This is a genomic window from Hymenobacter properus (assembly GCF_015694735.1).
Lineage (GTDB): Bacteria > Bacteroidota > Bacteroidia > Cytophagales > Hymenobacteraceae > Hymenobacter > Hymenobacter properus.
Genome location: NZ_JADQDP010000002.1, coordinates 57,398 through 115,068, shown reverse-complemented (window position 1 = coordinate 115,068; position 57,671 = coordinate 57,398). Strand labels below are relative to the sequence as shown.

At 60.8% G+C, this 57,671-nt stretch carries 44 protein-coding genes (2 of these 44 running past the window's edge); 21 read left to right on the top strand and 23 right to left on the bottom strand.

What is annotated here, in order from left to right:
• Nucleotides 1-1,538, bottom strand: the 5' portion of a protein-coding gene (locus tag I2I01_RS06630; RefSeq protein ID WP_196285677.1) for an autotransporter outer membrane beta-barrel domain-containing protein. The gene continues 1,207 nt to the left of window position 1, outside the view; the window shows 1,538 of its 2,745 coding nt (coding positions 1-1,538); the start codon lies at nucleotides 1,536-1,538; the stop codon falls past the left edge of the window.
• Between the two features lie 68 nt (nucleotides 1,539-1,606).
• The gene (locus I2I01_RS06625; RefSeq protein ID WP_196285676.1) at nucleotides 1,607-2,110 is read right to left on the bottom strand and encodes a T9SS type A sorting domain-containing protein; all 504 of its coding nucleotides are present in this window, start codon (nucleotides 2,108-2,110) and stop codon (nucleotides 1,607-1,609) included.
• Between the two features lie 737 nt (nucleotides 2,111-2,847).
• On the opposite strand from I2I01_RS06625, the gene rlmN reads away from it, so the two are divergent.
• Nucleotides 2,848-3,924, top strand: coding sequence for a 23S rRNA (adenine(2503)-C(2))-methyltransferase RlmN (gene rlmN / locus I2I01_RS06620; RefSeq protein ID WP_196285675.1), 1,077 nt, complete (start codon nucleotides 2,848-2,850; stop codon nucleotides 3,922-3,924).
• An 81-nt stretch (nucleotides 3,925-4,005) separates the two neighbouring features.
• Here the strand turns inward: rlmN and I2I01_RS06615 are convergent, their stop codons facing one another.
• The 7 genes from I2I01_RS06615 to I2I01_RS06585 form a co-directional block, all read right to left on the bottom strand.
• A complete protein-coding gene (locus I2I01_RS06615; protein ID WP_196285674.1) occupies nucleotides 4,006-5,250 on the bottom strand; it encodes a hypothetical protein in 1,245 nt (414 codons plus the stop codon).
• Nucleotides 5,251-5,441: 191 nt separating this feature from the next.
• Entirely contained in the window at nucleotides 5,442-6,413 is a 972-nt protein-coding gene (locus I2I01_RS06610; protein ID WP_196285673.1) for a YihY/virulence factor BrkB family protein, read from the bottom strand.
• Between the two features lie 102 nt (nucleotides 6,414-6,515).
• Nucleotides 6,516-7,256, bottom strand: a complete 741-nt coding sequence (locus I2I01_RS06605; RefSeq protein ID WP_196285672.1) for a DUF3891 family protein — start codon at nucleotides 7,254-7,256, stop codon at nucleotides 6,516-6,518.
• Between the two features lie 875 nt (nucleotides 7,257-8,131).
• Nucleotides 8,132-8,782, bottom strand: a complete 651-nt coding sequence (locus I2I01_RS06600) for an immunoglobulin-like domain-containing protein (protein ID WP_196285671.1) — start codon at nucleotides 8,780-8,782, stop codon at nucleotides 8,132-8,134.
• Nucleotides 8,783-8,808: 26 nt separating this feature from the next.
• Nucleotides 8,809-10,299 carry a SusD/RagB family nutrient-binding outer membrane lipoprotein gene (locus tag I2I01_RS06595; RefSeq protein ID WP_196285670.1) on the bottom strand — a complete coding sequence of 497 codons (1,491 nt, stop codon included), beginning with the start codon at nucleotides 10,297-10,299 and terminating at the stop codon, nucleotides 8,809-8,811.
• Between the two features lie 20 nt (nucleotides 10,300-10,319).
• Complete coding sequence (locus I2I01_RS06590) at nucleotides 10,320-13,502, bottom strand: SusC/RagA family TonB-linked outer membrane protein (RefSeq protein WP_196285669.1); 3,183 nt, start codon at nucleotides 13,500-13,502, stop codon at nucleotides 10,320-10,322.
• A gap of 476 nt (nucleotides 13,503-13,978) precedes the next feature.
• Nucleotides 13,979-14,437, bottom strand: a complete 459-nt coding sequence (locus I2I01_RS06585) for a hypothetical protein (protein WP_196285668.1) — start codon at nucleotides 14,435-14,437, stop codon at nucleotides 13,979-13,981.
• Between the two features lie 552 nt (nucleotides 14,438-14,989).
• Here I2I01_RS06585 and I2I01_RS06580 point away from each other — a divergent pair.
• A complete protein-coding gene (locus I2I01_RS06580) occupies nucleotides 14,990-15,898 on the top strand; it encodes an alpha/beta fold hydrolase (protein ID WP_196285667.1) in 909 nt (302 codons plus the stop codon).
• Nucleotides 15,899-15,928: 30 nt separating this feature from the next.
• On the opposite strand, the gene I2I01_RS06575 is transcribed toward I2I01_RS06580, so the two are convergent.
• Together I2I01_RS06575 and I2I01_RS06570 are read right to left on the bottom strand one after the other, a co-directional pair.
• Entirely contained in the window at nucleotides 15,929-17,203 is a 1,275-nt protein-coding gene (locus I2I01_RS06575) for a sensor histidine kinase (RefSeq protein WP_196285666.1), read from the bottom strand.
• Nucleotides 17,204-17,361: 158 nt separating this feature from the next.
• On the bottom strand, nucleotides 17,362-18,039 hold the full coding sequence (locus I2I01_RS06570) for a response regulator transcription factor (RefSeq protein ID WP_196285665.1): 678 nt from the start codon (nucleotides 18,037-18,039) through the stop codon (nucleotides 17,362-17,364).
• 316 nt (nucleotides 18,040-18,355) lie between these two features.
• On the opposite strand from I2I01_RS06570, the gene I2I01_RS06565 reads away from it, so the two are divergent.
• From I2I01_RS06565 to I2I01_RS06545, 5 genes are all read left to right on the top strand, one after another.
• Entirely contained in the window at nucleotides 18,356-21,085 is a 2,730-nt protein-coding gene (locus tag I2I01_RS06565) for a TonB-dependent receptor (protein WP_196285664.1), read from the top strand.
• A gap of 230 nt (nucleotides 21,086-21,315) precedes the next feature.
• Nucleotides 21,316-22,668: a CitMHS family transporter gene (locus tag I2I01_RS06560; protein WP_196285663.1), complete on the top strand. Its 1,353-nt coding sequence runs from the start codon at nucleotides 21,316-21,318 to the stop codon at nucleotides 22,666-22,668.
• Nucleotides 22,669-22,781: 113 nt separating this feature from the next.
• Complete coding sequence (locus tag I2I01_RS06555) at nucleotides 22,782-23,600, top strand: DUF475 domain-containing protein (RefSeq protein ID WP_196285662.1); 819 nt, start codon at nucleotides 22,782-22,784, stop codon at nucleotides 23,598-23,600.
• 3 nt (nucleotides 23,601-23,603) lie between these two features.
• The gene (locus I2I01_RS06550; RefSeq protein WP_196285661.1) at nucleotides 23,604-24,836 is read left to right on the top strand and encodes an MFS transporter; all 1,233 of its coding nucleotides are present in this window, start codon (nucleotides 23,604-23,606) and stop codon (nucleotides 24,834-24,836) included.
• Between the two features lie 123 nt (nucleotides 24,837-24,959).
• A complete protein-coding gene (locus I2I01_RS06545; RefSeq protein WP_196285660.1) occupies nucleotides 24,960-26,675 on the top strand; it encodes a T9SS type A sorting domain-containing protein in 1,716 nt (571 codons plus the stop codon).
• 90 nt (nucleotides 26,676-26,765) lie between these two features.
• Here the strand turns inward: I2I01_RS06545 and I2I01_RS06540 are convergent, their stop codons facing one another.
• Entirely contained in the window at nucleotides 26,766-27,758 is a 993-nt protein-coding gene (locus I2I01_RS06540) for an NAD-dependent epimerase/dehydratase family protein (RefSeq protein ID WP_196285659.1), read from the bottom strand.
• 134 nt (nucleotides 27,759-27,892) lie between these two features.
• On the opposite strand from I2I01_RS06540, the gene I2I01_RS06535 reads away from it, so the two are divergent.
• From I2I01_RS06535 to kbl, 4 genes are all read left to right on the top strand, one after another.
• Nucleotides 27,893-28,330, top strand: a complete 438-nt coding sequence (locus I2I01_RS06535) for a BLUF domain-containing protein (RefSeq protein WP_196285658.1) — start codon at nucleotides 27,893-27,895, stop codon at nucleotides 28,328-28,330.
• A 229-nt stretch (nucleotides 28,331-28,559) separates the two neighbouring features.
• Nucleotides 28,560-29,618, top strand: coding sequence for a patatin-like phospholipase family protein (locus tag I2I01_RS06530; protein WP_196285657.1), 1,059 nt, complete (start codon nucleotides 28,560-28,562; stop codon nucleotides 29,616-29,618).
• A 67-nt stretch (nucleotides 29,619-29,685) separates the two neighbouring features.
• Nucleotides 29,686-30,333 carry a hypothetical protein gene (locus I2I01_RS06525; protein ID WP_196285656.1) on the top strand — a complete coding sequence of 216 codons (648 nt, stop codon included), beginning with the start codon at nucleotides 29,686-29,688 and terminating at the stop codon, nucleotides 30,331-30,333.
• A gap of 20 nt (nucleotides 30,334-30,353) precedes the next feature.
• A complete protein-coding gene (kbl, locus tag I2I01_RS06520) occupies nucleotides 30,354-31,607 on the top strand; it encodes a glycine C-acetyltransferase (RefSeq protein WP_196285655.1) in 1,254 nt (417 codons plus the stop codon).
• 89 nt (nucleotides 31,608-31,696) lie between these two features.
• Here kbl and I2I01_RS06515 read toward each other — a convergent pair whose 3' ends face one another.
• From I2I01_RS06515 to folP, 5 genes are all read right to left on the bottom strand, one after another.
• Entirely contained in the window at nucleotides 31,697-32,815 is a 1,119-nt protein-coding gene (locus I2I01_RS06515; RefSeq protein WP_196285654.1) for a hypothetical protein, read from the bottom strand.
• A gap of 268 nt (nucleotides 32,816-33,083) precedes the next feature.
• Nucleotides 33,084-36,500, bottom strand: a complete 3,417-nt coding sequence (locus I2I01_RS06510) for a hypothetical protein (RefSeq protein WP_196285653.1) — start codon at nucleotides 36,498-36,500, stop codon at nucleotides 33,084-33,086.
• A gap of 226 nt (nucleotides 36,501-36,726) precedes the next feature.
• Nucleotides 36,727-41,160 (bottom strand): beta strand repeat-containing protein, encoded by a 4,434-nt coding sequence (locus I2I01_RS06505; protein ID WP_196285652.1) that lies wholly within the window; start codon nucleotides 41,158-41,160, stop codon nucleotides 36,727-36,729.
• 390 nt (nucleotides 41,161-41,550) lie between these two features.
• Nucleotides 41,551-42,387 carry a diadenylate cyclase CdaA gene (cdaA, locus tag I2I01_RS06500; protein ID WP_196285651.1) on the bottom strand — a complete coding sequence of 279 codons (837 nt, stop codon included), beginning with the start codon at nucleotides 42,385-42,387 and terminating at the stop codon, nucleotides 41,551-41,553.
• A gap of 204 nt (nucleotides 42,388-42,591) precedes the next feature.
• Nucleotides 42,592-43,464: a dihydropteroate synthase gene (gene folP, locus I2I01_RS06495; RefSeq protein WP_196285650.1), complete on the bottom strand. Its 873-nt coding sequence runs from the start codon at nucleotides 43,462-43,464 to the stop codon at nucleotides 42,592-42,594.
• A gap of 103 nt (nucleotides 43,465-43,567) precedes the next feature.
• Here folP and I2I01_RS06490 point away from each other — a divergent pair, with 103 nt between their 5' ends.
• From I2I01_RS06490 to I2I01_RS06480, 3 genes are all read left to right on the top strand, one after another.
• Complete coding sequence (locus tag I2I01_RS06490) at nucleotides 43,568-44,104, top strand: DUF1599 domain-containing protein (protein ID WP_196285649.1); 537 nt, start codon at nucleotides 43,568-43,570, stop codon at nucleotides 44,102-44,104.
• A 95-nt stretch (nucleotides 44,105-44,199) separates the two neighbouring features.
• Entirely contained in the window at nucleotides 44,200-44,847 is a 648-nt protein-coding gene (locus tag I2I01_RS06485) for a hypothetical protein (protein ID WP_196285648.1), read from the top strand.
• A 132-nt stretch (nucleotides 44,848-44,979) separates the two neighbouring features.
• Nucleotides 44,980-45,825, top strand: a complete 846-nt coding sequence (locus I2I01_RS06480) for a hypothetical protein (protein WP_196285647.1) — start codon at nucleotides 44,980-44,982, stop codon at nucleotides 45,823-45,825.
• Between the two features lie 65 nt (nucleotides 45,826-45,890).
• Here the strand turns inward: I2I01_RS06480 and I2I01_RS06475 are convergent, their stop codons facing one another.
• Nucleotides 45,891-46,034, bottom strand: a complete 144-nt coding sequence (locus I2I01_RS06475; RefSeq protein WP_196285646.1) for a hypothetical protein — start codon at nucleotides 46,032-46,034, stop codon at nucleotides 45,891-45,893.
• Between the two features lie 235 nt (nucleotides 46,035-46,269).
• On the opposite strand from I2I01_RS06475, the gene I2I01_RS06470 reads away from it, so the two are divergent.
• The 4 genes from I2I01_RS06470 (at nucleotide 46,270) to I2I01_RS06455 (ending at nucleotide 50,100) form a co-directional block, all read left to right on the top strand.
• On the top strand, nucleotides 46,270-47,439 hold the full coding sequence (locus I2I01_RS06470) for a BT_3928 family protein (protein ID WP_211537853.1): 1,170 nt from the start codon (nucleotides 46,270-46,272) through the stop codon (nucleotides 47,437-47,439).
• A gap of 166 nt (nucleotides 47,440-47,605) precedes the next feature.
• Nucleotides 47,606-48,664 carry an ABC transporter permease gene (locus tag I2I01_RS06465; RefSeq protein ID WP_196285645.1) on the top strand — a complete coding sequence of 353 codons (1,059 nt, stop codon included), beginning with the start codon at nucleotides 47,606-47,608 and terminating at the stop codon, nucleotides 48,662-48,664.
• A 125-nt stretch (nucleotides 48,665-48,789) separates the two neighbouring features.
• Nucleotides 48,790-49,386 (top strand): shikimate kinase, encoded by a 597-nt coding sequence (locus tag I2I01_RS06460; protein WP_196285644.1) that lies wholly within the window; start codon nucleotides 48,790-48,792, stop codon nucleotides 49,384-49,386.
• A gap of 36 nt (nucleotides 49,387-49,422) precedes the next feature.
• Nucleotides 49,423-50,100 carry a sterol desaturase family protein gene (locus I2I01_RS06455; RefSeq protein ID WP_196285643.1) on the top strand — a complete coding sequence of 226 codons (678 nt, stop codon included), beginning with the start codon at nucleotides 49,423-49,425 and terminating at the stop codon, nucleotides 50,098-50,100.
• Between the two features lie 77 nt (nucleotides 50,101-50,177).
• Here the strand turns inward: I2I01_RS06455 and I2I01_RS06450 are convergent, their stop codons facing one another.
• From I2I01_RS06450 to I2I01_RS06435, 4 genes are all read right to left on the bottom strand, one after another.
• Nucleotides 50,178-50,357, bottom strand: coding sequence for a hypothetical protein (locus I2I01_RS06450; protein WP_196285642.1), 180 nt, complete (start codon nucleotides 50,355-50,357; stop codon nucleotides 50,178-50,180).
• Between the two features lie 357 nt (nucleotides 50,358-50,714).
• Nucleotides 50,715-51,542 carry a TPM domain-containing protein gene (locus tag I2I01_RS06445; protein ID WP_196285641.1) on the bottom strand — a complete coding sequence of 276 codons (828 nt, stop codon included), beginning with the start codon at nucleotides 51,540-51,542 and terminating at the stop codon, nucleotides 50,715-50,717.
• The gene (locus tag I2I01_RS06440; protein ID WP_196285640.1) at nucleotides 51,539-51,997 is read right to left on the bottom strand and encodes a TPM domain-containing protein; all 459 of its coding nucleotides are present in this window, start codon (nucleotides 51,995-51,997) and stop codon (nucleotides 51,539-51,541) included. Before I2I01_RS06440 ends, I2I01_RS06445 begins: the two co-directional genes overlap by 4 nt.
• A gap of 91 nt (nucleotides 51,998-52,088) precedes the next feature.
• Nucleotides 52,089-52,667, bottom strand: coding sequence for a LemA family protein (locus tag I2I01_RS06435; protein WP_196285639.1), 579 nt, complete (start codon nucleotides 52,665-52,667; stop codon nucleotides 52,089-52,091).
• A gap of 202 nt (nucleotides 52,668-52,869) precedes the next feature.
• Between I2I01_RS06435 and I2I01_RS06430 the strand changes: the two genes are divergently transcribed.
• The 3 genes from I2I01_RS06430 to I2I01_RS06420 all read left to right on the top strand — a co-directional run bounded on the left by I2I01_RS06430 (nucleotide 52,870) and on the right by I2I01_RS06420 (nucleotide 55,295).
• Nucleotides 52,870-53,871 carry a sugar phosphate nucleotidyltransferase gene (locus tag I2I01_RS06430; RefSeq protein ID WP_196285638.1) on the top strand — a complete coding sequence of 334 codons (1,002 nt, stop codon included), beginning with the start codon at nucleotides 52,870-52,872 and terminating at the stop codon, nucleotides 53,869-53,871.
• Nucleotides 53,872-54,049: 178 nt separating this feature from the next.
• The gene (locus I2I01_RS06425; RefSeq protein ID WP_196285637.1) at nucleotides 54,050-54,538 is read left to right on the top strand and encodes a hypothetical protein; all 489 of its coding nucleotides are present in this window, start codon (nucleotides 54,050-54,052) and stop codon (nucleotides 54,536-54,538) included.
• Nucleotides 54,539-54,719: 181 nt separating this feature from the next.
• Nucleotides 54,720-55,295 carry a DUF2306 domain-containing protein gene (locus I2I01_RS06420; RefSeq protein WP_196285636.1) on the top strand — a complete coding sequence of 192 codons (576 nt, stop codon included), beginning with the start codon at nucleotides 54,720-54,722 and terminating at the stop codon, nucleotides 55,293-55,295.
• Between the two features lie 487 nt (nucleotides 55,296-55,782).
• On the opposite strand, the gene I2I01_RS06415 is transcribed toward I2I01_RS06420, so the two are convergent.
• Nucleotides 55,783-57,671, bottom strand: the 3' portion of a protein-coding gene (locus I2I01_RS06415; protein WP_196285635.1) for a hypothetical protein. The gene runs 532 nt beyond the window's last position; 1,889 of the gene's 2,421 nt are visible here — the last part of the coding sequence; its start codon lies beyond the right edge, outside the window; it ends in the stop codon at nucleotides 55,783-55,785.

The window sequence follows — 57,671 nt, the reverse complement described above, 5'->3', positions numbered from 1 at the left end:
AACGTGACGAAATCCTTGCTGCCGTTCCGGCCACCGTTCACCTTGATGGCCACGCCTTGGTCGCTGCCCTGCACGCGCAGCGGATAGGCGGCGTAGTTGCCGTCGCCGCCGCTCACGTTTGCGTCGATGGTTACCTGGCCTTTGGCGCTCAGGGTGTTATTGAGGGTGGTAGCGCCGCCCACTACTAGGGTGCTGTTCAGGTTGGCCGCGCCGGTCGTGTTCAGCGTGCTGTTCAATCGGGTAGCCCCGGCCACGGTCAGGGTATTATTCAACGTCGAAGCACCCGTTACCGCCAATGTGCTGTTCAATGCCGAAGCGCCCGTAACCGTCAAGGTGTTATCCAATTGCGTGGCGCCTACAGTGTGTAAAGTGCCGCTCAGAGTAGTGGGGCTGGCATTGTTCACCCGTAAGGCGCTGTTCAGGTCCGTGGCGCCCGCTACCGCCAACGTATTATTCAACGCCGAGGCACCCGTAACTGTCAAGGTGTTGTCCAGTTGCGTGGCCCCCACGGCACGCAAGGTGCCGCTCAAGGTGGTGGGGCTGGCGTTATTCACGCGCAGGGCGCTGTTCAGGTCGGTAGTGCCCGCTACGGTCAGCGTGTTGTCCAATTGCGTGGCGCCTACCGTGCGCAGGGTACCGCTGAGTGTGGTGGGGCTGGCATTGTTCACGCGCAGGGCGTTGTTTAGGTCGGTGGCGCCTTCCACGGTCAGGGTGTTTTTCAGTTGCGTGGCCCGGTCTACCGACAGCGTACCGGTGAGCACCGTCGGGCTCGCGTTGGCCACCGTCAGTGGGCCGTTGTTGACGGTAGCGCCGCCCTTGGCGTTCAGCGTGGTGTTTTTGTCGACGGTGAGGTCATTTTTCACCAGTTGGTTGCGGTCGATGGTAGCATCGCGGCCCACGTGCAAGTCATTGCCAATGTTCACGTTATTGCCCACATTCAGGGTGTTCTGAATGTTAATATCGCCGTCTTTGGTGATGCGCAGCCGCTCCAAGTTGTTGGTAATCATCACCAGGTCGGCGTAGTTGGTCGAGCCCAGGAAGTCGGTCAGCGAGTTCACGCTCGAGTTGCCAAACAGCGACCATACCTGCGAGGGCACGCCGGGCGTGTTGCCATTGGCAGCGCCAGAGCCGCCAGTTGCCTTACCGGCCTTGGCGGGGCCCACCAGCTCACTTGCCGTGCCGGCATGGAAGGCATAGGGCACGGCCAGCAGCTTGCTGCTGCTGATGGTAATAAAGTTGGCGCTTGCCCCGGTCTTGATTTCCACCTGCATCCAGATGTCCTCCGTGCTCCAGGGGATGTCTTTGAACTTGCCCTTCTCCACTTTGCCTTCGCCCACTACGAGCGTGAAAAGGCCCAGCTGGCTGGTCGTCACCTTATGGGTTTCGGTGTAGTGCGCCACTTGGTCGGTGTAGTTGCTAACCAGGCTGATGCGCAGGGTGATTTCCTTATTGCTCAGCACCTGGCCGGCCGCGTCGCGGGCTACCGCTTGGTAGCGCATCCCGTAGGGCACATGCTGGCCGTAAGCCAAATTCAACATGCACAGCGAAAGCAGGAAAAATAAGTACAGCTTTTTCATGAGAGACTTCGAATGGGTTGGGTGGGAGACTATTGGGCCTTGATGATTTTGAAGGTCTGCAAGGCATTTCCGCGCTTGCCGCGCACGTGCAGGAAGTAGACGCCAGCCGCGAAATCAACCAGGTTGAGTTGCTGTTCCAACTGGTGCAGTTGCGGCGATTGGGTCAGGAGCACCTTGCCGCTCGCATCCGACAGCGACAGTTGCACTGCCTCCTGTAAGTCAGCAGGCATGAAGACCGTCAGCAGGGATTCGACCGGATTGGGCGCCGCCGAAAAGAGGAGCGCCGACGTGTTTCCCGGTTCTTTAGTCAAGGCCGTTACCTGCAGCGAAGGCTGGTGAAACCCTTGCGTGTACAGCGTGGCAGGCGCCGCAACAGTTTCAACTGCTACTTCGCCCAGGCTCCAATCAATAAGCACCCCGGCTCCTCCAGACGAGCCACCGGCACTGGATATAAGCTCCGGGCTAAGCTTCTGGGCCGTTGCACCATAAGACATGCCCACCACAGGCATTATCAGTAGAAAGCTTTTTTTCATAACATGGGGTTGAGGTGGTAAGGAAGAACAATGAGAAATCAGGCAATGACGATGAAACAAGCTGCTGCACTACCCGCAAGGGGCCAAGTGATTTGAGCTCGACTATTCGGTTCTTCTTTCAGCCTATGACGCAGTAAAGTCGCATACTGCGTTAGGTACTGCACGTCGAAATAACTACGCCACCTCTTACTGGTTACGCTCTGTATTTCAGCGCCCTAAAGTATGACCTTTTCTTTTATTGATAAAATAATTAATAATCATTATTCATTAAATATAATTTTTCATTGCTTTATGTCATTAAAAATTGATATGCCAACTTTAAAATACAATAATTGGTGTGACGGATAGTGAGGAGCTTAAGTTGCTTTTTGTCAATTCTCTCAGCCGTCCTTAGGGAATAAGGATGCCCACAGCAATTGACTCGATGAGAGCAGGCAGCATTGTTTCTAAGTATCTCATCAGGCTGGCTCTTTTTCCATGAGTCAGCAAGGCGATGCAAGCGGCTTAGCCAAGACAGGAGTACGCCACGCGCAGCAGTACCTGCCAGTTACGTCTTGTTTCATAAGGCAACTGCAGAGAGCAGACCAGTGCTTGAATAGGCGGAGCCAAGCTTTGATGGTTCTGTCTTGGTTGTAGCAATGCGCAGCATCATTAGTGTTTACGCATGAAGACAGGAAGCCGCCGCCAAACTGCAAGCCTTGGGAACCCAACGCCCTGTTGGCTTGTATCTTTGCACTATGCTGCTAGAATTGCCCCTCGCCCCCGTTATTAAGAAGCGCGACATCCGCAAAACCTCGCCCGACGAGCTCAAGGCCTTCATGGTGGAGCACGGCGAGAAGCCCTTCCGCGCCAAGCAGGTGCAGGAGTGGCTCTGGAAAAACACGGCCGCCACGTTCGAGGAGATGAACAACATCTCGGTGGCCACCCGCGAGCTGCTCGACCAGCACTTCGTCATCAACGGCGTAACGGTGCAGAACAAGCAGCTCTCGAACGACGGCACCATTAAGTCGGCCTTCAAACTCTACGACGGCAACGTGGTGGAAGGCGTGCTCATCCCGCACGACACGCGCATGACGGCCTGTATCTCGTCGCAAGTGGGCTGCTCGCTCACGTGTAAGTTTTGCGCCACCGGCTACATGGACCGCAAGCGCAACCTCGACGCGGCCGAGATTTACGACCAAGTGGTGCGCATTCGGGAGCAGTGTGAGGCCCAGTACGGCACGCCGCTCACCAACATCGTGTACATGGGCATGGGCGAGCCGCTGCTCAACTACGCCAACGTGGTGGAAAGCGTGCGCCGAATCACCGCGCCCGACGGCCTGAACATGGCGCCGCGCCGCATCACCATCAGCACGGCCGGCATTGCCAAGATGATTAAAAAGCTGGCCGACGACGACGTGAAGGCCAACCTGGCCCTCTCGCTGCACGCCCCCACCGATGCCAAGCGCAACGAAATCATGCCCATCAACGAGGCCAACTCCCTGGCCGCGCTGAAGGAAGCCCTGCAGTACTACCACCAGAAAACCGGCCGCAAAGTCACCTACGAATACATCGTGTTCGAGAACTTCAACGACGAACTGGAGGACGCTGCCGAGCTGCTGAAGATTGCCAAGTGGTTGCCCTGCAAGGTGAACCTGATTGAGTACAACCCCATCGAAAACGCCGCCTACCAGAACGCCGAGGCCGACAAAATCACCGCCTTCCACAAGTTCCTGGCCGACCGCGGCGTGCAAACCAACATCCGCCGCTCGCGCGGCAAAGACATTGACGCCGCCTGCGGGCAGCTGGCCGTGAAGGAGAAAGCCGCTGCCTAACCCTTCCGGCTCCTGAGCCAAAGAAAAAGGCCCGCCTGTAAATCAGGAGGGCCTTTTTCTTTGGCTCAGGAGCCGGAAGGACTACTTTACCCGGCCAAAACGAAACGTGACTTCGCCGTAGGGGTAGGCGTCGGTGTAGTTCTGGCTCACGCGGCCGAAACTGTATTGCTCGTCGTAGGAATTGTGCGCATACATCAGCCCCAGGCCGCCGCTGATGCGGGGCCACGCCACGCGCAGGCCAGCAATGCCGGCCAGGGCCGTCCTTTTGCTATAGGAGTCGCTGTAATGCACCACGTAGGTTTCGTTCATCAGGGAGATGCGACGGCTCACGCGGGTGGCCCCGCCCAGCATCAGCACCGGCGTGCTCCCGAAGCCGCCCCCGCCACTGAAGCCAAAGCCCACGCCGCCGGTCAGGTTGTTGTCGGCGCTGCCCACAGTGGCGTTGGCGTAAGTGACACCAGCGGCGTAGCCGCCCACGAATATCAGCATGGCCCCCGTGCCGAAATGCAGGTTGTCATTCTTCGACCCGAAACTGACCTTGGGCGTGAATCCAATCAGATTGTAAGAGCCCGCTGCGGGTATAAACGAGGCGATTATGCCCATCGAAAAATTATTGGTGATGCCGTAGTTCGCGTTCAGCAGGAAGATGTCGATGTCCTGCACGTAGCCTTCGCCGCGCCGCAGGTTGCGGGCTGTGGGCCCGAAGAACAGGCGGTTGCCGTTTCCCACGTAGTCGTAGCCCTTGCGGGTTTGCTGGGCGGTAAGCAGCACCAAATCGCGCAGGTTGGTGCGCTGCACGCGCACCGTGCCCAGGTCTTTGGTTTCGAACTCCAGTTCCTGGGGGCCGGCCGTGCGTAGCACGCCAATGAAGCTGTTGCCCGATTTCAGCTCCACGCTGTAGGAGCTGCCAATGAGTTCGGGTTGCGAGCTGGCCACTACGTAGCCCGGAGCTAGGGCGGCGCTGGGCGCCACGGGGGCGGCCACCGGCCCGGCCTGGACCAGCTCGCGGAGGCGCCCGTCGATGACGGCGCGCACGGCATCGAACTCCACCGGCAGGCTGGGCCGGTTGAGCACCTGGCCGTCGCGCTGGCGGATGCGCAGCGTAAGGGCGCTGTCGGGCGCCAGGGCGCGCACGAAGCGGGCGTCCAGAAAGTTGTCGGCAGCGTAGTTGGGGAACAAGCCAAAACGGGCCTTTTCGGCTGCGTCGATGACCTCGCCCACGGCGGGGCTCACCACCAGGGTACGCTCGGCGGGCGCCTGGGCACGGGCCGGGGCACTGGCAACCAGCGCCAGGCCTGCGAAACCAATACGTAGTAGATAATGCATATGAGGAAGGGAATTTTCCTCAAAGATGCTGTTTTACTGGTAAATCGTTGCAAACCTAATTATTTCGGCCAAGTGCATCGCGGCGGCCCGTCCACTGTGCCCGGCGGCCGAGGGCCCTGCCCTCGTCTACGCCGGCATCAGTCTTATGCAAGAAGCACTTAACGACTGCTTGCAAAAGGAGAGTACGGGCGTTAAGATTTCCAACGGCCCGTGCTGCGAGGCCGGCCGGTGGCCTTTTCCTCATCCGACTCGCCGGGCGCGATTTCCTCCAGCCTCACGCGCACGGCGTGGGCTTTGGGCTGCACTTTCTGGCCGAAGGCATCAGCAAATTCCTGGGTGAATTCGGCCCCGAAAAAGATGATGAGCGACGAGTAATTGACCCACAGCAGCAACACAATGGCCGAGCCCGCCGCCCCGAAGGCCGAGCCGGGGTTGGCCTTGGCGATATAAAAAGCAATGAGGTACTTGCCAATTACAAAAAGCAAGGCCGTGATGAAGGCGCCAATGCCCACGTCGCGCCAACGGATGATGGCGTCGGGCAGGAAACGGTAGATGAGGGCAAACAACAGTGTGGTGATGCCCAACGAAAGCAGCACGTCGACCACGTGAATGACGATGACGCCAATTTCCGGAATCTGCCGCTGCAGCCAGTCGGTGAAGGTGGTGAGGACGGCGCTGATGACAAAGGAAATGAGCAGCAGCAGGGCCACGCTCAGGATGAGGCCGAACGAGAGAAAACGCTGCTTGAGGTAGGCGCCGATGCCGATGCCGTTGGTTTTCACCTTCAGGTTCCAGATATCGTTAATGCTTTCCTGCAGGGTAACAAAGAAGGTGGTGGCCGCAAAAATGAGCGTGGCCACTCCAATGGTGGTGGCCACCGGCCCGCGCTGCTGCACCGTGAACTTGGCAATGCTGTCCTGCAGAAACTTAGCCGAATCGGCCCCCACCAGCCCCTTTAGCTGCCCGTAAATCTGTCCGGTGAGGGCTTCGCCCCCAAACGCCGCGCTGGCCACTGTGATGACGATGAGCAGCAACGGCGGCAGCGAAAAGATGGTGTAGTACGACAGCGCCGCCGCGTGCCGAAACGAGTTGTTGTTGCTGAACTCGCCAGCCGAAGACTTGATGACAGCCAGGATATCGGAAAATTTGTAATGCGTAGCCATGCAGAGCGAAAAGAATGTAGGCCTTACTACGGCCGGTGGGGAGCCGCGTTATCAGAAAAACAGATAAGCTCTTCCGTACCCCCCGCTGCACTTAGGCTTCGGCTAAAGTCTTTTTAGCGTCCAGCGCAGCACCTCAACGGGCGCTGCGCGCAGGGCGGCGGCTAGCTCGGCGTCGTCGCGGAACTGCAGTTGCGTGAGCGTGCTGGCTTCCACGCTCACCTCGATTTCGGCTGCCTGAAACGGCCAGGGCTCCACCAGCACCGGGCCATTGGGCACAGGCTGGCGCAGGTGGTAGCTGCGGCCGTCGGGCCCGTGGTAGATTTCGAGGGTGCGGCCCATTTCCGGGATTTCGTGGCGGCAGAGGATGAGCGACAGCCGGTCGGCCCAGTGCAGCAGGTCGTAGGCCTGCTGGGCAGCGGCTTTGGTCAGCTTGAGGGCCCGGCGCCAGCGTTGCTGCCGGGCGCGGAGGTCGTCGAGAAAGTCATCGATTTCGCGCGACTGCCCCCGCAGGCCCTCGTAGAGGCAGCTTAGGTGCAGGCTGGTGAGCAGGCTGCGCCAGCGCCCCTGGAAGCGCGCAGCAGCCAGCACATCGGTGGCCTGCGCCAGCGAAAATTCTTTCTGGGTGAAGTTGGCCGGGGCACCGGCGGCGGTGAGGCCGTAGTGGCCGCCGCGGCCGTGCCAGGCCTGCTGCTCGTCGTCGTGCTGGGCCACGGCCGCCAGCAGGCCCACCCACTGGTCGGGCGGCAGGGTGGGCGGCCAGTGCCAGGCCAGCTGCATGGCCAGCAGGGCGTGGGCTTGCTGGTAGATGATTTGCCAGCCGGCGGGGGCGGAGTTGACTATCATGGTAGGAGGCTGCTACGGTATGGAGCAATGGGCTCCCGCGCACCAAGCAGCATGCGCTCTACGGAAAATCATCTTCCGCCGGTGCAACCAAGTGCATCTGGGCACTGTCTTTTGCCAAAGCCACTACCACAAACATGCGGGTGCTTTTCACCGCTTCTACCAGCCCCCTTTCACAATAAGTCATGCATCCATTCATGCCTTAATTACTGTCGGGAAAGATTTAACATTAATTTTATTTTAGCCCTTTAAAAAGCAAAGTTGCATCATTATTAAACCACTAATTGAAATTTTGTTTGATGCAATCAGTAATGGCTACTATATTATTTATTAACCCAACAATAGAGGAGTCAGAATCAGCTTCACGCTTCATCCAAAGCCATAATTATCAATAAAAAGTATTACTTTTGAGTCAACATTAACGCCCAGGCGTTTTCAGCATTTGCAAACATTGGTAGTGGGAGTAAGTACTACGCTGCGAGAAGCTGCAACTTCTCGTATGCGCAGCGGTTTAATGTGTGTTTTTGGTGAGTGAAAACTTCATGGATTTACTTATCCCACTACCATCGTTTCCTAGGCTGAATTTATCAATTACGAAATCATTGCCCAATATTTCGTACTGGCGCTGACAGACCAGCAAAAAAAGAGAAGGTCCGTTACAAACTTCAACTATGTGGTGAAGTTTGCAACGGACCTTCTCTTTTTTCTTTAGATAATAAACGTTCAGCAAACCGACCACAATGCGCCCTTTATTATTCCACAGCGCAATTGTGAATCGAGCTTGTTTTAATTAGCCAGGGAATAAAAAATAAAAGGGCCATAATTGGCGCCGTGCACATGTCACGGCGCCAATTATGGCCCTTTTATTTTGGCTTATGTTAGCGCGTAGCGGCGCGCACCGTATTGCCGAAAATGGCCGGTGCGTTGATGGCGTACGCAATTCTCGTCAATTGCCCGGCTGTGAAGGTACCGGACACCGACGTGAAGGTGGTGTAGCCCAAGCCCGGGATGGTTTGGGCGGGCACCACGATGTGCGACGCGTCGGTTTGCACGAAGTAAGCTGTGAACAAGTTCGGCGCGTTGGTGAAGCCGAAGTTGTCGATGCGGTACAGGCCTTTGTTGCCCACTTTGGTAACGGGCGACGGCGAGAAGCCGCTGCGCGTGAAGGTGCCGCTCTGGTCCAGATTGTTCACGGCCGGGTCGGTCACAATCACCGTGCGAGTAGCCGCAATGGTATCGCCTTCGGTGTTGGCACCTTTGTAGCGAATGACGTAGATGCCCGGCCGCGACGTGTTGACGGGGTTCGAGATGATGGGCTGCAGGGGCGCGCCACCCAGCTCGGCCGTTACGCCGGGCTCGGTGAAGGTTTCGCCCACGTTGATGACGTAGTACTCGTTGCCGGCCAGCGTGATGGCCGGGAAGTTTTTGATGCGGGACAGTTCGTCGGTTTCTGTCTTCTTGCAGCCGCCGAGGGCCAGCGACGATGCAACCGCCGCCGTGCCGAGAAGGGTAAGAGCTAGCTTACGCATGGCTTGATAAGTTAAAGGATGAGGGGCTACTTCTTATCCCACCACACCGGCACCTCGGCCGATTGCACGGCGGGGGCGTTGGCGTTGCGCGAGGTTTCGGTGAAGGGGTAAATCAGGCGCTTGGCGTAGGTACGGTTCGGCAAGTCGCTGTAGGGGGTACCCGTGATGAAGGAAGGATACTTGGTGCGGCGAAGTTCCGTCCAGGCCTCGAAGCCTTCGGTGCCGTTCAGGGCCACCCATTTCTGGGTGATGATTTGCTCGAGACGAGCCTCGCTGAAGCCGGCGCTAGAGCCGCCATTGAAGGCAATGCCCGTGCTGCTCAGGAAGCCCGTGGGCACCGTGCGGCCGAAGTGAGCAAACGAGGCTTGGATACCGGCTTCGTACAGCGCCCGGGGCGTAGCTGCGCCAGCCAAGCCGCGCAACGCGGCTTCGGCCTGCAGGAAGAGGCTTTCGGCGCCGCTCATGAGCACCACCGGCGAGGCCACGCCGGCAATCTTTTGCAGGTTCGGCCGCGAGCGGGTGCTGATGGCGCCCGACGCGCCCCGGATGGCATCGCCCTGGGGCGTGCCCACGTGCGCCGCCGTGGTGTTGGGGACAGTTGCCGTGCTGCCGGGCCGGCTGAAGAAGTCGTCGATGCGCGGGTCGTTGGTGTTGGCCAGGTAGTCGGTGCTGGTCTTGCTGGCGATGATGTTGTTGGCGATGCCCGAGGAGGGGTTTACATCGGCCAGGTACAGCGGGTTGCCGTTCTGGGTGGCGTTCGAAAAGCCCGTCACCTGAGCATCTTCGGTGGCGCCCAGAAACTGCGCGCCGCCGGCGTACAGGGCCCGGATGCCGGCCTCGGCCACGGCCTGGCGGGCGTATATCTGGCGCAGGTAGATTTTCAGCTTCAGCGTGTTGCCGAAGCGGCGCCACTTGTTCATGTCGCCGCTGAACACCAGGTCCTGGCCGCCCACGCTCACGGCGGTGGAAGACGTGTTGATTTTGGCCAGCGACTCGTCAATCAGCGTAATCAGGCCGTCGTACACCACCTGGCCGTCGTCGAACTTGGGCTGGGTGTTGGCCGCGCCGCGCAACGCCTCAGTGAAGGGAATCTTGTCGAAGCCGTCGGCCAGCACCTGGTAGGTGTAGGCCGATTGCAGGCCCGCGATGGCGGCGTAGTTGGAGCTGTCGCCCTTGGCCCGGTCCATCACGAAGCGAAAGTTCTTCAGGCCACCCGTAAACAGGGTTTGGTATTCGCGGTCGTTGGTCGTTTGGCCGATGCGGTACCGGTCGTAGTCCTTATACTGGTTGGCGGTCAGGCTTTCGGTCCAGTGCTGGGCGAAGAAGTTGCCGAGGATGTTGAACGGCGCACCCATCACAAAGGCCACGTTGCCGGTACCGGCCGGCAGTACCAGGTCGGGGCTCACGGAAGCAGGCCGCGTGGGGTCGGTGTTGATGTCGAGCTGCTTGTTGCAGCTCGACAACCCACCCAGCCCCAGCAGGGCCAGAAACAGCAGGTTCTTATAGTTGGTAATCATCTAGTTTAGAGAAATAAGGATTAGAAGCTGACGCGGATGTTGGCGCCGTAGCTACGCAGGCTGGGCGAGCCCGTGAAGTCGAAGCCCTGCACGTTGCCGTTGCCGAAGTTGTTGATTTCGGGGTCAACATAGGTGTTCTCCTTGGCCGTCCACAGCAGCAGGTTGCGGCCGGTGACACCCACCGACAGGCTACCGAAGGGCGTGCGGGTCAGCCACTTGCTGGGCAGCGTGTACGAGAAGGCCACTTCGCGCAGCTTGGTGTAGGAAGCGTCGATGATGTTGGTGGCGGAGGGGCCGCTGGCACCTTCCAGCGCGCCGAAGTAGTTGTAGGCGTCGGTGGGCGTAGTGTTGGGCGAGTAGCTGCCGTCGGGGTTCTGCACCACGCTGTTGGGGATGATGAAGGGCTGGCGGTCGTTGATGAGCGTTTCGGGGGCCGTGCCGGCAAAGCGCTGGGTGCCGCGGGTGCGCGAGTACATCGAGCCGCCTTGCTTGGTATCCACCACCACCGTCAGGTTCAGGCCCTTGTAAGCGAAGGTGCTGGTCAGGCCGGCCGTGTAGTTGGGCGTGATGGTGCCGAAGGTTTGAATCACGGGGTTGGTGAGGGGCGTACCGGTGGTGGCCGATACCACCACCTGGCCCTGGTCGTTGTACAGGATGCCGTTGGTGCGGAACACGCCGTAGGGCTCGCCCACGCGGGCCGTCAGCGTCACGCCGCCCAGGCCGCCGATGGCCACGTCGGCGCCGTCGGGGGTGGTGGCCAATACCTTGCTCACGTTCTTGGTGTAGTTCAGCGAGAGGTCCCAGGTGAAGCCGCCCACTTTCACAGCCGTGCCGCTCACCAGCAACTCAATGCCTTTGTTCTGAATTTCGCCTACGTTGCCCACCAGGCCGGTGAAGCCCGAGCCGGGTGCCAAAGGAATGGTCAGAATCTGCTTGGTGCTGCGCGTGTCATAGAGGGTCACGTCGGTGGTGAGGCGGTTGTTGAAGAAGCGCAGTTCGGCGCCCACTTCCACCGATTTCGAAATCTCCGGCTGCAGGGTGTTGCTGCCGATGACGTTGCTCTGGCTGTAGCCCACCACGTTGCCCAGCGGGTATTGCAGCACGCCGCCGGTGTAGCCGTTGCTCACGCTGGCCACGTTAAACACCGAGCGCGTCTGGTACACAGGAGCGTCGTTACCCACCTGGGCCACGTTGGCGCGCAGCTTGCCGTAGTTGAAGAAGCGGTTTTCTTTCAGGCCCAGCAGGTCGGTGAACACGAAGCCCAGATTCACGGCCGGGTAGAAGAAGCTGCGGTTGTTGGCCGGCAGCGTCGACGACCAGTCGTTGCGGGCCGTCAGGCCCAGGAACAGGAAGTCGCGGTAGCCAAAGTCCACCGTCGAATACACGCCCACCAAGCGGCGCAGGCTGTGGTTGAGCGAGGTGTTGAGGTAGCCGTTGTTCTTGTTGTTGTTCAGCGTGGCGCCAATGGAGTTGCTCACCAGGTTGTTGGTGCCCACGCCGCTGCCGTCGAAACGGCGCTGATTGAAGTTCTGACCCACCAAGGCGTTGATGGTCAGGTCGGGCGTGATGTTGCCGTTGTAGGTCACAATCACGTCGGAGTTGATTTCGGTGTAGTTCAGGTTGTCTTCGGCGTAGTAGCCGGTGCCGGTGGGGTAGCCGGGCGTCGTGGGGTCGCGGCGGGCCGTGAACTGCGAGCGTTGGTCGCTGTAGGTATCAATGCCGAGGCGGTAGTTGGCCTTCAGGTGGTCGTTGAGCTGGTAGCCCACCTGGGCATTGCCCACCAGGCGGTTCACGGTGTTGTGGAACTTGTTGTCGTGCAGAATCTGCCAGGGGTTCACCGTGTAGGGGCTGTAGTACCCGTTGATGTCGTTGAACTTATTGTTGATGTCGCGCAGCTCCAGCAAGCTGATGTCGCGGGGCGTCTGAATCAGCTGGTCGTAGATGGAGTTGTTGCCCTGGCCGGTCACGGCCGGGTCGCTGTTGGTGTTGGTGTAGGTGGCGCTTACGCTGCTGGTGATTTTGTTGGTGAGGTGCGTTTCGCCACCCACTTTCACCGAGCTACGGTTGTACTTGGTGCCCGGCGTGATGCCGGTTTGCTGCACGTTCGAAGCCGACACGATGTAGTTGGTCTTTGCGTCGCCGCCGCCCAGCGAGATGGTGTTGTTCCAGGTTTTGCCCAGGTCGAAGAAGTCGCGCACGTTGTTGGGCAGGGCCACGTAGGGCTTGGAGCGCTGCTGGTTGCCCACAATGTTGCCCCACACGCGGTCCACGCCGTCGAAGCGGGGGCCCCAGCTGGTGTTCTCGCGGGTGTCGGCCAGGCGGGTGTAGCCGTCTTGCGGGTAGCCCTGGCCAAACTCGTTCTGCATTTTGGGCAGCATCAGGATGTCGTCAATCACATACGACGAGGTGAAGGTCACTTCCGCCTTCTTGCCGGCCTTGGCGGCGCCGCGGCCCGACTTGGTGGTGATGATGATGGCGCCGGTAGCGGCGCGCGAGCCGTAAAGAGCGGTAGCAGCCGGCCCTTTCAGGATGTTCACCGATTCCACGTCTTCGGGGTTAATATCGTTGGCGCGGTTGCCGGTGTCCACGCCGTTGTTCAGGTTGTCGCCGGTGCCCACCTGGCTGTTATCAATCGGAATACCGTCCACCACGTACAGCGGCTGGTTGTTGCCGGTGAAGGACTTGTTGCCCCGGATAACCACGCGGGTCGAGCTGCCTACGCCGCCCGAAGTGCTGTTGATTTGCACACCGGCCACCTTGCCCTGCAGCGAGTTCAGCACGCTGCGGTCGCGGCCCTGCGTGAGCTGCCCGGCCTCAATGGTTTGGGTAGAGTAGCCCAGCGTGCGCTTGTCTTTCTCAATGCCCAGAGCGGTTACCACTACCTCGTTCAGTTGCTTGGTATCGGTAGCCAGCGAGATGGTGTAGGGGCCATTGCCGTTGGTAATGGACTGTTGCTGTCCCACGTAGCCCACTGAGCTGAAGCGCAGCTCGGTGGCCGTGCTCGGTACCGTCAGCGTAAAGGAGCCGTCGGCGTTGGTGGCCGCGCCCACAGTGGTGCCCGGCACCAGCACGGTCACGCCGGGCAGGCCCTCGTTGGTGGCCCGGTCTATTACCCGGCCCGACACGGTGCGGTCCTGCGCCCAGGCCGACCCGAAGGAGCCCAACAGCAACAGCAGCACCATTCCTAATAGTTTGTTTTTCATTTAGTGAAAAGGTGAATTAAAAAACAAAGGAAAAGCTGTGAAAAAATCAAAATATTATCACCAGTTGACCATTACTCTGCCTTTATGAATAGCAGAATTGACTATCCCCTCAGCGAGCGTTTTGGTCCCGGTTCAAATTTCTCTTTTGCTAAAAGCTGGCAGATGCGCACGCCCGAAACGCCACTACAAGCAGCGTTTTTTCTGACGTCAAAAAATTAACGTAGTAGCCCAAAAGCAATAGCGTAATCGAACAGGCGCACTCCAGTTTTGCAACTGCCGCCTTGCCCCGGCATCATGCTCGGCTACAAACACCAATCAGGCACCACTGCAGGGCATGCTTCTTCGTTGAGAAAACGCATACACCCCGCCGATGCATTGACTTGGCTAGTAATGTTTTGGGTCTAAGCAGGGCCTTGTTCTGCCGGGCCAGTGCACCGGCAAGCCCCTGCTAGCAGACGTCGCAGGCCCATTGGCGCTTAGTTCGGGCCCTGGTGGGTGGGGCCGCGGAATTCGCGGTCACCTTCAAAGGTGCAGTTCTCCGGGTCGTCGCCGTCGAGGGTGTAGCTAATTTTCAGAATATTACCATTTACCGTGCCGTCGGCTTTGATATTGCCCCGGTAGGTAGTGCCCTGGTAGGTGTACTGGTAGGGCGTAGTGGGCACGGTGATGTGGTTGCCGTCTACCGTGGCTTCATACGTTTCCTCAATGCCGTAGAGGTTGGTGATGAATACTTTGCCGTTTTTCGTATCTGCCTGGTTGTAGATAGAAATGGTGTACGGCGCGCCCGGTGTGGTGGGGCATTTTTCCGTGCCTACGTAATTGCCGGCGACGGTAGAATATATTTCAATATCCTCGTTGTCCTTTTTGCAGCCAGAAAATGTCAACCCAATTGTCAGCAAGCTGGCCGCCAACAATATCGTTGGGGTTTTATGCATAAAAAAGTTTGTTTTGAAGAAGGGTGAAACCAACGCTTTAAGATTAGCCGCGTGAAGGTAGCAAAGTCAACAGTTAAAAAGGGAATTGCCACACTTCATGGCTACAATGAACCCTATAATAGTGTATTAAAACAATACTTGGATTATTGCTCATCCCGAACCCATCAAACACCCTTATCACTCACACTAAACCTTTGATACACAAAGCATAATACCGCACAACAACACCTTCTGCACGAAGATACTGCTACCAACGAAGCATTTTTAAACTTAACCTTTTGTTAAAAATTAATTTTTAGCTTTTCTGAAACGAATAATAGCGCAACGCGGAGGCGATACGATTGCACCTATTAGGAGTGGAAAATAACTTGTGTTTCAGCGAGACTTAGGCAAGGCTTGTTTTTAAAAATAGCGCGCACTTATAACAGTGTTGGGCTAACTGTGGCACTGCCCACCTGGCCGTGACGGGCCAGCAAGCAGGTGCGCGGCAGCAGGGCACCTACAAGCCCGAGGTAGCATAAACCGCCCGCTGCCCCGGCCGTACTTTGGGCCATGCCCCTCCCCCACGCCGGCCCGCCCGTGCCCCAAACCGTTCGATTGCCCGACGGCCGCCGCCTGGGCTTCACGCGCTACGGCCATCCCGCGCACCGGGCGGTGGTGTTTCACCACGGTTTTGGCTCTTCGGGGCTGGAACTGCCCCCCGACGCGGCCCTGCTGGCCCGCCTGCAACTGCAGATTCTGGCACCGGACCGGCCGGGTGTGGGGCAGTCCGGTGTGTACCGGCCGCTCTCCTTTCCATCGTTTGCCGACGACGTGGTGGCTTTGCTTGATGCGCTGGGCGTTGATGCTCCGGTGGGCGTGATGGGCTGGTCGGTGGGTGGGGTGCATGCGCTGGCACTGGCGGCGCGGCACCCGGCGCGGGTGGCAGCGGTGGCGCTGCTCAGCACCTGCCTGCCGCTGGGCGAGCCTGCCGCCTACCGCCACCTGTCGCGGCTGTGGAAGCTGTTGCGCTGGGGCCAGGTAAGCTTTCCATGGCTGAACCGCACCACGTTTTTGTGGCTCAGCCGGCAGTGGCAGCGGCGACCTGACCGCACAATTGACTGGTTTATTCGCCTCATGCGGCCGGAGGAGGCCCGCGTCACGGCCCGCTTCCGGGTCCTGCTGCGCGACGCCGCGGTGGCCGGGTTTGCCAACCACGGCCGGGGCGTGTACGACGACGCGCAGGCCTGGTGCCGCCCGCCGGGTTTTCGCATTGAGGAGGTGCAAGCCCCCGTGCGCCTCTGGCATGGCGAGCAGGACGGCGTGTGGGCACCCGGTAATATTCCTTACCTGGCCCGGCGGCTGGGCGGCGCCCCTGTGCACCTGCTGCCGGGCCAGGGCCACATGCTGTATTTGGAAAACTGGCCGGCGATAATGGAGGAAATGGCGGCGCTGCTGGATGGGCCCTGTCTGTCGTGCTGAGCACAGCGCATGATGACAGGCAATTGTGCCTCAGCCCAACCGCACCCGCATCTGGTGGCGGCCGGGTTCCTCGTAATGGTAGCTTAGCAGAAAGCCATAGGTTTCGCAAATCTGCCGGGCAATGGCCAGGCCCAGGCCCACGCTGCCGGGCAGGCGCTCGGGTCCGGGCCGGAAGCGTACGAAGAGTTGGTCGGCGGGTAGGGCGCGGGGGCGGCCGGTGTTTTCGACTACCAATTGGTGGGGAGTAAGCTGCACGCGCACCGCGCCGCCGGGTACATTGTGGCGGATGGCGTTGCTGAGCAGGTTGCTCACCAGAATATCGAGCAGGGAGCGGTTGGCGGCCAAAGGCAGGTTGGGCGCCAGGTCGGTTTCGAGGTGCAGGTTGGTGGCGGCCAGCTGCTCGCGCAGGTGGCCCAGCTGGGTGCGAATGGTGGCGGCCAGGTCCACGGTTTCGGTGGGGAAGAACAACTGCTGGTCGAGGTGGGCCAGCAACAGCAGGCTGCGGCTGAGGTGAGTAAGGCGCTGCGTCACGTCGAGCAGCGGCTCGATGTGGCCGGCCTGCTCCTCCGTCAGGCCAGGCGCCTGCACCAGCATGTCGAGCTTGGTGCGCAGGATGGCCAGGGGCGTTTGCAGCTCGTGGGCCGCGTTTTCGGTGAACTCGCGCTGCCGCCGGTAGATGCGCTGGTTGCGGTTGAGGAGCCGGCCCAGCGCCGTATTCAGTTCCTTGAACTCGGGGATGCGTGTGGGGGCCAGGTGCACCGGTTCGGGCTGGTCGATTTTGTAGCGCTGCAGCTCGCCCAGGGTGCGGTAGAAGGGCGCCCACAAGCGCCGGGCCAGCACGTGCTGCAGCACCAACAGCCCCACTAGCAGCGCCCCAAACAGCAGCGCGCCCGCCTGTACAATGCGCGCCAGCAGCTCCTGGCTATCGAGCATGGTGGTGCGCAGCTCCAAGCGGTAGGGCAGCCCCTGGAACATCACCGGCGCCGCCAACTGCCGGTAGGGTACTGTCTTTTTCACCAGCTGATTGTACATCATCCGCACGCTAAATGCGGCAGGCGGCCCAGGCGTCGTCAGCGGCACGAATTCTACGTTGTGGTCGAGCCGGTGCCAGAATTCAAGGTCGGCCGGTGAGCGCAGGTAAAGGCGCAGGTCATTTTCGACGCGCAGCTTGCGCCGGCTCAGCGTGCGGTCGACATAGACATAGTAGATTTTGCGGATGAATTCGTAGTACACGAATGTGCCTGCCCCAGCCACCACGCTGGCGTAGATAAGGAAGTAAACGGTGGTGCGGGCCAGGAGCTTCATTTTTTGATGGAGAGGGGTGCCATTCGAAGGTCATGCTGAGCGCAGTCGAAGCATCTCTACCGCGCAACTAATCCTGACGATTGGGTTACTACTGCGGTAGAGATGCTTCGACTGCGCTCAGCATGACATTGTTTCTATTCCTGTAGCCATCAGCAGCCTCAGTTCGGCTCGAACCGGTACCCTAGCCCATATACCATCCGAATGTAGTTTGGCGCGCCGGCCTCGGTAAGCTTGCGCTTAAGGTTTTTGACGTGGGCGTATACATTCTCGAACGTGTCGAACTGCTCGGCCGCATCGCCGGACAGGTGCTCGGCAATAGCGCCCTTGGTGATGACGCGGCCCTGGTTGGCCAGCAGCAAGAGCAGCAGGTCGAACTCGGTGCGGGTGAGGGTGAGCGACTTGCCGGCCACGGAGGCGCGCCGGGCGGGCACGTCCACGGCCAGCTCGCCGGCTTGCAGCAGGTTGGTGCCCTGGTAGTGGCGGCGGCGCACCAGCGCGGCAATGCGGGCGCTGAGTTCGGGCAGATAGAAGGGCTTGGGCAGGTAGTCGTCGGCGCCCAGCTCCAGGCCGGCAATGCGGTCATCCACGGCGGCGCGGGCGCTGGTGATGATGACGCCGGCGGCCTTCTGGTGTTTTTGCAGCTCGCGCAGCAGGTCGAGGCCGTCGCCACCGGGCAGGGTAAGGTCGAGCACGATGCACTCGTAGTCGTGCAGCAGCATTTTTTCCTGCGCCTGGGCGTAGGTGGTGGCCACTTCGCAGATGTAGCGCTGCGCTTGTAGGTAGCTCACCACGCTGGCCAGCAGCGCCGGCTCATCTTCGACGAGAAGCAATTTCATGTAGGGGGTTCGCTGGGGATGGGCGGCAAGGTAGGGCCGTTTGCGAGTCGATTGAAAAGACAAAGGCTGTCATCCTGAGCGCAGCGAAGGACCTTATCAGCTTTGAACTGCTTGCAGTGAAGCCAAAACGGTGCTGATGTGATAAGGTCCTTCGCTGCGCTCAGGATGACAGTCCTTATATCGATGCATAAAAGAAATAAGTAAGCGCCCACTCACTTATTTTTCAAAATTCCAATTTCTTCCAAATGTATTCTAAATCGCCCCGCTACTTCGCTTCCCTAAACCACGAAAACATTCTCACTTTCCCAAAATTCCCATGAAGCGAATCCTACCCTCCTCTCCCCTTTCGGCCCGGACGGCGGGCGCGGCGCTGCTGCTGGCCGCTTGCGGGGTGGCCGGTCCGGCTGCTGCCGCTTCGGCGGCTACGGCTGTGTCTGTGGCCCCAAACGATTCCAGCCCGCTGGCACGCCGGCCGCTCACCGGCCGCATCCTCGATGGCAACGACCAAAGCCCGCTGGCTTTTGCCTCGGTGGCGGTAAAAGGCACCAACCGCGGCACCACCACCGACGCCAGCGGCAGCTTTAAGCTGGACGTGGACGACGGCGAGGTGCTGGTGGTATCCTACGTGGGCTACGAGCTGCGTGAGGTACCCGTTCCGGCCGGCGCCACCACGCTGGATGTACCCATGAAAACCACCACCCATACCACCGCCGACGTGATTGTGGTGGGCAACCGCGCCTCCGAAGCCCGCACCAACGTGGACCTGCCCGTGCCCGTGGACGTGCTCACGGCCAAGGAAATCACCAAAACCGGCCAGACCGAGCTGGGCCAGATGATTCACTTCACGGCGCCCTCCTTCAACTCGACCAAGCACGCCATCAGCAACGTGACTTCGTATGTGGACCCGGCCACCCTGCGCGGCCTGGGCCCCGACCAGACGCTGGTGCTCGTGAACGGCAAGCGCCGCCACCAGTCCTCGGCCCTGAACGTGAACAACGTGGTGGGCCGCGGCTCGGTGGGCACCGACCTGAACGCCATTCCCACGGCTGCCATCGAGCGGGTGGAGATTCTGCGCGACGGCGCGGCGGCCCAGTACGGCTCCGACGCCATTGCCGGCATCGTGAACATCGTGCTCAAGGCCAACCCGCGGGGCGGCGTGGTGACCGGCAACTACGGCATCACGGCCAAGGGCGACGGCGCCACTTACGACACGGGCCTGAACTTCGGCCTGCCCGTGGGCAAGCGCGACGGCTTCCTGAACCTGACCGTGCAGGGCCACCACAACGACCCCACCGACCGCTCGGGCGACTATACTGGCCGCGTGTACAACTCCGACAAAGCCACCGACGACGCCCTGGTGGCCCAGAACAACTTCAACCGCCACGTGACCAAGTACGGCACGGCCCGCAACACCATGGGCCAGTTTTTCTATAACGGCGAGGTGGCTATGGGCGAGAAGTGGCGCCTCTATTCCTTCGGCGGCCTGTCTTATAAGGACATGACGGCCTACGGCTTCTTCCGCAACCCCAGCAACAAGGCGCGGGCGGTGCTCTCGCTGTTTCCGAACGGCTACAATCCCGTGTTCCCGGCCACGGTGCTCGATGTGGCCTCCACGGTGGGTTTGCGCCGCAAAACGGCCAGCGGCTGGGCCCTCGATTTCAGCCTCGGCGGCGGCCAGAACACCATCAAGACCTACGCCAACCACACGGTGAACCCGTCGTATGGCAGCGCTTCGCCCACTGATTTCTACACCGGCACCAACAAGTTTGGGCAGGTGCTGGCCAACGTGAACGTATCGAAGGGCTTCACGGTGGGCAACCTGAAATCCCTGGCGCTGAGCTACGGCGGCGAGTTCCGGGTGGAAAACTACCAGCTGCTGGCCGGCGACGAAGCCTCCTGGAAAAAAGGCCCCGTGACCACCAACAACCCCGACGTGGGCAGCAGCGGCCGCGAAGGCATTGCGGCCGTGAACGCCGTGGAGCGCACCCGCAATAATGTGGGCGTGTACGTGGACGTGCTCAGCGACATCACCGACAACTGGCTGGTGGGCGTGGCCGGCCGCTTCGAGCGCTACTCCGATTTCGGCTCCAACGTGAGCGGCAAGATTTCGACCCGCTACAAGTTCTCGGAGATGTTTTCGGTGCGTGGCTCACTCAACCGGGGCTTCCGGGCACCGTCCATGCACCAGCTCTACTACTCCAACTACGCCGACGCCCAGTGGCTGACGCTCAACGGCGTGTTCGACTCCTATCCCATTGCCCACCTGCGCAACGACAACCCCTACGTGCAGAAGCTGGGCGTGGGCCAGCTCAAGGCCGAAACCACCTTGGACTACAACCTCGGCTTCACGGCCCAGGTCACGCCCGACCTCGTGTTCACGGCCGATGCCTACCAGATTGACATCACCGACCGGGTAGTAATTTCAGGCCAGCTCGACGCCACCAAGCCGGCCCTGGCGCCCACCTTCGCCGGCTCGGGCTACGCGCAGGTGCAGTTCTTCTCCAACGCCCTCGACACCCGCACCCGCGGCCTCGACGTGGTGGCCAGCTACCGCAAAAAGATGGACCGCGACCAGGAAATGGGCCTCAACCTGGCCATGGCCCTGAACTCGACCAAAGTGGTGGGCGAAGTGCGCACCCCCGCCTCGCTGGCCAACCTGGGCACCCCGCTCGTCGACCGCGTGATGATTGGCCTGATTGAGGTGGCCCAGCCGCGCTCCAAGTTCATCGGCTCGGTCAACTACCGTTTCAAGAAGCTCGAAGGCCTGGTGCGCGCCACCCGCTTCGGCGAAGTAACCGCCATCCAGAGCACGGCGGAACTAGACCAGACCTTCTCGGCCAAAGTCATCACTGATGCCTCGCTCACCTACGGATTCACGCCCCGCGTGGGCCTCACCGTGGGCGCCAACAACCTCTTCAACGTGTACCCCGACGAAATCGCCTTCCCCTCGCTCACGGCCTCGGGCCAGACGCCCTACACGCGCTTCACTTCGCAGTTCGGCTTCATGGGCGCATACTACTTCACGTCGCTGCGGTTCAGCTTCTAGGCAAGCGAGTTATAAAAGAACGGTCATGCTGAGCGCAGTCGAAGCATCTCTCCCGCGGCAGTAAATCATTCGCTGCAACGAATGAGGTGGGACGAATTCGTTGCCTGCGGATGGTGAGCCGCGCAACGAAGCGGTAGAGATGCTTCGGCTACGCTCAGCATGACCGCTCTTTTTACTCGGCCAGCCCGTTCTGCCAACCCACCACTCCACCCATCCACAAATCCACCACCATGCTCGCACTTGCTGGCTTTGCCATGATTCTCACCTTTATGGTGCTGATTATGACGAACCGTCTTTCGGCCATTACGGCGCTGCTGCTGGTGCCAGTGGCGTTTGCGGTGCTCTGCGGTTTTGCGGGGCAAATGGGGCCGATGATGCTCGACGGCATCAAGAATATTGCGCCCACGGGCATCATGCTGGTGTTTGCCATCATGTACTTCGGGCTGATGACGGACGCCGGCCTGTTCGACCCGGTCATCAACCGCATCCAGCGCGTGGCCCACGGCGACCCGCTGAAAATCATCGTCGGCACCGCCCTGCTGGCCCTGCTGGTGTCGCTGGACGGCGACGGGGCCACCACCTACATCATTGTGGTGACGGCCATGCTGCCGCTGTACCGCCGCCTGGGCATAAACCCACTGATACTGACATGCATGAACATGCTGGTGGGCGGCGTGATGAACATTCTGCCCTGGGGCGGCCCCACTGCCCGCGCCATGAGCGTGCTCCACCTCGACAGCACCCAGCTTTTCAACCCGCTGATTCCGGCCATGGGCGCGGGGCTGGTGTGGGTGTTTTTTGTGGCCTGGCGCTTTGGCCTGCGCGAGCGCAAGCGCCTCGGGCTGGAGCACTTAAGCCGGGCTAAAACCGAAGAAAAAGCGGCCGTTTTTGGCTTGGCTGCCGGCGTGGCCCAGCCCCTGCCCGAAGTACCCGACTTGGAAATTTCAGCCGAAGAAAAAGCTCTACGCCGCCCCAAGCTTTTGTGGCTTAATGCCCTGCTCACCATCGCCCTGATGGTGGCGCTGGTGCGCGAGTTGCTGCCGCTGCCGGTGCTGTTTATGCTGGCCTTTGCACTGGCAGCGGTGCTCAACTACCCAAACCTGGCGCAACAGCGGCAGCGGTTTGCGGCCCATGCGGGCAATGCGCTGTCGGTTGCGGCCATGGTGTTTGCGGCAGGCATTTTCACGGGTATTCTTAGCGGCACGCACATGGTGGATGCCATGGCGCAATCCTTCGTGGCCTTGGTGCCGCAGTCGCTGGGCCCGCACTTCCCGGTGCTCACGGGGCTGGCGAGTGCGCCGCTCACCTTCTTCATGTCGAACGACGCCTTTTACTTCGGCATTCTGCCGTTTTTCACCAAGGCGGCGTCGGCGTTCGGCATTTCGGCGGCCACCATGGGCAAGGCCTCGCTGCTGGGGCAGCCGGTGCACTTGCTCAGCCCGCTGGTGCCGTCCACGTATTTGCTGGTGGGTCTGGCCGGGGTCGACATCGGCGCGCACCAGCGCTTCACGCTGAAGTGGGCCGGCGGCACAGTGCTGGTGATGCTGACCGTGTCGCTGCTGCTGGGCATTATCCAACTCTGATTAAAAGAACGTCATGCCTCGGCTACGCTTGGCATGACGTTCTTTTGTACTTAAGGCGCGCGGGCATCTTTACCCAATCTGCCGCGTTACCCTGCTACCCCAGCTTCTCCGCCGTGAACCACTACATCGAGCAAATCATACAGAACCCGTTGGCCTCGCTGGCCATCGTGGGCAACCTGGTCATCATCGAAAGCCTGTTGTCGGTGGACAATGCCGCCGTGCTGGCTACCATGGTGGGCGACCTGCCCCGCGAGCAGCGGCAAAAGGCGCTGCGCTACGGCATTTTCGGCGCCTACATTTTTCGCGGGCTGTGCATTCTGTTCGCGTCGTTTCTCATCAAATTCTGGTTTTTGAAACCGCTGGGCGGGCTTTACCTGCTGTATTTGGTGTACGACCATTTCAAGGCCGGCCCGGCGCACGACGAGGAAAAAATTGAGAAGGAGAAAAGCTGGATTTACCGCAACACGCTGGGGCTATTTGGAAAGTTCTGGGCCACGGTGGCCCTCATTGAGCTGATGGACCTGGCCTTTAGCATCGACAACGTGTTTGCGGTGGTGGCTTTCACCGACAACCTGATTCTGATTTGCGTGGGCGTGTTCATCGGCATTCTGGCCATGCGGCTGGTGGCGCAGGGCTTCGTGCTGCTCATGGGCAAGTACCCCTTTCTGGAAACGGCCGCCTTCGTGGTCATTGCGCTGCTGGGCCTCAAGCTGCTGCTTTCACTGGTAAGCCACTTCCTGCCCGGCCACCCGGTGAGCGAGGCCCTGGAAGGCGAAACCGCCGACGTGGTTCTGACCGTGCTCACGGTGCTTTGTTTCCTGGTGCCGTGGGCTACCTCGCTGCTCTTCAACGTGCCCCAGCGCCCCGGCGGCAACCGCATTGCCGAGGCCAAAGCGGCCGGGCAAGCCGACGCCTCCCGTCAGAAAGCCTAGCGCGTGGCCGGGGTTTTTCGCTCGCTGCAGCACCGCAATTTTCGGCTCTATTACGCCGGCCAGTCCGTTTCGCTCATTGGCACCTGGATGCAGCGGCTGGCCGTGGGCTGGCTGGTGTATAATGCCACGCACTCGGCCTTTTTGCTGGGGCTGGTGTCGTTTTGCGGGCAAATACCGACGCTGCTGCTCTCGCCCTACGGCGGCACCGTAGCCGACCGCTACAGCCGCTACCGCGTGCTGCTCTTCACGCAGGTTGCCTCCTTAGTGCAGGCCACCGTTCTGGCCTGGCTGGTGCTCAGTGGGCACTACGCCACCTGGGCCGTGGCCGGCCTGAGCCTGCTGCTGGGCACCATCAACGCCTTCGATATTCCGGCCCGACAGTCGCTCATTGCCGAGCTGGTGGACGACCGCGCCCACCTGCCCAACGCCATCGCCCTGAACTCGACCATGGTAAACCTGGCCCGGCTGGTGGGCCCGGCCGTGGCGGGGCTGCTGCTGGCGCGCTTCGGCGAGGGCCCCTGCTTCGTGGTGAATGCCGTGAGCTTTGTGGCGGTGGTGGCCTCGCTGCTGCTCATGCGCATGGCCCCCCGCCCCGTGCGCACACACCGCCCCGGCGCCTGGGAGGGCCTGCGCGAGGGCTGGGCCTACCTTCGACAGGCCCCGATGCTGCGCCGTCAGATTTTGCTCATGGCGGGCATCAGCTTCTGCGTGATGCCCTTTGGAACGCTGCTGCCGGTATTTGCCAAGGACGTGTTTCATGGCGGAGCCGGCACCTTTGGCTGGCTGAACAGCCTGTCGGGACTGGGCTCGCTGGTGGGGGCCTTTTATCTGGCTGCGCAGCCGGCTGGTGGGCGGCGCACGCAGCTCATCACCTACGCGGCGCTGGTGTTCAGCGCCAGCGTGCTGGTTTTTGCACTCAGCCCGCAGCTGGCCGTGGCACTAGTATTCATCACGCTGGGCGGAGCGGGCATGATGCTCTTCATCGCGGGCACCAACACGGCCATTCAAACCAATGTGGCCGACCACATGCGCGGCCGGGTGCTGAGCTACTACGTGATGGCCTTCCAGGGCATTCAGCCGCTGGGGGCGCTGCTGGTGGGCTGGCTGGCGCGGCACATGGGGGCGCCGCACACGGTGGCAGTGCAGGGGGCCGTGGGGTTGGCGGTGGGGCTGGCCTTTTGGTGGCAGGGCCGGCGGGCCGCAGTCGAAAACAGTTTGGTGAGGGCAAGCAACTAAAGCGCCGAAAAGCCGGTCAGAAAACAAACAGCACTAGTCGTGGCTGTTTACTTCTATATCCGAGTTGTAGCGGCGACGCCGCGACGTTCCTTCCACTGTTTCTAACTCTCAGCCTTTTCCCACATGAAAAAGTTTACCCTGCATCTGCGCACTGCTGTTTGCCTGGGGCTGCTGGCGGCGCCCGGCCTGGCCCGCGCGCAGGCTCCTATGTGGCAATGGGCCGCGGCGCCCAGCGCCATCGTCGACAACAATACGGGGTTTGGGGGCTCCAGCATTTCCGCCGTGGCCCAGGATGCCTTCGGCAACACGGTGGTGGCCGGCAGCTTCTATGGCAGCTTCACACTGGGCAATACCACGCTGACCAGCGCCGGCTACAATGACATTTTCGTGGCCAAGGTCAGTCCCACCGGCCAGTGGCTGCAGGCCGTGCGCGCCGGCGGCCCGGGCCAGGACGGGGCAGCAACGCTGGAACTGGACGCTGCTGGCAACGCCGTGGTGGGCGGCAGCTTTGGTGGTCTGGTGCCGGGCGCCACGGCGGCGTTTGGTCCGAATACTCTCATCACCGCCGGTAACGCCGATGCCTTCGTGGCCACGCTCAGCACCACCGGCCAGTGGACGCAGGCCGTGCGCGCCGGCGGCACTGGCACCGACTACGTGGCGGACATGGTGCCCGACGGCACCGGCAATATGTTGGTCGTGGGCACCATCACTGGCGTTGGCAACCTGGGCAACAGCGCCTTCAACGGGCCGGCTGGGGCCATGCAGCTGTTTGTGGCCCGGCTCAACCTGGGCACCGGTACCTGGACGCTCCTCAGCCAAGGCACGCCCCCTTACGGCGCCCAGCCCAGCGCTTTGGCGCTGAATGCCGCCGGCAATGCCGTGGTGGCCGGCCGCTGTGGCAGCAACATCACATTCGGCAGTACCACTCTGACTTCCAACCGCAACGAGGGCACCTTTGTGGCGCGTCTCAACACCAGTACCGGCCAATGGACGCAGGCCGTGGCGCCCGTGCAGTCGCGCAGCAATAGCGCCCCGCCCTCGGTCATCAACTCGCTGGCGGTGGATGCAGCCGGCACCGTGGCCGTGACTGGCGTGCTGATTGAAACCGCCACCTTCGGCAACCTTGCGCTGACTAGCGCGGGCAGCTATGACGTGTTCGTGGCCAAACTCAACACCGCCGGGCAGTGGACGCAGGCCGTGCGCGCCGGCGGCGCAGCCAACGATATTCCTTACTCCGTCATCTTTGACACGGCTGGCAACGCCATTGTGACGGGCCTTTTCGGGCCGTACGGCGGCTTCAGCCCCACACTCTCGGCCGACTTTGGTAGCAATACCGTCACCAGTGCCGGGCAGTACGATGCCTTCGTGGCCACGCTGAGCCCCAGCGGGCAGTGGCTACAAGCCGTGCGCGGCGGCGGGGGCGGCAGCGACATTGCGGGCCCGACCGTGGTCGATGCCGCGGGTAACATCACTGTGGCCGGCTCCTGCACCGGCCCGGCGACTTTTGGCCCCCACACGCTCAACACCAACAGCGGCTATGGCATGGCCTACGTGGCGCGGCTCAGCACCGACCTGCTGGTGACGCATGCCACCACCCCGGCCACAGGCGTGGCATTCGCCCTAGCCCCCAACCCCGCCACCGGCGCGGTGCACCTCACCTGGCCCGAAGCCAGCGAAGCGGCGCGCCAGGTGCAACTGCTCGACGCCGTGGGCCGCGAAGTGCGCCGCCAGGTGTTGCCAGCCCATGTTACTACCGCTACACTCGATGTCGCAGGCCTCACCAAGGGTTTATATGTGGTGCGTTGCGGCGCTGCCACCAGCCGCTTGCAGGTAGATTAGCCAGGGCAAATGGAAAAAGGGAAAGGGGATAAGACCAACTGCATCATTAGCCTGGCCTTATCCCCTATCCCTTTTTCCTTATTCCCTGAACTACGCCGGCTGCATTTCCTTCAGGTGCAGCAGCATATCGGCCGTCATCTTGTCGAGGTCGAAATCGGGCTGCCAGCCCCAGTCCTGGCGGGCCTTGGAATCGTCGATACTGGCGGGCCAGGAGTTGGCGATTTGCTGACGGGCGTCGGGCTTGTAGGTTACTTCAAAGTTGGGCACGTGCTTCTGAATGCTGGCCGTGATTTCGGCTGGCGAGAAGCTCATGGCGCCCAGGTTGTAGCTGGTGCGCACTTTGATTTGCTCGGCCGGGGCGTGCATGAGGTCCAGCGTGGCCTTGAGGGCATCGGGCATGTACATCATGGGCAGATAAGTGTCGTCCTCGAGGAAGCACTCGTAGTTTTCGCCGGCCACGGCCTTGTGGTAGATGTCCACGGCGTAGTCGGTGGTGCCGCCGCCGGGCAGGCTCTTGTAGCCGATGAGGCCGGGGTAGCGCAGGCTGCGCACATCCAGGCCGTGCTTGCGGTGGTACCACTCGCACCACTGCTCGCCGGCCAGCTTGCTGATGCCGTACACCGTGTTGGGGTTCATGATGGTGACCTGCGGCGTGTGGTCGCGCGGGGTGTCGGGCCCGAACACGGCAATGGAGCTAGGCCAATACACCTGGGCCACGCCGTGGGCCACGGCCGCTTCCAGCACGATGAGCAGGCCATCCATGTTCAGCTGCCAGCCAAAGAGCGGGTTTTTCTCGGCCGTGGCCGAGAGCAGGGCGGCGAGGTGGTAAATCTGCTTGGGCCGGTACTGGCGGATGAGCTTATCGAGGCGGGTGCGGTCGAGCACGTCGAGCAGCTCGAAGGGACCGCCGGCCAGCATTTCGGGGTTCTTGGGGGGGCGCACGTCGGCGGCCACCACCAGGTGGGGCTCGTAGCGCTGGCGCAGGGCGGCCACCAGCTCCAGGCCCAGCTGCCCGCAGGCGCCAATTACCAGCACCGAGCCGGGTAAAACAGAAGTAGCGGGGTCGCCGGAAGTAGGGGTCATGGAGCGTGTTGAATGAGGGGGTGGGATGGGAGTTTGGGCGCAAAGATACCGGGCCCGATGTAGCCCAAGCGTGGCTTGCTACGTATTGTCATCTTCCACGTTGCTTGTGCGCCTCACCCAGGGCGCCCGGTCCTATGCCTGAATCTTCTCCCCTCTTCTCGCTGGTATACCGCAGCGAGGCTTCCCGTGCTGTGCACGAAGTCACTCTTGGTGCACTGGTACGCAAGGCCCGCCTCTACAACCAGCAGGCCCGCATCACTGGCATGCTGCTCTATGCCAAAGGGCAGTTTTTGCAGCTGCTCGAAGGCCCTGAGCCGGCCTTGAGCGACTTGTATGCCCGCATCAACGACGACGCGCGGCACTACGACGTGACCACGCTCTCTTACGGCCCCGTTGAGTTACGCTCCTTCGGCCGCTGGCCCATGGCTTATGCGTCCGTCGACGCGGCCTTTCTGGAAAAAGTGGCCCGGTGCCTGCCCAAGCCCGCCGCCGTGGGCCTCACCGCCGAGCCTTGCCCCGAAGTGGCCCTGTTGCTGCGCGACTTTGCCAAGGAACAGGAGCAGGCGCAGTAGCAATTGGATTGAATTCACTAGCAAGCGCATCCACCGCAAGAGCGGAGGCGCCACTTTTTGCGGCTCGTCGCATGGCGCCGCAACAACGATTTTGTTTAATGACGAGACGCGAAATGCTGTGTCTCTACGCCGTTTCGGCTCATTGCCAATTGTCGTTCCGCCGCAGCGCTCCGGGAGTGCCGGTATCTTTGGGCCAATGACGTCCCGACTAGCTTTACTGCTTTTTGCTTTGAGCACGCTGCTGTGCAGCACCGCCTTGCACGCCCAAACTTCTCCCACCCCGCCCTACCGCAACCTGGTGATGGAAGGCGGCGGCATCCGCGGCATTGCCTACGGCGGCGCCTTGCAGGAGCTGGAGCAACGCGGGGTGCTGGCTGGCCTGCGGCGGGTGGGCGGCACCTCGGCCGGAGCCATTCAGGCGGCGCTGCTGGCAGTGGGCTACTCGGCCCAGGAAATCATCGACGTGGTGAACGCCACGCCCGTGCAGCGGCTGAATGACGGGCGGTTTATCTTCTTTGGGGGCACGCACCGGCTCATCACCCAGTACGGCTGGTACCGGGGCGACGAGTTCAGCACCTACCTCAGCGAGCTGGTGGCCCGCAAAACCCAGAAGCCCAATCTCACCCTGGCCGAGCTGCACGGACTGGCGCAAAAAGAGCCCACCCGCTTCCGCGACCTCTACACCACCGGCACCAACCTCACCCAGCAGCGCGTGCAGGTGTTCAGCTACGAAACCAACCCCACCATGCGCGTGGCCGATGCCGTGCGCATCAGCATGAGCATCCCGCTCTACTTCCGGGCCGTGCTGCTCGATGCCCAGAACAACGTCATCACCGGCGACCCCAAGCCCGGCCAGCCCACGCAGGTGTTGGTCGACGGCGGCCTGCTGGCCAACTACCCAGTCGATTTATTTGACTACCCGCGCTACCTGCCTGCCGGCTTCACCGGTCCCGCCGATGTGCGCGGCCGCGTTTTCAACCCCGAAACGCTGGGTTTGCGCCTCGACCGCGCCGAGCAGATTCCCCTTGACACCTCCCCCACCGGCCGCCAGCAGCTGGCCCCCTACGACATTCAGGATTTCAACTCCTACCTGGCCGCCCTCTACACCGTGGCCCTCGAAAACCTCAACCCCGTGCAGCCCGCCGACCAGCGCCGCACCATCAGCATTGATTTCCTGAATTTCAGCCCCAAAATCAAGCGCATTTCAGATACTCAGAAAAAGCAGCTGATGGACAGCGGACGCAAGGGCGTGCAGGCGTTTTTTAGCCGTTTGCCAGCAGGCCGATAGGGGTAATGACACAACCGCAACCAACGATAAGCAGCCCGCCACTTCTCACCTCAAGTTTGCTGCTGCCATGACTCCAGAAACTGGGCTGCTACTTTTCGTTTTATTGCTGGTCATTGGGCTGCCTCTTGGGCTGAGTGCCGACTCTTATTTCCACATGCAGAGGTTGAACCGGCCCGTCGTTTGCTTTGTGCATAGGTCCTGGCGCGAGATGAGTTTCTGGTGGACGCTTTTCCAGACATTATTTGGGGTAACACTTCTGGTAGGGCCGTGGATATTTGCGGTAGCGCACGATGCCGCTTCGTTTGCTTTGATTGCAACACCGGCATCACTACTCGTTGCGTGGCGCCAGTTTCCAGCCATCTGTTTATACTACACCTACCGGCGGTGGGATGGCCGAGCGCGCTTCTGCTTCAACCGGGCAGAAAAGCGAATGACGTACTTTAACCGGGAGCTTTCGCTCACTTTTGCACTATCGGAAATAGACTCCCTCTCCCGCTACACTCCGCCAGCCAGCCGCACGGCCAGTGCTGACTACAGCTATACCGTTATGCACCTGAACAGTGGCCGGACGCTGGTCGTAACCTCGCTGCTGTGCGATGACATTGATTGGCTCACGATATTGCCTGCTGTCAAAACCGAAGTCATAAAACATTCTTTCGCTTGGCTGCCCACTGATTTCAAATTCAAAAAGTTTTTCAGCCCTTTCTCTAACTAGATACTCACCATCCCACCACCATGTACGCCACCCTCCAACCCGACCTTGAGCAGCAGCTCCAGGAAATTAAAGACGCCGGCCTTTACAAGAAGGAGCGCATCATCACCTCGCCCCAGGGCGCCGAAATCGAAACCCGCGAGGCTGGCGATGTGCTGAACTTCTGCGCTAACAACTACCTGGGTCTCAGCTCACACCCCGAGGTTATCAAGGCCGCCAAAGAAGCCATCGACACGCACGGCTACGGCATGTCGTCGGTGCGCTTCATCTGCGGCACGCAGGATATCCACAAAGAGCTGGAACAGAATCTGGCCGAGTTCCTGGGCACCGAGGACACCATCCTCTACGCCACCGCTTTTGATGCCAACGGCGGGGTGTTCGAGCCGCTGTTCAACGAGCAGGACGCCATTATTTCCGACGCCCTGAACCACGCCAGCATCATCGACGGCGTGCGCCTGTGCAAGGCCCAGCGCTACCGCTACGCCCATAACGACATGGCCGACCTGGAAAAGCAGCTGCAGGACGCCCAGGCCAAGGGCACGCGCCACCGCATCATCGTCACGGACGGCTCGTTCTCGATGGACGGCACTATTGCGCAGCTCGACAAAATCTGCGACCTGGCCGACAAGTACCAGGCTTTGGTGATGATAGACGAATGCCACTCAATGGGCTTCCTGGGCAAGACCGGCCGCGGCACCCACGAGTACCGCGACGTGATGGGCCGGGTCGACATCATCACCGGCACGCTGGGTAAGGCCCTGGGCGGCGCCATGGGCGGCTTCACCTCGGGCCGCAAGGAAATCATCGACATGCTGCGCCAGCGCAGCCGCCCCTACCTCTTCTCGAATACGCTGGCCCCCGCCATTGTGGGCGCCAGCCTGCGCGTGCTGGAGCTGCTGACCGAAAGCACGAAGCTGCGCGACCAGCTTGAAGAAAACACCAAGTACTTCCGCGCGAAGATGACCGAAGCCGGTTTCGACATCACGCCCGGCGAGCACCCCATCGTGCCCGTCATGCTCTACGATGCCAAGCTGGCCCAGGAATTTGCCGCTAAGATGCTGGATGAAGGCATCTACGTGGTGGGCTTCTACTACCCCGTGGTGCCGCAGGGCAAGGCCCGCATCCGGGTGCAGCTTTCGGCCGCCCACACCCGCGCGCACCTCGACAAGGCCATTGCCGCCTTCACTAAAGTAGGCCGCGAGCTGGGCACGCTCAAGGACAAAGCCGCCGAGGCCAACGCGCCCACCGGCACCCAAGTGGTGACGAACACGCCGTGAGGCGGTACGGCTACTAGCAGATGTTATCATAATAAAAAATGCTTCAGCCAGGCGCTGGAGCATTTTTTATTGACCTTCGGCTGGTTTTGTCAGCGCATGGTTGGACGGTGAGGCAGGGCAGGAAAACCGAAAGAGGTTAGAAGCAGCCCCGCCGACACGCTCTGATTGCGGATGCCAAACTGGGCCAAGTCGCCATTATAGCCGTCGGCGTAACTGGCAAACACCGGCAACTGTCCTACCCGCAAGCACACCAAGGCCCGCCACGAATTGTAGCGAAACGGCCGGGTCATACCGGTTTCGGCGCTGAGCCGGACCCGGTTAAAAAACTCGCATTCGCTCACATATTCCAGCGACGCTGCTAGTCCGCTTACCTCGTTGCGGCGTAGGTTACTTCCAGCCCAAGGCTGTTCCCAGCGTCGATATTCTTCTTTTTCGCCCTGTAGTGCTCCGCGACGCAGGTAAGCCCGGCCAGCTAAGTCAGCCACTACCACGTGCTTGCGGTTGGGGGTTTCGTACAGGTTCCATGACACGTCGCCGCCCCAATAATCCCATCCCCGACTAATATAATCACGCGTGTCGCGTTCGGTTCCGTGGCTATTGGCAACGGTAGCGTAAAACGCAGCCGAATCAGCAATACCTTGCCCGTTGGACTCATGCCCGTAGCCCACGCGGACACTGGCCCCCCTTGGCACCAGACTGGGGTGCCGGAAATGGTATTCTAGAAACAGATATGGGTTAAAACGCTTGCCTATTACCGGACTCGACGGGCGAGTCCCGATATACTGTCCAAACCGGCCACTGAAGGCAAAGTTAAGCCGGACGGCACTGTAATATTTGCGCCGGCTGGGCTTAGCTGGACGGCAACAAGCCGAATCTATTTCGTAACGCGGGCGCACATTGGGCCACCACCGGCCCAGCAGCCACGGCTGGCCTGCGAACAGGCGCAACCATTCTACCAGCGGCAGCGGGTAGCGCTGCGAAACCGTAAAATCCATGAACGCCGCATCGTCTGAGTCTTTGGTAAACGACACGGTGTTATACTCAAAGCTCTGTAACAGCAACTCGTATTTCTGTTGGGGCCGAGCAACTGAGTCGGCTTCGTCGCCAAAACCACGCTGCAGACCAGTAGGCAGCCCTCCAGTAGCCGACTGGGCTCGCGCCGCACTGACCAGAAGCAGTAGCATTCCCAATAGGTAGAAATGTTTCATAAGAGTTGTGGGTTATGGGTTATCAGTAAAAAACTGGTTTCGGGTAGTAGCAACTTGGCTTATTTCATCTAGCCAGCACCTGTCAGTGCGCCTCATTCTTAGCCATTGCGCACATTGCCGGATAGAGGAAGTGCACAGAACCCTTCCCGCTCCTAACCAGCCCGCCGGCAACCAAAGCGAAGTTTGGGGGCAGCGATTTGTCGTTTTAACCCGACGCAATAGATAATTCACCAAGCCCATGACGAGACGTCAGGGGGCACACTGCCGCCTATTTCGGCTCGACAGGTATGCGTATTGGAGCGAAGGTGGGCTGTTGGCCCGTATTTACCGCCTTTCCTTCTTTAGCAGCATGGCGGCTTTGTTCCGCAGCCCGCTTCTGAACATTTTTGGTCCATTCGGCCCTGGCCTCGGCTTCAGCCATCAGCATCAGTGCACGCAGACGCGCCAGCTCGTTCAACGCCTGAGTTTGAACACGTGTTTGTTCGCCGTTGGCTTGAGCGGCCGTAGCGGCCGCTTTCTTGGCTTTGGGTACCCAGTTCCGCCGCATGGAATCTAGCAAAGGAGCATTGAGCTGGCGAAAAAGGGCGTTGGCTGGTTTATCGTACTCAACTTCCAACGCGCGCAGCATAGCATCCAGTTCTGGGCCCAATTGCCGCAGTTGGTCGGATGTGAGCACATTAAGTGCGCGTTGGGTGGCTTGGGTAGTAGAATCACGCCAAGCGGCTTTGCGTCGTTTTTCGCCTTGCTGGTATTGCGCATCACGCAACGATTCCAAATCCCGAGCGTCGCGTTTAGCCACCCGCTCCACATCGGCCCGCCGGGGGCTGAGGGTGCGTGGCGCATTGCGGGTGTAAAGTTGAAACAAAGGAATGTCGACGGTGATACCTACATTGAGCCGGATGGAATTGCGGGCATCGAGGTTGTTAAAGCTCCGATTGCCCCGCGCCGAATCCGGCGTGAGCTGGCGAAGTTCGCGCAACTGGGGCGTAAACTGGGCTCCGGCAAACAAACTCAGTGGCGTGCCACGCATGTGGTAAAAACCAAACAAGCCAGGGGCCAGCACCTGCCGGAAACCAATATTGGAGGGCAAGGGAGCAGCGTGAGGGTCGTTGAACCGCAGCAGCACCGGCACCCCCAGGTCGATAACCGAAACGAACACGCCCACTGCCGCGCCGCGCAAGTAACGCTCTTCCCCATCAATGTCGTAATAACGATAAGCTTGGTCGAGACGGCGGTTGCGGGCCGCGCGCTGGCGCTGGCGGGTGGCGGGCAGCAACCAAGAGGTGGGAGTCAGCAACGCCCGTCGCCGCACAGGCAGGGCCGCGCCCCGCAGGCCCCAGGCCCACGAGAGGCCGATGGGTGCGGTGGGCCCCAGGTTGTAGCGCCAATAGTTTACGTCGGGCAGGCCGGCCACCCGTTGCGCCTGCGTCAGGTAAGCGTATTCGGCGCCGGTGGTGACGCCCGTAAAAGCGTTAATTGAAAAACTACTAAAGCTAAGCCGCTTAATGCTGGAGCTGCCCACTGGCAGCGCAGCCGCTTCCAAAGCGCTTTTCACGTCATCGGCGTTTTTGGCTTGTGCCACAGCCGCCATAAAAGAACCGTAACGCACCAACTGAGGCAGGCTCAGGAGTTGGGTACGGGCCGGCTGGGGCAGCTGACGCAACCGCGCCTCAGCGTCAAGGGCCGGGCCGATATTACCGCCCCCAGCGGGAGCCTTTTCCTGGCCCAACGAAAGCAGCACCACATCGAGTAAGTTGGAAAGGGCCACGCCGTAATCCCCGCCGTCGGCAGCCACAAAGCCCTGCAGCAGCGCATCGCCGATGCTGCGGTACAAGGCGAGACGGGCTTGTAGCTGCGGGTCACTCATGCGCCCCGGGTCGTTTGCCTGCACCAGCAAAGCATTGCTGCGTTGCGTGGCCCATTCCAAGCTGCTAAGCATGGTTTGGCACAAGGGCGCAAAGTCAGCCGCGCGCAAGGGCGCCTGTTTTGCCCGTTCGCGTAAGAGCTGAGCCTGGCTTTCGAGCTGTCCGCTCAGCACCACAAAGTCAAATACCAAAGGCCTGAAAACAGTTGGTTTAAGCAGCCACTTGGCCACATTAGCCAGCTGTTGCGTTTGCTTGATGCGCTCCAGCAATACCCCCAGCAGCAGTTCGCGCGTGGCCGGGGTGCGCAACAACGCTTCTACCTGTTGCGTGGGCAACCAGTGCTGGTCCAAAACATTGCCATCGAGCAGGGCCTCCGACAGGGCATTGGTCAAGGTCAGGGTTTGGGCCAGTGGGGCGTTGTTGGCTAGCAAGCCATTGCGCGTCAGGTCTTGTTGCAGCCGGTTGAGCAGGTCGGCGGGGTGCGCACCGTGCGTGAGATAGTAAAGGGCCCGCGAACTAGCATAAGTGAAATGAAGTAGGCGTTCCGCCTCCGGTCCCAAGTTCAAGCGCCGGGTATAAAACTGCTGGTTTTCAAGCAGGGTACCATAGTTGAAAAGCAGTTCACGCAAGTCGCGCTCGAAAGTACCGCGCAAGGTTTGTACCACGGTACTGTAATCGGCCGCACCGCTGCTAAGCAGGCGCGCCGTGCTTGGAAACAGCCATTGCAACTCCACATAGGCAGAATCGTGTAGCAGCGTGGCGAAGTGCTGAAAAAACGTGGCATTCAATTCCTGCTTCAGGCGGTCGGCTAGGAAGCGGGCCGTTCCGTCGATGATGGCCCCCTCAGCACTCGTAGCTGGCGGGGCGGCTTTACCCCCACCAGCCAGCACGGTCGCGGCAGTTGGCAGGCTCAAGCCGGGAGCCAAGCTTAGAGAAGGAAGCAGTGCCGCACTTTCCAAATCCTGCCTGATGCGGTGTGCCTCACTCAACGCCACTGCCGAGGTCCTTCGTTGGTTCTGCGCAGCCGACAGTTCGGCATAGCGTTGCCGCATGGCCGCGTATGCCTGTTGTAGACGCTCCTTATTAGCATTGCCGGTCTTGTCCGCGGGCGCAGACAATCGCAGGTAGTTCCACAAGGCCGTTCGCAGGGAGCCACTGGCTGCGCTGGTCACTTCTGTCGTAGCACGTATATTGGTATAATCAGCATAAAAAGTGTTTAGCTTCTGATGCACAGCACCAACTAATTCGCTTTGAATTAGTTGGATACTATCCTTGAATGCGGATGGCAACGGTTGGCCCGTTGCATGCTGATAAAGCCTCTTCAGCAAATCTGACCGGTTGGAGTCCGTTCGGTTATTCCTGCTCGTGTCCGCTACCAGTTGAGCCGCCAATAATTGTGCGATGTTGCTCAGCAATTTATCCTGAGCCAACACCGCTGCTACTTTTTTTTGGGTTATTCCGACTTCCAAGTCGGCTTGCTGGTCGCTTTTTACAATGGTCGCTTCGGTGAATCGACGATAAACTTCCTCTACTGTGCTCTTCAGGAAAGGATTGTCTTGGTATGCATTGTGTACCTCTGCCACTGTAAGCTTATCACCATTCGCCAACTTGCCTTTGGCAGTTGCCAGCAACTGAAAAAACTGCCGGCTGCACTCCAATACCGTATCAGCTGCGGCCTCTTTATTAAACGGTGGTTTTGCAGCGATTATGCGCTGGTGTAGCTGGTGCAGCTTAGCCGCCGTTTGCACGGCACTTTGTCCATAACTAACGAACGGCCCCAGCAAAAGGTATATGAACAACTGGTAGATATTTCGACCCATAGTAGTAGAAGAGTAAAGTGGTAGATAAAATGCGTTAGCTGACAAGCCTCGGCAATCTCTTCATAATAGTTAATAATGTCAATAATATCTATAAATTATTTTGATAACTTATGTAAACATATTCCTATTTGAAAAGACGTTTGTGGTATCGCTTACAGCCGTATGCCCACAAAAAAAGCCCCGCTGGCAATGCCAGCGGGGCTTTTTGATGAAGCGAAGTGCTACGCTACTGGCGTACCACGCGCTGCGTCAGCACGCCTTGCTCGGTCTGCACCCGGAAGGTGTAGACGCCCGAAGCCAGTTGGCTGAGCTGGAGCTGTGCCGTGCCAACAGCTACCGTGCCGGTGTGCACCACCTGGCCCAGCGCATTCAGCACCGTCAGCTGCGAAGCCTTGGCGTTGATGCCGCTCAGCTCCACGCTCAGCTGGCCGTCGGCCGTCGGGTTGGGGAACACGCGCAGGCTCACGCCGTTGAGCGAAGCCGTTTGCGTGCCCAGCACCGTAGCCGTCACCGCCGCCGAGGGGATGGAGGTACAGCCGTTGGCCGAGATGGCCACGACCGTGTAGGAACCGCTTTGCGCGCCGGCGGTGAGCTGCAGCGTGCCCGTGGCGGTGGGCGTGCCCACGGCTACAGGCGCCCCGCCGCCCGTCGAGCGGTAGAACTGGTAGGTCACGCCCGCCGTGGCCGGCGTGCTCAGCACCACGGCGCCGCCCGCTTGCGGCGTGGCCGTGAGCGTGGGCTGGCCGATGCCGAAGATGACCGTGAACGTCGTGGTGGCCGACGCGGCCGTCGAGCCGCTGCAGGCGCCCGTGGCCGCCACCGTGTTGGTGATGGTGAAGGTGCCGTCGATGTTCGTGTTAGCCAGGGTGATGACACCCGTCACCGGGTCGATGCGCAGGCCGATGCCCGTGGTCGAGAACGTGCCGGCCACAGCGCCTGGTGCCAGCACGGGCGTTACCGTCACGGGCGAGTTGGTGCAGTAAGTACCGGCTGGGTAGCTAAACGAAGCGTTGGGCGGCGTGGAGAGCGAGAGAACGGTTTGCGCCGTCTGGGTGCAGGCGGCCGAGGGGCCGGTGGGGGTCAGCGTCAGCGTCACGGTGCCGGCGGCCACGTCGGCGGCCGAGGGCGTGTAGGTGGCGTTGAGCGTGGTGGCGTTGGGCGAGAAGGTGCCCGTGCCCGAGCTGGTGTAGGTGCCGCCCGTGGCCGTGCCGCCAATGGCGCCGTTCAGCGTGTAGGGCGTGCGGCCGCAGCTCGTGGCCGAAGCTGTGCCCAGCGTGGCCACCAGGCCCGGCGTCACGTTCACCTGAATCGGCGTGCGCGCGTTGGTGCTCACACACTCCGACCCAATCTGCCAGTTGTAGAAGAAGTAATAGTAGCCGGCCAGGGTGCCGTCGGTGATGCGCACGGTGCCGCTGGGCGATACGTACGGGAAGGAAATGCCAGCGCTGGTCGAGTAGTCGCGCATCAGGCTCGGCGTGGCTGCGCTCAGGTACAGCGTGTAGTTGCCCGCCGCGGGTACGGCAAAGTTGAGCGTGAGCACTGCGGGCGCGATAGCACCCGTTGTGTTGGCCGGCACGGGCACCGTCACCGTGGCCACCGGGTTGGTGGTGCTGGTGGTGCTGCCGTTGAGCAGGTGGATGGTCGCGGTGCCAGCGGCGGCGTTGGCGGCGCGGTACACCGTTACGCTGGTAATGGTGGTGGCGCCGGTCGTGGTGAAGTACAGGCCGCCGATGGTGTTGGTACCGTCAGCGCCCGTGGTCGAAGCCTTGCCCACGTTTTCCTGCCCGCCCGAGAAAGCTTCGGCGTAGTAGGTGGTGTTGGCCGTGAGGGCCGGCGTCACGAACGGGTTGCCCGTGCCGACCAGCGTACCGCCGGTGGCCGCCGTGTAGTAGCGCACGTTGATGCCCGTGGGCACCGTGGCCGAGAGCGAAGCCGTGCCGCCGGCGCACACGCTCAGCGGCGAGGGTGCGGCCGTGATGGCGGGCGCGTTCACCGTGATGGCCGACACGTTGCTGTACACCACGTTGGTGTTGCAGGTCACCTGGTAGCGGTAGTAGGTGGTGCTGTTGAGCACCGGCGTGGTGTAGGTGGCCGAGGTGGCACCGGCTACGTCGGTGAAGGGACCAGTAGCGCTGCTGCTGCTTTGCAGCTGGATGTTGCCGTTGGCCGAGCCGGCGAGGCTCAGCGAAGCCGTGCCGCTGAAGCAGATGTTGCTGGTGGCCGGCGAGAGCGTGCCTGCCACCGGGGCCACCGCCGTGCGGGTCACCGTGGCCAGGGTGTTGTTGGCGGTGTTGAGGTCGCCGGTCACGGTGGCCGTGACGGCGAAGGAGTAAGCACCCACGGCCGACATGTTCAACGTGCCGGGCAGGGTCACGGTCTGGGTGGCGCCGGTGGCCAGCGTGCCGGTGTTGATGGTCGTCGTGAACGTCTGGGCCGGGCCCGTGGGAGGCGTCACCACCACGGTAACGGTAGCGGCGTTGTTGGCGAAGTTGAGGGCGGCGCTGCCGTTGTTGCGAATCAGCACGCTCACGGCTTCGGTGGGGCTGTAGCACGTGGTGTTGGCAGCGGGCGTGAGCAGGCTGGCCGCGGCCACGTCTATTGCTACGGGCGTAAACTCATAAGCACCCATGTCGGGGGCCGCGCCACGGGCAGTGCCAACGATGTCGTCGGTTACGCGCGCCAGGGGCGTGCCCGAGTTGTTGAGCAGCACGTTGCCCGGCGTGAGGTTGCTGGCGCTGGTAAACACCGGGTCGGTCGACACGCTGTTCTGGTCGAAAGCGTTGCCGTTGGCGGCCTGCCAGCTAGCCAGCGTGGCGAAGGCGGCGTTGTAGTAGCCCACGTTGCCGTTGGGCACGAAGATGTCGTTGTAGTTGCTGGTCGTGCCGCTCACGGTGTAGTACAGGCCGTACTTAGTACCGGAGCCCGCACGCGTGATGCTCACCACGTTGTTTTTGATGTCAGCACTCGTGCCCGAGCTGTAGATGCCGTAGGTGGTGCTCGTAGAACCCGTTTGGTCGTCGCTGCTGATGCTGTTGTTGTAAATCCGGCTGTAAGCCGAGCCCGAGTTGTAGATGACGTACTGCGAGCCGTTGCCGTTGAGGTTGTAGAGCACGTTGTTCACCACGTCGTTGGTCGTGGTGGCCGTGGGCGTCGTGCCGTTGGCCAGGTAAATGCCGTAGAGCGTGCTGGTCGAAGTCGGGTTGGCGGTGAAGGGGTCGTGCAGGCGGTTTTTCTCGAAGGCCAGCCCGCGCGAGGAGAAGCTGTAGAAGCCGTAGAAAGTGCTGCCGTTGGTGCGCACCAGTCGGCTCAAGTCGTTGCCGATGAACTGGGCACCATCCTGGTAGCCCACGTACACGCCGTACAGGTAGAAGTCGCGAATGTTGTTGTTGCGCAGCACGTTGCCGGTGTTGAAAGCCGTGGTGCTGTTGCCGTAGAGCGTTACGCCGTAGTAGCCGCCGTTCACCGTGTTGCCTTCCAGCGTCAGGTTGTTGGCCGAGTTGCCACTCGTGGTGCCGCTGGTCAGCGAACCGCTCACGGCAATACCGATGAAGTTGCTGCTCGTGCTGCTCAGGTCGTTGTTGATGGTGCAGTTGGTGATGCGGTCGTTGTCGGCCACGTTGGTCAGCAGCACGCCGTAGCCGTAGGTGGCCGCGGGCGACGCGCCGGTGCCCCCGGTCGGGTCAATCACCAGGTTGTTGATGGTGGTGTAGTCGGTGCCGTTGAGCTGCACCACCGCCCGCTGGTTGCTGTTGGTGGAAGCAAACTGAATGGTGCGCCCGCCGCCGTTCACCACAATGGTGTTGGTGGCGCTGGTGCCCGACACGGCGTTCAGCATGAACTGCTCCGTGTACGGGCCGCCCAGTACCGTCAGCGTCAGCGGTCCGTTCACGCCGTCGCGGTTCAGGCGCGTAGCGGCATCGGTGAAGCTGGTGAAGTTGGTGCCAGCCGTAGGCTGCGCGCTGTTGATGGTGTAGGCACCGCTGATGGGGTTGGCTGTGGCCGCCGACGACGAGATGTTGTCGATAACTGCCGGTGGCTGCACGCCACCCGATGCGTCATTGCGCCAGGTAATCACCAGGCGCTGGGTGGTGCCGGCCACGTTGCCCGGCAGCTGGAGGGTAGTGCGGCCAAAAGCAGTCTGCAGGTTAATGTTGCCGCCAATCTGCACGGCTCCGGACGTACCGTTCACCAGCTGCGTGCCGGCCACGGGCGTTACCGTGGTGGGCACCAAAAACACCTGGATGTAGTCGTAGATGCTTTCGCCACCGGCTTTCCAATCGAAACCGAGGTCAACCACGCTTTGGCCGGCGGGGAAAGTCACGTCCCGGTACATGTGGGCCACGGCCGTCGTGGTGATGGTGTAGGCATTGCTCGCACCAGCATCGTTCGAGATATAGGCCGATTTGGTGCCGGGGGTGGTGGGGCCGTTGCCGCCAACCGTGCCCACGTACCACTGGTTCACCTGCGAGCCGTTGACGATGGTGAAGGAATTGGTAGCGCCTTCAAACGTTTCGCTAAAAACGGTTGTGGCCGTTTGAGCCTGGGCACCGGCGCTGCCGAGCAGCAGGGCGCCCACGCCCAGTAGCCTCGCCAGCCGCTTGCCCGACGCGAGGATGCCGAGCCGCGAAGACTGCGGCTCGTGAAGTAAAGTTTTGCGCATGAAAAATGAAGGTAAAAGTGAACGGATACGGAGTGGGTGGGAAGGGAAAAATGCGTGAAAACAAAAAACTACGGGTGGTAGAAATCAAAGGCCTAGGTAAGCCCAATGCGAAACCGTCAGGACGAGAGAGCAAGGAGAGGCTGCTTGCAAAGCCTACAACCTACGGTCCGTTTGAACAAACATTCCCAGAAAAGTAAAACCAAAACGACCAGAAACCTAATCGCCCCGTGGCTAAGCACAGCCATAAAAACCTTTTAGCAAACCAGCAATTAGCTGATTATTAAAAGCATGGCCAAATGTCAATTTCCTAAACTCAATTTCAAATGTGGCGGCCACATTTTCGCCCTCAGTCTCCAAAAATGTAAGCTCAAGCCGGGCAAATGCCCTTGCCTACGCCGCGGCTTCCGATTTTAGGGGGGCTGCGGCGGCCGGGCTGCCGGCGGTGCTCAGCAGCCACTCGTTGAGGCGGGCGCGCAGCTCGGCGGTGGCCAGGTTGCGGTGCACCTGGCCGTGGCGCACCAGGCTCATGGCGCCGGTTTCTTCGCTCACCACCAGCACTACGGCGTCGGTGATTTCGCTCAGGCCGATGGCGGCGCGGTGGCGCAGGCCCAGCGAGGCGGGCACGTCGGGGTTTTCGCTCACCGGCAGGATGCAGCGGGCGGCCTGAATGCGCCCCCCGGCAATGATGACGGCGCCGTCGTGCAGGGGCGAGGTTTTGTTGAAAATGGAGAGCAGCAGGCGCTTGCTGATTTCGGCGTCGAGGCGGTCGCCCGATTCGGCGAAGCTCGTCAGGTCCGAAGCCTGAGCGAAGCAGATGAGGGCACCGGTGTATTTGTTCGACAGGCTTTTGGCGGCTTCCACGAAGGGGCCCGCGGCCAGCGGCGCGGCTTCGGCGGGGCGGCCCCAGCTCCAGCCGCGCACCCGCTCCAAGGCCGTGGCCTTGCCCACGTTCAGCAAAAACCGCCGGATTTCCTGCTGAAACAGGATGATGCTGGCCAGCACCCCCACGCTCATAAACTGGCCCAAAATCTTGGTGAGCAGCTCCATGCCCGTGGCTTTCACCAGCAGGTAGAGCAGGTAGAATGACACCAGCCCCAGGGCCACGTTCAGGGCCACTGAGCCGCGCAGCAGCTTGTAGAGCTGGTAGAGCAGCACCGTCACCAGCAACACGTCGGCCGCGTCAATCCAGCCGAAGTGCAGGAAATTGATGGGGAACGGGCCGGTCATGGGCGGTGTGGATGAGGAGAGAAAAGTCGGCTGTCATCCTGAGCAAAGCGAAGGACCTTCTCACCGATGAACGGCTTACAGCAATCACTTACTCTGACGTGAAAAGGTCCTTCGCTTTGCTCAGGATGACAAACACCACATTGGATGACAACAATTAGACCCAGTCGTTGCACGGCCGAGGCTTCGTCCTTCAAATTACGGCCTTTATTTGGCGTTTGGAAAGGTATGCGCAAATAATTCTATGGTTTGCCGGGCTTCGGCCACGTCGTGGGCCCGCAGGAGGCGGGCGCCGCCCTGCAGGCCCACCATGTGCAGGGCCGTGGTGCCGTTGAGGGCGGCTTCGGGCCCAAGGCCCAGCGGGCCGTACACCATGCGTTTGCGCGAAAGGGCCGCCAGCAGCGGCAGGCCCAGCGCCCGCAGCTCGGACAGGCGGCGCAGCAGCTCGTGACTCTGGGCGGCAGTTTTGGCGAAGCCGAAGCCGGGGTCAAGCAGCACATCCACGGCGCCGGCCTGGCGTAGGGCAGCCAAACGGTCGCGGAAGTAGCGCAGCAGCGTGAGCACCAAGTCGTCTTCGTAGTGCGTCAGCTTGGCCATGGTTTGGGGGGTGCCGCGCAGATGCATCAGCACGTAGGGCACGCGCAGGCGGCCCACGGTGGCAAACATTTCGGCATCGAGTGTGCCGCCGCCCACGTCGTTCACCAGGTCGGCGCCGGCGTGCACGGCCGCTTCGGCCACGCTGGCCCGAAATGTGTCGGCCGAGAGAAAGGCCTCGGGAAACGCGCGGCGCAGGGCCTTGATGGCGGGCATCAGGCGGTGGGTTTCTTCGTCGGCCGAAATGTCTTCGGCGCCGGGGCGGGTGCTGTAGGCACCGAGGTCGAGCACGGCGGCGCCGGCTTGCAGCATGGCTTCGGCGCGGGTGAGCAGGTCTTTTTCGGAAGCCACGCGGCTGCCGGCGAAGAAAGAATCGGGCGTGAGGTTGAGAATGCCCATCACCTGCGGGCGCTGCAGGCTTAGCAGGCGCCCGTGGGGGCTGAGCAGGGTGGTGGGTTGGTGGAGGGGTGGATGAGTGGAGAGCATATAACCGGACCAACAGGCAGCGAAAAGCCCAATATCCATCCAACCGCCCGAACTTGCGACGGCGAGCCCCATCCACCACCCCACCAACCCACGCATCCATCACTTGAACACCCCCGAACACTACGACCTGCTGCTGGCCCGCTGCCGCACCCTGTTTCTGGCCAAAACCCACGACTACGGCACGGCCTGGCGCATTTTGCGCCTTCCCTCGGTCACAGACCAGATTTTCATCAAGGCCAACCGCATCCGGACCATTCAGGAAACCGGTGTGCAGTTGGTGGCCGACGACGTGAACGAGGAATTCGTGGCCATCATCAACTACTGCCTCATTGCACTGATGCAGCTGCACCTGCCCCAGGACACGCCGCTGGACATGGCCCCCGACGCCGTGGCCCAAGCCTACGACCACGAAGCGGCCGAAAACCGCCGCCTGCTGCTGGCCAAAAACCACGATTACGGGGAGGCCTGGCGCCAGATGCGCGTGTCGAGCATCACCGACCTGATACTGATGAAGCTGCACCGCGTGAAGCAGCTCGAAGACATCGGCGGCGCGGCCCTGGTGAGCGAAAGCGTGGAAGGCAGCTACCGCGACATGCTGAACTACGCGGTGTTTGCCCTGATTTTGCGCGGGGAGAAGTAAGGAGGCGGAGCGCAAGCAATGCAACGGGCCGTTTGCCTAAAACACAGAACGCCGCACTAAACGAAATAATGGTTGCTCAACCCTCAAGAGTGAGTATGCCGCGCAAGGAAACAAGTAAATTACTGAGGCCCACCGTCCGGGGCTGTCACGTCAAACTGAGGCAAGCGTTATACTTCTACACGCCTTTTACCATGTATCACAAGTACTTTTTTCTGGCTGCGGTTGGTTTTATTTCAGTCAGTTGCTCGAAAAAATCGGATGCGGGCCCGTCCATTCCGGCGAACACCATTCAGCTGTCCGACAATGGCCAGGCAGTCACGTTTGCTTCGTCCACGGCCACGGCCGTGCTGGAAACCAATGCGCAGGGGCAAAAGCAAATGACCATCCAGGCCGCCACCTCGGACAACAACCACCAAATTGCCCTCTCGTTCGCCGACCGCCAGGGCGTCGAAACGCCGCGCACCTACGGTGGCGACCCAACCAGCGCCAGGTCGGCCGGCAGTGCGTACACGGTATCGCTGACGAATTATTCCACGCGGTGCCGGTCGACGACTTTTGGCACTCAATTGTATCAGTTTTATTCCGGCACGACTTCTCCCGTCGATTTCAAGCTGGTAATCCAGGCCGTAGACGTTGCCAACCACACCGTCAGTGGCACCTTCCAAGGCACCTATACCCTGGGCTGTGACAGCCGGAACATTACCAATGGGCAGTTTAATTTGCCCTATACGGTAAAGCCTTAAAGGGCTTTCTGCCGCGCTAGCGGCACTCTTTTCGCATCTGGGCCAATTTTTCGAACCGCCTTGCGCTTAATCTATCGGTGCCTACCGGAGCGCCTGTTTCGTCCGAGCCCCATTATTCTGCCTCATCGTTCCATGCGTTTCTCGCTCAAGCTTGGTGCTGCTTCGGTAGTTCTGCTCCTGGGAGCTTGCCAATCGGACCCGCCCAATACGGTAGCGTCCGCAGCACCGGTGGCGGCCGACTCAAGCCGGCGGGAAGTGCCCACTGCGGTGCCCGTTACTGGAAGCACCAGCCTTCCCGCAACGCAACGGCTACGGCTCAACGACACCCTGGAACTGGAATGCAGCCAGCCGGTGGCCACCTTCGTCACCAGTGAACAGCCTGCGCCCCAGACGGCCTGGACCCGACTGGCCCTGCGGGGGCGCCGCGGCTGGTACCAGGTGCTGGAGACAAACGCCTACTGGACGCTGTACCACGCGTCGGTTGCGCCCGATGGCTCCTTGTTTCAGTTGCCGACTGTGGGCGTGGAAGACCAGCTGGACAGCGGGGCGCATCGCGCCAAGAAACCATTGAAGGTGACCGAGGACGATTTTTTCTACAACCCCTACGACCTGCGCCACCGCACGTGGACTGAATATCTGGACGAAGAATTGAATGCCCTGCCCGCCCGGCAAATCGAGGCGGAATACCTCGGCGGGGAATTCGACGACAAAATCTACCATCCCCTGCCCTATTGGCTCGCGCAGGAAAAGGCCCGCTTGCAGCAAACCCACCGGCTGCCCCCTCCCGAACAAATAGCTCAATACCTGGAGCTGAGCCAGGACACCGCCCGGCACACGGGCCGCCTGGTGCCGGCCTACCGCCCGCTGCTGGCGGAACTGCTCCGGGCCTACGAGCCGCTGTCAACTTCTGCCGACACCGCGCGCCTCTTGCAGGAAGCCATTCGCTCGCTCCAAGTGCGAGCAAAGACGTCTAAATAGCCAGAAGGGCTTTTTTCAGTGAGTTGGGCCTTGCGTTTCCAACGCTGCCAGTTTTGCGGCTACAACTACCGCTGCCGGTTGCGGCGAAAGCGCAGGTAGTCGCGAATCATGCCATACACATAGTACACGAAATAGCCGCTCGCCGCCAGGACGCCAAGCACGAAGAGCCCATAGAAGAGCAAGAGCAGCCAGTATGCTAATCCGAGCATGAGGTAAATATCGAGAGCGTGCCTACTATAACCAGCCCGACCGTTTGCTAAACGAGAAAGGCGGGTCTATTAGCGCGAATGACAATTCCTACCCGCAACCGTGGGCGTCCCTTTTATTTCATCGGAAGCCAAAGCTGAGCCAATGCCGGCCACGCACGATTTCCAACTTCCGGCCCGACCTTTATCCCAAACATTGCGCGTTGCCCGCGCGTTTGCCACCGGCTTACTTTGTCTTATGTCAACTACTAGTTCTGCTCCCGCCGTTGCTCCGGCCCCTCACCTGTTGCGCACCGTCACCCGCGTGTGCTGGTTTGTGTTGGGCGCCATCTTCATCTTCTCTGGCCTCGTTAAGCTGAACGACCCCGTGGGCACGGCCTACAAGCTGGAAGAATACTTCGAGGTATTCGCCGTGGCGGTGCCGCCGCTCGAGGGCTTCTTCCTGTGGTTCAAAAACATTTCGCGCACGCTGTCCATCTTCCTCAGCTCCCTGGAAGTGATTCTGGGCGTGGCCCTGCTGCTGCGCTGGCACCTCAAAATCACGCTGTGGGTGCTGCTGGGCCTGCTGGTGTTCTTCGGCTTCCTCACGTTCTACTCAGCTGCCTTCAACAAGGTGACGGACTGCGGCTGCTTTGGCGACTTCATCAAGCTCACGCCCTGGACTTCGTTTGCCAAAGACATGTTCTTGCTGGTGCTGTGGGGTGTGGTGTTCACGCACCAGCGGTTTCTGCGCCATTCGTTTGTGCAGGGCACGTTCGGCATCATGGTGATGACGTTTGCCTCGGCCATTGCCATCGGCATTGGGGTGCGGGCGCTGGGCCACCTGCCCTATTTCGACTTCCTGCCTTATAAAGTAGGCAACGACATCGGCAAGCTGATGAAGCCCGCCGAGCCCGCCCGCTACCGCTACACCATGACGCGCAACGGCGAAACCAAGGAATTTGACACCTACCCCACCGACACCACCTGGAAGTACCAGGCCATGACGTCGCTGAACCCCAAAGAATCCACGCCGGTCATCACCGACTTCGAAGTATCGGATGCGGACGGCAACTCCTACACTCAGGAATTGCTGAAAGGCAGCAAGCTGGTGCTCATCGTGCAGAACACCAACAAGACGGACCGCGACCGGTTCGCCGCCATCAACGCGCTGATGGAGGGCGCCGCTAAGTCGCGCCGCGGCATCACGGCCCTCACCATCACCAGCACCAGCGCCGCCAAGTTCGATTCCTTCCGCCACGACGTGAACCTGGCCGGCCCCTACTATTTCGCCGACGCCACCGTGCTCAAATCCATGATTCGCTCCAACCCCGGCCTCATGGTGCTGCACAACGGCGTGGTGAAAGCCAAGTACCACTACCACGACCTGCCCGCCCTGTGGGAGGTGGAGAAGGTGCTGAAGGAGTAAGGATTGATGACTGGACGTCATGCCGAGCGCAGCCGAGGCATCTCGCGTGCCGAAGTAATCAAAATCGTAAGCCCGATTGGATTGCATTGCGCACGCGAGATGCCTCGGCTGCGCTCGGCATGACCGTTCTTTGGGTTTTCGTTTCTTTCTCTTTTAATCACCTCCCATGCTCGCCTTCATTCTCCGTCGCCTGGGCCAGGGCCTGCTCGTGCTGGTGGGCGTGGCCTGCACGGTGTTTGTGCTCTTCAACGTGCTGCCCGGCGACCCGGCTGCCCTGCTGGCCGGCCAGCGCACCGACCTGGCCACCAAGGCCGCCATCACCGCCGACCTCGGCCTAGACCAACCCCTGCCCGCCCGCCTGCTGGGCTACCTCAACGACGTATCGCCCCTGGGCCTGCACCCCGCCGACTCGGCTGGGCGCGCCCGCTACGGCGGCGTGGCGGTGCTGCCGGTGGGCAGCAAAGCGCTGGTGCTGAAAACGCCTTACCTGCGCCGCTCCTTTCAAAGCAATAAGGACGTGCTGCGCATTCTGCTCGATTATTTCCCCGGCACGCTGTGGCTGGCGCTGGCGGCCATGCTCATTGCCAGCGTGGGCGGGGTGGCGTTTGGCGTGGCGGCAGCGCTGCGGCCTCAGTCGTGGCTCGACAGGGTGCTTGTTAGCACCTCGGTGCTGGGCATTTCGGTGCCTTCGTTTGTAGCGGCCATCCTCATCGCCGTCACTTTCGGCTTTTACTGGAGCCACTGGACGGGCCTGAGCCTAACGGGGCAGTTGTATGAGACGGACCCATTCACGGGCGAGCGTCATTTGGTGCTGCGCAACTTACTGCTGCCGGCCGTGGCGCTGGGCATCCGGCCGCTGGCCATCATCACACAGCTCACCCGCTCCAGCATGCTCGACGTGCTGAGTCAGGACTACATCCGCACGGCCCGCGCCAAGGGCCTGAGCCGGGCCGCCACCGTGCTGCACCACGCCCTGCGCAACGCCCTGAACCCCGTGGTGACGGCCGTTTCGGGCTGGCTGGCCTCGCTCATGGCCGGCGCGTTTTTCATCGAATACATCTTCAACTGGAAAGGCCTGGGCACCGTGACGCTGCGCGCCGTCGAGAACCTCGATTTCCCAGTGGTGATGGGCGCCACGCTGTTTGTAGCCGCTCTGTTTGTGGTGATTAACATTGCCGTGGACGTGCTTTATGCCCTGCTCGACCCGCGGGTGAAGCTGGGGTAGGAGCTGGGGATTAGGCATTGGGTGGAACTGTCATCCTGAGCGCAGCGAAGGACCTTACCACATAAGAACAGTTTAATAGTAATTCTAACCACGCGGACGTGATAAGGTCCTTCGCGCTGCTCAGGATGACAAACAATACCAAGGCACCATCCTTTCCTATCCCCTTTCCTCCCGGCGGCTCCGGCCACCTCAGCCTTGTGGGCCTGCCCGGCGCGGGCAAAACCACGCTGGGCCGGCAGCTGGCCGCGCATTTCAACCGGCCGTTTCTCGACCTGGATGTCGCCATTGAAGCCCAGACCGGACGTAGCGTGCGGGAAATTTTTGCCACGGATGGCGAGGCCGCCTTTCGGGAAATAGAATCGGGGATGCTGCGCCGGGCGCTGGCCCACAGCGGGGCGCCGCTGGTGCTGGCCACGGGCGGCGGCACGCCCTGCTTTCACGACAACATGACTTTGCTCAACCAAGCCGGCCCCACGCTATGGCTCGATGTGCCGGTGGAGGCGCTGGCCGCCCGCCTGCCGCCCGAGGAAGTGGCCAAGCGGCCCCTGCTGGCCGCCGCGGGCGGGGCCGAAGCGTGGCTGCGCGAAACCCTGAAGGCCCGGATGAAGTTTTACGCTCAGGCACGGTTGCGCTGTTCGTCGGCGTGCACCCTGCCGGCCGTGGTGGCCCAGCTGGCAGGCATTGGTTTTGCTTTGCCCGGCACATTGCCCTCGGCATCGTAATTTTGCCTCTTCATTATTTCGTCGTTCGCTAGCCTTATGCAATCCGTATCCACCGAAGAACCAGACGTTAAGCCAACGCCCGCATTCGATGTCAACACCCCCGTGCGCCCCAAGCACAAGGGTTCGGCCCAGCTGTTTCAGAATCCTTTATTGGAGCGGCTATCGCACACGCACATTGCCTTGCCCGTGGGCATTTTCGCCATTACAGGTATTTTGAGCATGTATTATGGCCTCACCCGCGGCTTTATGACCGGGCTGGGCGCGCTTGGGCTGTTTTTGGCAGGGCTGCTGGCCTTCACGCTGGTAGAATACCTGGTGCACCGCTACGTGTACCACATTCCGGCTACCACGCCGGGCCGTGCCAAGTTCCAGTACACCATGCACGGCGTGCACCACGAATATCCCAAGGACAAAACGCGCCTGGCCATGCCGCCCATCATCACGGTATTTGTGGCCTCGCTGCTGTTCTTCATTTTCCGCTTCAGCTTCGGCTCGTATGCGTTTGGGCTGCTGTCGGGCTTCACGTTCGGCTACGCCATGTACCTGTTTGTGCACTATGCTATTCATGCTTACGCGCCGCCGAAAAACTTCCTCAAGGTTTGGTGGACGCACCACAGCCAGCACCACTATCGGCAGGATGAAGTGGCTTTTGGCGTGAGCAGTACGCTCTGGGACCACATTATCGGCACCATGCCCAGCAAGCGCAGCGAGTAGTACAGCGGCTTGGCCTCAAACGAAAAAGCGCGGCTCCCTTGCAGGAGCCGCGCTTTTTTCATTAGCTGTGAACAGGATTAGGAACGGGGCCCGCGCATCTTGTTCACGATAAAGAACAGCAGCGCCACAACCAAGAAAACGGCGATGATGCCCGTGTAAGCACCGGCCTTGAAGATGTCGCCGATGGCCTCGCAGCTGGTGAGGGCCGTGGCGAACACGCAGAGAAGCAGAAACAGGGAAAAACGGGAAGTAGTCATGGCGTTAGCGGATAAGAAGGGGTGAAAGAAGGAAGGCGCAGCTTGGTTGCGGCCACATAATAGGCTGATACTAGGGCTGTGCCGAAAAGGTTGGATGGGGGGCTAACGCGGGTAGGTGCGCGGCTCTATTCGTCTGTCATTGCGAGGCAGAGCCGAAGCAATCCGTCCTCTCTTTGCGACTAACCCCGCGCTGTGAAAAGGCCTTAACAATGTCATGACCAATCAACAGAAAGCCCCGGCACCATTGCGGAGCCGAGGCTTTCTGGTAAAAGGGTATGTCTGGTTCTGACAGGACGGATTGCTTCGGCTCTGCCTCGCAATGACAGACGACGCTAGCAGCCTAACGCGGCAGCTCGCCTACCAGCTGCCGCTGGCGCCGCCGCCGCCGCTGCTGCCGCCCCCGAAGCCGCCGAAGCCACCTCCTCCGCCGCCACCGCCCCAGCCGCCACCTCCGCCGCCGAAGCCACCACCCCCAAAGATGATGGGTGGCACGAAGCCCCCGCCGAAGCCGCGGTTGCCGCGGCCCCCTCCCCCGCCGCGATTGCGCAGCAGGGTGAAGATGATAACCATCACGATAATGATGGCCCAGAACGGAATGCCCGAGCCGCTGCGGTCGCGGCTGCGGGGCTGGCGGGCATCGGCCGGGTCCATCTTGTACTCGCCTTTGGCGAGGGCAATAAGCTGGTCGGTGCCACGGTCGAGGCCGGCGTAGTATTGGTTTTCGCGGAAAGCCGGCACCAGCGTGTTGCTGATGATGCGCTTGGCAATGGCGTCGGGCACGGCGCCTTCCAGGCCGTAGCCGGTCTGGATGCGGGCCTGGTGCTCCTGCTGGGCCACCAAGATGAGGATGCCGTTGTTCTTGCCTTTGCGGCCGATGCCCCAGCTTTCGTAGAGGTTTTGGGCGTAGTTGGCAATTTCGTCGCCGCCCAAGCTGGGCACGGTCACGACGGCAATTTGCGATGAGGTGCTGTCGTCGTAGGCCACCAGCTTGCGCTCCAGGGCCTCGGCCTCGGCGGGCTGCATGAGGCCGGCCAGGTCGTTGACCAGGCGCGGCGGGTTGGGGCGCGGGGGCACGCCCTGGGCTGCGGCCGCGAGGCTGGCCCAGGCCAGAAGCAGCACCAGCAGCCAACGCCACGGCGCGGGCCGCAGCGCTAAGAGGCGGGCGTCAGCCACGGAGTTTTTCATGCGTCGGAAGACGGCTTCTGGCCGCCGAAGGAAATGGAATCGTCCAGCTCGTTCTGGTCGGTTTTGGCGTCGTAGGGGAAGTAGCGCTGCAGCTGCTCGCCCACCATCTTGATGCCGCGCTCCAGGCCTAGCACGTAGTTTTCGTGCCGGAAGTGCTCCAACACGGCTTCTTTGGTGGTTTCCCAAAAGTCGTCGGGCACGGCGGCGTTGATGGCCGAGTCGCCCACCACGGCAAACTGCCGGCTTTTCCAGGCCAGGTAAAACAGCACGCCGTTGCGGGCGGCGGTTTTGTGCATGTTCAGCTCGCCAAACACCTGGGCGGCGCGGTCGAGTGGCTCGGGCGTGGGGCAGGTGTCTTCGAGGTGCACCCGGATTTCGCCGGAGGTCGTGACCTCGGCCTGCCGGATGGCGGCCACCAGGGCGGCGTCCTGGGCGGGGGTAAGGGGGGAAGTCATCGATTAGCAGTTAATAGTGAACAGTTAACAGTGAGCAGCCAGTAGGTTGCGGCCTACTTGTTCACTGCTCACTGTTAACTGATAACTGAAGTTAAAACTGCACCGTGGGAGCTTTGCTGGCGGCCGGGTCGGCTTCGAAGTAGGGCTTGGGGGGGAAGCCAAACATGCCCGCAAACAGGTTGTTGGGGAAGGAGCGGGTGAAGGTGTTGTAGTCGTTGGTGACGGCGTTGAACTTGTTGCGCTCCACGTTGATGCGGTTTTCGGTACCCTCAATCTGGGCCTGCAGCTCCTGGAAGTTGGCGTTGGCTTTCAGGTCGGGGTAGTTTTCCGACACGGCCAGCAGGCGGCCCAGGCCGGCCGATACCTGGCTCTGAGCCTCCTGGAATTTCTTGATGTTTTCGGGCGTGAGGTCGTTGGGGTTGAGTTGCACGCTGGTGGCCTTGGCGCGGGCTTCCACCACGCTGGTGAGGGTGCCCTGCTCGAACTTGGCGGCGCCCTTCACGGTGTTCACCAGGTTGCCGATGAGGTCGTTGCGGCGCTGGTAGGCGCTTTGCACGTTGCCGGCCTGGGCCTTCACGGCCTGGTCGCGCTGCACCATGCCGTTGTAGCCGCACGACGACTGGGTGAGCAACAGGGCCAGGCCCGCGAAGTACAGAAGAAAGCGTTTCATGTGAGGGAGTAAGGGAGTTGGTGAATGGGTAAGAAGGAAAAGGTATTCGGGTAATTTTGAACACCTGGGCCCGGCAGCGGTTTAGCCCCGGACCTGGCGCAAAGTACGCAGCTTGGCCCTACTGGTTGTAGCTTGCTGCTTAGCTGGACTTGTCCGGCCTGCTTCGCTCCCCTTTCATCGGTTTCTTCTTCGGTTCATTACAATGAAAGCCGTTATTCCCGTCGCCGGCATTGGCTCGCGCCTGCGCCCCCACACCCACACCCAGCCCAAGAGCCTGGTGCCGGTGGCCGGCAACACCATCCTGGGACACATCATCGACCGCCTGCGCACGGCCGGGCTCACCGAGTTTGTGTTCGTGGTGGGCTACCTGGGCGATAAAATTGTGCGCTACGTGCGCCGCAACTACCCCGACCTCAACGTGAAGTTTGTGATGCAGGAGCCGCGCGAAGGCCTGGGCCACGCCCTGTGGCTGGCCCGCGAGGAGTTCCGCCACGACGAGGATGGCGTGCTCATCCTGCTCGGCGACACCATCGTGGACGTGGACCTACCCGCCCTGCTGGCCACGCCCGGCTCGGTGCTGGCCGTGAAGGAGGTGAAGGACCCCACCCGCTTCGGCATAGTGGAGCTGGGGGCCGGCGGCCGGGTCAGCAAGGTGGTGGAGAAACCCAAGATTCCGAAGTCGAACTACGCCATGGTGGGCCTCTACAAGCTAGCCGACGCCGAGAAGCTCGCCCAGGCCCTGGAGTGGCTGCGCGAAACGGAGGTGCGCACCCACGGCGAATACCAGCTCACCGACGCCCTGATGCACCTCATTGAGGAAGGCGAGGCCATGACCACCTGCCCCGTGGACAACTGGTTTGACTGCGGCCGCAAGGAAACCCTGCTCGAAGCCAACGCCCGCCTGCTGAACACGGCCGAATTCCTGGACGACCGGGACTACTCGGAATTCCCCGACTCGGTGATTATTCCGCCGGTGAGCATCGGGCGGGGCTGCCAGATTTCGCAGTCCATCATCGGCCCCAACGTGGCCATTGGCGACAAAACCATCATCAGCCACACCATCCTCACCGACTCCATCATCGGCAGCTACTCGGAGCTACGCTCGGCCGTGATGCACGACTGCATTGTTGGCTCCGATGCCTCGTTCCGCGGCATGAACCACTCGCTGAATATCGGCGACAACACGGAGATTGATTATAGCTAGCCTCGTTGCAGGCCGTTGCCGCCAGCTGCAAAGTCGTTCGCGCATCGCTGAATGTGGCCTGGGCGCCCCGGCGCAGCGCTTGGTTGAGGCAGGCAACGAACACCCTGACCAATAGTTTGCAGGGCCCGAATGGGCCGTCTGTGCGGCGGTACGCTGTTCTGTTAATCAAAGTAAAGGCATGAAACCATTCCTGCTCGCCGGCCTAGTGCTGGCCACTGTAGCCGCACGGGCCCAACCCCAGAGCCCGGCACAGGGGGTGGAGCGGGAAGCAAACGTGCAATTCAGTTGTGACCTGCTGCTCCCCGACACCGTGGTATTTTTCACGAAGAAGGTGCCGGTGCCCGCTTTGATAGCCTCCAGACCCTATTTATTTCAAGCCACTACCACGCGTGGGGAGGAGCGGGAGCTATATCATAACAGCCTGGTGCAGCTCAGCCGGGTCAACACGAGTTTCGCGGTTCGCCGGGTGGCAGGCCCGGGCCACGGGCCGGACAGCGTCACCTTCAGTGTTCGAGGCGTTCTTCGGGTGCGCCGTCTTGGCTCCGATGGTCGGGCCGAGGCCGTGCTAGCCGATTTGCTAGTGGAAATGACAGACCGTCGCCCCCAGCAGTTGGTCGAGGTACCGGAGGTGGGGACCATTGCGGTGCGGGCCATTATCTCTCCGTAATGGAGCGTGCACCAGAAGCCAGTTGACCATGGCTACGAGGAGCAGGCCCTCGTCGAGACGCTAGTTTTCCAATCGGGTTCATTGGTGCTGAACTGGCCCGACCGCCCTGTTTGATTGCGCTGCTGGAGCTTGAAAACGGTGTGAAAAAGTAACCTCGGCGCACTGGCGGCGTTTGGGTAGCATGTTTTCCTTTCTGCATTCTGCAGCCAGCGTGGTGCATCTGGTGGCCGTAGGGCTGGCCCTGGCCACTAGCACGCCCCTGATGCTGACGCCCAAGGCCACGCGTCGGCACCGCTACCTGGGCGCGGCCTTCGTAGGCAGCATGGCAGTGGCGCTGCTGAGTGCGTTTCGCATCTACTTTTTGTTTGGGCGGTTTGGCATTGTGCACTACGGGGCGGTGGCCAGCGCGCTGGCCCTGGGCGTGGGCACGGGGGCGGTGCTGTGTCGGCCATTGCTGCCCGCGTGGCGGCAATGGCACTACCTAGGCATGGGCATTTCGGTGACGGGCCTATACGCGGCGCTGGTGGTAGAAAGCACTTATCGCTTGTTTCCGGCCGCCTGGTTTTGGTGGGTGACGCTGGGCCCAGCCGCGGCCGTGCTGCTGGCAGGGGCGCTGGTGCTGCGCCTGCACTTTCCACCGTGGCGCGGTAACGCTGCAACGGTGGAAACTATTGACCAGCCGGTTGTGAATCGAGCTTGGGTAGCTTCTGATGATTATAAGGAGCGCAACGGCTTTAAACAGACCGAAGCGGCTTGAATTGGAATGATGCTGGCACTGCTAGCCCGCCTGTGACAGCAACGCAAGAAGCCCCGGCTGCGTGTGCGGCCGGGGCTTCTTTGATGTCTTCGGACCATTTGGGCACCTTGGGAAATTCCTTGGCGCGGGGTAGGTTTTTAGAGGCAGCCGAGTGTGCGAAACTCGTCCGCTTGGCGCGTTTCGTAAACTTTGAATCGCAAATAAGTTACGTAAACTCGCCAGGTACTGCGGAGCTTACTGGCTGCTTATTCTGCTCTACCAATAATGGTTTAATAACCTGAGCCTTTAGCTGGTAGGTTCGCACGGTCCGCCCCAACGCATCGAGTAAATGGCGCTCCATGGGCTCGGTTACGGAAGGAGGCCAGTTAATGGTGTGACAGCATCGCTGGATTAGGAAAGGTTTGTGTTCTGACCTAGTACTCGACTTCATCGGTGGCGCGACTGTCGTGGCAAGAGCGGTGCGATTGACGGAATGGCGGCTGATGAATCAACGGATGGCTTCCCAGGTCAGGTATCGCACCTCGTTATTGGTGCCCACGTAGAATAAACTACCATCCCGTTGCCGCGTCAGGCCCCAGTGGCAATTATTGACGCTGCTGTATGGTTCTATTATCCACCCACCCGCCTTGGAACCGTTAAGGCAGCCCCAACGGGCTTTGGCAATGCTGTTGGGAGTACGAAAAATGAGCGTGCCGCTGTCCTGAATGTTTATGTCGCCGTACGCCAAGATGTTTATAGGGGCACTCGGGGCATCCATATAAGAGCTTGACGCATCATAGAACCGGTAACAAATATGATTGGCAAGTGAGTTGAACGGTGAACCGGGTGGCGCGCTATGTTCTGTGGTGCAGTAGTATATTTTACACCCCGTAAACGCATCAGCAGCGTCATAATACGAATCCACGGCCAGCTCTCCGCGTACCGTGCCCTCATCTGCAACTGGCATGTTGGTCCAGCCATTCATCCAGCGGTATACTTTCAGCGAATGATTGGATACAAAGGCTACAGTGCCCGAAGTAAGGCATGCAATGGTTGCATCAGTGTCGTCGACGGGGTCTTGCTGGGTTACAATATCATGGCTCCAGGTGGCGGGGCTGGTACCTGAATCAAGCTTCACGTACTCTAACCAGCCCTGGATGCTGCGGTAAAAAACGGTCCACTCGTTGACCCGGTTGTTGACCCGGCCGCGGGCCTCGAACACTAAGTTGCCGCTGACGTTCCCAGCCGTTCCGCTGGTATTGGTTGTGAAGTGTTGCCAGCCGGAGCCACCAACAAACTGGCAGTAATCAATGGTGTTGCTCGTTGTACGGTAAAATAGTACCCCATTCGAATGGAACACGAGGTCCCCGGCGGCGTTGCTCACGTTTGGAATGGCATAATGGCTCCAGGTGGGGATGCTACCCGTAACGGTGCTCTTGGCGTACCGAATGGTTCCGGAAGGGTCAGTCCAAAAAATAGACCCGTCAAGCTCTACGGCGATGTTAGAGCGGGTTGTGGCTGGTACTGCGGGATTTGCGGCACTGGGAATCGCGTACGACGGGGAAAACATATCGTAGTAACCTGCCCATAAGTCGTGAATACGAGATTTTTCAGGCGTGTTCGGCTCGTTAAATCGGTACACTCGTGAACTTCCCATTGACCGGCGGCCCGGCATCTGCATGGCAATATCGGGTTCATTGCATCTAAGCCACGTGTAGGCGTAGCGCAGCCAATCGGCGCGGTAACGGGGGGGCTGCTGCCCAAACCATGAGATTTCATCTTGGCCCCAACAGTCCTGCATAGGATTTATGGGATGGGGGCCGTCGCTGTTATCGAACTCCACCAACCATAGGCGGGTGTTGGCGTGGTCGCCGTAGGGGATGCCGCCCATCGAGTTTGAGGGGTCCACACAGGATTCCATCCGCAATTCGGTGCCGTAGATAGGTAGCCCTTGTCCATACAATCCCTCGGTTCCCGCTTGGGTGGGGTTGTTGACTGGTCGAATGGGAAAGGAATAAAAGTTGAACAGGTCCTCCTTATAGTATTTGATGGAGCGCTTGGAATGACAATCCAGGATAACATACTGACGGCGAGCGCCGCACCGGCTGTTGCGCTGCGTAAAGTGAACGGTGCTCGGTAAGTTGGTTGCGCCAAAACGGGCAAACGAACGGATTTTGTCAAACAACTGCTTGGTGTGGTAATAGGGCGGCAACGGAGTTCCTTGTGCGTCGAAGGTTCCTTGAGCGTCTTTAAAAGCAATCAAGTTCCACTGTCCCATGTGCAAGGCTTCGATGTCGCTCGCGATGTAACTGCATGCGCGGTAATACAACCACATTTTAGCTTCGTCCCTGGTAACGTCAACGACGCTGAAGCCCGCAAACCCCGTAGGACCTTGAC

What these genes read in the sequence shown, in the direction of transcription:
- I2I01_RS06625 (WP_196285676.1), bottom strand. Translation starts at nt 2,110, where the DNA reads ATGAAAAAAAGCTTTCTACTGATAATGCCTGTGGTGGGCATGTCTTAT.
- rlmN (WP_196285675.1), top strand. Translation starts at nt 2,848, where the DNA reads ATGCTGCTAGAATTGCCCCTCGCCCCCGTTATTAAGAAGCGCGACATC.
- I2I01_RS06615 (WP_196285674.1), bottom strand. Translation starts at nt 5,250, where the DNA reads ATGCATTATCTACTACGTATTGGTTTCGCAGGCCTGGCGCTGGTTGCC.
- I2I01_RS06610 (WP_196285673.1), bottom strand. Translation starts at nt 6,413, where the DNA reads ATGGCTACGCATTACAAATTTTCCGATATCCTGGCTGTCATCAAGTCT.
- I2I01_RS06605 (WP_196285672.1), bottom strand. Translation starts at nt 7,256, where the DNA reads ATGATAGTCAACTCCGCCCCCGCCGGCTGGCAAATCATCTACCAGCAA.
- I2I01_RS06600 (WP_196285671.1), bottom strand. Translation starts at nt 8,782, where the DNA reads ATGCGTAAGCTAGCTCTTACCCTTCTCGGCACGGCGGCGGTTGCATCG.
- I2I01_RS06595 (WP_196285670.1), bottom strand. Translation starts at nt 10,299, where the DNA reads ATGATTACCAACTATAAGAACCTGCTGTTTCTGGCCCTGCTGGGGCTG.
- I2I01_RS06590 (WP_196285669.1), bottom strand. Translation starts at nt 13,502, where the DNA reads ATGAAAAACAAACTATTAGGAATGGTGCTGCTGTTGCTGTTGGGCTCC.
- I2I01_RS06585 (WP_196285668.1), bottom strand. Translation starts at nt 14,437, where the DNA reads ATGCATAAAACCCCAACGATATTGTTGGCGGCCAGCTTGCTGACAATT.
- I2I01_RS06580 (WP_196285667.1), top strand. Translation starts at nt 14,990, where the DNA reads ATGCCCCTCCCCCACGCCGGCCCGCCCGTGCCCCAAACCGTTCGATTG.
- I2I01_RS06575 (WP_196285666.1), bottom strand. Translation starts at nt 17,203, where the DNA reads ATGAAGCTCCTGGCCCGCACCACCGTTTACTTCCTTATCTACGCCAGC.
- I2I01_RS06570 (WP_196285665.1), bottom strand. Translation starts at nt 18,039, where the DNA reads ATGAAATTGCTTCTCGTCGAAGATGAGCCGGCGCTGCTGGCCAGCGTG.
- I2I01_RS06565 (WP_196285664.1), top strand. Translation starts at nt 18,356, where the DNA reads ATGAAGCGAATCCTACCCTCCTCTCCCCTTTCGGCCCGGACGGCGGGC.
- I2I01_RS06560 (WP_196285663.1), top strand. Translation starts at nt 21,316, where the DNA reads ATGCTCGCACTTGCTGGCTTTGCCATGATTCTCACCTTTATGGTGCTG.
- I2I01_RS06545 (WP_196285660.1), top strand. Translation starts at nt 24,960, where the DNA reads ATGAAAAAGTTTACCCTGCATCTGCGCACTGCTGTTTGCCTGGGGCTG.
- I2I01_RS06540 (WP_196285659.1), bottom strand. Translation starts at nt 27,758, where the DNA reads ATGACCCCTACTTCCGGCGACCCCGCTACTTCTGTTTTACCCGGCTCG.
- I2I01_RS06535 (WP_196285658.1), top strand. Translation starts at nt 27,893, where the DNA reads ATGCCTGAATCTTCTCCCCTCTTCTCGCTGGTATACCGCAGCGAGGCT.
- I2I01_RS06525 (WP_196285656.1), top strand. Translation starts at nt 29,686, where the DNA reads ATGACTCCAGAAACTGGGCTGCTACTTTTCGTTTTATTGCTGGTCATT.
- kbl (WP_196285655.1), top strand. Translation starts at nt 30,354, where the DNA reads ATGTACGCCACCCTCCAACCCGACCTTGAGCAGCAGCTCCAGGAAATT.
- I2I01_RS06515 (WP_196285654.1), bottom strand. Translation starts at nt 32,815, where the DNA reads ATGAAACATTTCTACCTATTGGGAATGCTACTGCTTCTGGTCAGTGCG.
- I2I01_RS06510 (WP_196285653.1), bottom strand. Translation starts at nt 36,500, where the DNA reads ATGGGTCGAAATATCTACCAGTTGTTCATATACCTTTTGCTGGGGCCG.
- I2I01_RS06505 (WP_196285652.1), bottom strand. Translation starts at nt 41,160, where the DNA reads ATGCGCAAAACTTTACTTCACGAGCCGCAGTCTTCGCGGCTCGGCATC.
- cdaA (WP_196285651.1), bottom strand. Translation starts at nt 42,387, where the DNA reads ATGACCGGCCCGTTCCCCATCAATTTCCTGCACTTCGGCTGGATTGAC.
- folP (WP_196285650.1), bottom strand. Translation starts at nt 43,464, where the DNA reads ATGCTCTCCACTCATCCACCCCTCCACCAACCCACCACCCTGCTCAGC.
- I2I01_RS06485 (WP_196285648.1), top strand. Translation starts at nt 44,200, where the DNA reads ATGCCGCGCAAGGAAACAAGTAAATTACTGAGGCCCACCGTCCGGGGC.
- I2I01_RS06480 (WP_196285647.1), top strand. Translation starts at nt 44,980, where the DNA reads ATGCGTTTCTCGCTCAAGCTTGGTGCTGCTTCGGTAGTTCTGCTCCTG.
- I2I01_RS06475 (WP_196285646.1), bottom strand. Translation starts at nt 46,034, where the DNA reads ATGCTCGGATTAGCATACTGGCTGCTCTTGCTCTTCTATGGGCTCTTC.
- I2I01_RS06470 (WP_211537853.1), top strand. Translation starts at nt 46,270, where the DNA reads ATGTCAACTACTAGTTCTGCTCCCGCCGTTGCTCCGGCCCCTCACCTG.
- I2I01_RS06465 (WP_196285645.1), top strand. Translation starts at nt 47,606, where the DNA reads ATGCTCGCCTTCATTCTCCGTCGCCTGGGCCAGGGCCTGCTCGTGCTG.
- I2I01_RS06460 (WP_196285644.1), top strand. Translation starts at nt 48,790, where the DNA reads ATGACAAACAATACCAAGGCACCATCCTTTCCTATCCCCTTTCCTCCC.
- I2I01_RS06455 (WP_196285643.1), top strand. Translation starts at nt 49,423, where the DNA reads ATGCAATCCGTATCCACCGAAGAACCAGACGTTAAGCCAACGCCCGCA.
- I2I01_RS06450 (WP_196285642.1), bottom strand. Translation starts at nt 50,357, where the DNA reads ATGACTACTTCCCGTTTTTCCCTGTTTCTGCTTCTCTGCGTGTTCGCC.
- I2I01_RS06445 (WP_196285641.1), bottom strand. Translation starts at nt 51,542, where the DNA reads ATGAAAAACTCCGTGGCTGACGCCCGCCTCTTAGCGCTGCGGCCCGCG.
- I2I01_RS06440 (WP_196285640.1), bottom strand. Translation starts at nt 51,997, where the DNA reads ATGACTTCCCCCCTTACCCCCGCCCAGGACGCCGCCCTGGTGGCCGCC.
- I2I01_RS06435 (WP_196285639.1), bottom strand. Translation starts at nt 52,667, where the DNA reads ATGAAACGCTTTCTTCTGTACTTCGCGGGCCTGGCCCTGTTGCTCACC.
- I2I01_RS06430 (WP_196285638.1), top strand. Translation starts at nt 52,870, where the DNA reads ATGAAAGCCGTTATTCCCGTCGCCGGCATTGGCTCGCGCCTGCGCCCC.
- I2I01_RS06425 (WP_196285637.1), top strand. Translation starts at nt 54,050, where the DNA reads ATGAAACCATTCCTGCTCGCCGGCCTAGTGCTGGCCACTGTAGCCGCA.
- I2I01_RS06420 (WP_196285636.1), top strand. Translation starts at nt 54,720, where the DNA reads ATGTTTTCCTTTCTGCATTCTGCAGCCAGCGTGGTGCATCTGGTGGCC.